Origin of the sequence: Streptococcus bovimastitidis (genome assembly GCF_001885095.1) — a bacterium.
Lineage (GTDB): Bacteria > Bacillota > Bacilli > Lactobacillales > Streptococcaceae > Streptococcus > Streptococcus bovimastitidis.
Genome location: NZ_LZDD01000004.1, coordinates 1 through 57,671, shown reverse-complemented (window position 1 = coordinate 57,671; position 57,671 = coordinate 1). Strand labels below are relative to the sequence as shown.

Genomic DNA, 57,671 nt, shown 5'->3' with positions numbered 1-57,671 from the left:
CTATCTGACTCTGCTGAACTTGGTACTGGCAAAATCACTGCTGGTCAAGATATTGCGGTTGTTATGTACCGTGGACGTGGTTGGTCTGCAAATGAATTAGCAGCAGTATTTGCTGGTTCTGATCCAGTAAAATCAATCTTGGCTAAAATGAACGATTACTGGGTTCGCCAAGAACAAAAGGTATTGCTTGCGGTACTTAAAGGTCTATTTAGCTCTGGTGGTGCTCTTGCAACTACTCACTTACTAGACGCAAGCACTAAAAATATCACTGCTGCAACTGTTTTAGACGCAAAACAATTGCTTGGAGACGCTTCAGACAAATTACAAATGATTGTAATGCACTCTGCGGTATATACTAAGCTACAAAAAGATAACCTTATCCAATATATCCAACCAACTGACGCAACTGTACAAATTCCAACTTACCTTGGTTACCGTGTAGTTGTTGACGATAGCAATGCACCAGAAGGCAATGTTTACACTACTTACTTGCTTGCTTCTGGAGCATTCGGACGCAATACCGGAGAACCTGCTGATTTAACAACATTTGAAACTTCTCGTAAGGCTGCCGCGGGCGTTGATGAAATCTTCACACGTCGTGCTTTCGTTTACCACCCATACGGTGTTAAATTCACTTCAAAATCCGTTGCTGGTCTTACACCTTCAAATGCTGAATTGGCAAACGCTACTAACTGGGAGAAAGTTTACGACGATAAGAACATTGGTATCGTAGCAATCAAGCACTTGGTTGATACTGCGACCGTTTAATATAGGAGTCCAAAATGAAAGAACTATATTTAGTTATTGAACCGTTTATCGACGGTTTAGATGAAAATGTTGAATATCCAGTAAATGCTATCTATCCTCGTGAAGGTCATGTGCCTTCCGAGGAACGCATTCATCAATTAACGACGTTTAACAATGCTATTGGCCGTCCGCTTATCAGTAAGCTTATTAAAGTACCTAAAAAAGGTGTTGCTGATGAAGCGAAAACGCCTGCGGTTGATGAAATCGACCAAGAGCGACCACTAGAAGATTTAAACATTGCAGAATTAAAAGCTATTCTTGACGAACGTGGTCAAGATTATGCTAAAACGGCAAAAAAAGAAATCTTAATTGAATTAGTTAAAGCAGGGGAGTAGTCATAAGCTACTCTCCTTTATTTTTGGAGGTAGACAATGATTATTTCACTTGAAGAAGCTAAAAAAATAGATCCAAATGTTACAGAGGAAGCACTAATTGGCCTTGAAACAATGGTTAGGAACATTACTAACAATAATTTTCAGGTAATGAACTTTAGAATTAGTAATCTTGATTTATCTGGCAGTATAATAAAGGCTAGCGTTGGCCGTATTGACATTTTTAAACCAGGAGAAACAATAGAAATAAATGGCAGTCAGTATAATGACGGTCTATATTCAATTGTGAGCGTCTCTGGCAATGGTATTGAAGTTGGTGGCACATTTATACCAGAAATCAATTCTAACGCCATAGCAACAAAAGTGAGCTATCCTGCTGACGTTGTAGAAGGGATTAAGAAGCTTATTTCTTACGACCTAAAAATGGCCGGTAAAATCGGTGTAAAATCTGAAAGCATTAGTCGTTGGTCTGTTACTTACTATGATGTTACTAGCTCCGAGAGCGTAGAAGGCTATCCTGCGACGCTTTTAGGATTTTTGAAGAAATATAAAAAGTTGAGGTGGTCATAGTGGATCAAATTTTTGAAATCTTAAAATACGATAAGACAACCGTTAAAAACGACCTTGGCCAATATGTCGCTTCATATATTCCTAATGGCAGCTTTAAAGGGTGGCTTGATATGCTCGGTGGAAATGAAACCATTGATCAAAAAGCAATCACGGCTAATAGTACCCATGTTATTGTTAGCCCGGATATAAATGCTCAAGTAACTATTGCTGATCATGTTACCTATAATGGCCAAGTTTATGAGGTTACCTTTGTTGATAACCCAGTAAACATCAACCACCATTTAGAGATTTACTTGAAGAAGGTGGTCTAAATGGAATTTGTGGATAAGTCTGCAATGGCTAAGAAAGTCATTGAAAAGCAAGCGATTAAAGCATTACTCCAAATTTGTCAGTTAGTCGAGGGTCAAGCAGTATTGCTTACCCCCGTAAATACTGGCGGTTTAAGAGATAGTATTGGTTACAAGGTAAATGAAGCAGATTTAGTTGCTTATATTGGAACCAATTGTGAATATGCTATATGGGTTGAGTTTGGTACCGGGGAATTTGCTGAAAAAGGCAACGGGCGCAAAGGTGGCTGGGTTTATCAGGATCCAAGCGGAGAATGGTTCTTCACTTGGGGAATGGAGCCTCAGCCATATCTAAGGCCGGCCTTTAGACGTAATAAGAAACAGATACAGGCTATTATTGCTGAATGTTTACGGTTGATAGGTGGGTAATATGAAAGAAGTAATAAAAGCTATTTTAGAAAAGCTTCAATCGGTAGTGCCTGAAAGCTATTATATGTCTAATAACAGTCCGTCTGTTACTTACCCATATCTTGTTTTTAGCCTAGATACTGAAAGCATATCTTGGGAGACCGATGGGTCATATTTAGATATTGAAATCTATAACAATAAAGGTACTAATCATGAGGAAATCGAAACGACTGTTGACGCTATAAAGTTAGCTTTAAAACACTATACAGTCATGTTAGACTCATGCTTTTTACGAGTAAGGTTTGAAGGTGCTGGCAATACTTTGCCAGACTCTGATAGCTTACAACGTAGGAGCATGCGTTTTTATTTAAAAATAGATTGGAGAAATTAATATGGAACTTACACCAGTAAAAGGTACTGGCTACACAAAAGACACGCCAAAAAGTTATATTATCAATGCTGGGGCAGTTTACAAGAATTTGACTTGGGACAAAGCAACTAATACTTGGCAGGGCGAACGTTTGGGAGCAACTGCTGACGGTAACAAGCTAACTATCGAGCAAAACTACCGAACAATTGAAATTGACGGTGTATTTACAAACGCCGTTGGGCAAAAGGTTCTTGAAAGCCAGTATGCTAAGCTAGAAACCAATGTTAAAGAATTGACTTACGAGAACATTCGCTTAGCAATCAACGGCGTTGTTACTTCTGGAGACGGGGAAACAGCTCCTGCTAACTATAAAGTCGTAACTGCTAAAGGTAAGGTTGAATTAACTGACTATATCAAAAACCTTGGTATTGTTGGCACATTATCTGGTACTAACCAAAAGATTATCATTATTCTTGATAATGCTTTATGTACTTCTGGTTTAGAAACAGAGTTCAAAGATAATGAAGAAGCGGTTGTTGCAATGACTTTTGAGGCTCATGCTGATCAAGAACAAGTTGAAGACCTAACACTTCCTTGTCGCATTTATTATCCTGACGGAGAGGCTGGTACTGTTTAATGGAAATGAGAGAACTTAGAGGAGACGATATCTTTGTGATGTTGTCTATCCTTGGCAAACTAGATGTTCAAGATGATGTCATGGATTTAATTGATAAACAGTTTGAGACTGGAAAAGCAATTAGTCTAAATGACCGTAAAACTAAGAAGCTAACAAAAGCTGAACAAGCAGAGCAAGAAGCCATGATTGAAAAACGTGGTGCTAAAATGATTGGTGGAATTGCATTTACGGTTATCAAAAACATTGGTAAAGCTAAAGACGATATTAACGCCTTTTTAGCAGATTTAACCGGCGAAGATGTTTCAAAACTATCTATGCCAGAATATATGAAATTAATCACTGACTTCTTCAAGAAAGAAGAACTGAAAGATTTTTTCAAATCTATGTCCTCACTCTTAAATTAGAGGTCCACCAGCTTAAAGACATACTTTTTAGAAGATACGCTAGTCCACTAGAACTTTTGAGGTCAATGACCATGAAAGAGACAGTGGACTTTTTAATTTATCTAATCGACGCAAAAACCCGTGAGGAATTACGTGAAATATGGCTGGCTAAAGACTTTGAAATTAATCTTAAAGAATTTATTGATAAGTACATGCCTAAAACAAGAGGTAAGAGTATCACGCAGAGCGTAGATAAAGATAAAGAAGCAATTGAACTAGCTGAAAGTATATTAAGTATGCCTATTAAAGAGATAGGGGGTGGAGACAATAGAAATATTTAAACTATTTGGTTCTATCGGGATCAAAAACCAAGAAGCCAACAAGGCTATTGATGAAACAACTGGCAAGGCACAAGGCGCTTCTGGTAAAATTGGTGCTATATTTGGCAAGTTAGCCGGCGTTCTTGGCACATTATTTGCCGGAAAGGTTCTATTTGACTTCGGGCGGTCGGTAGTCCAGGCGTCAGCAAATGCCAAGGCCATTGAGTCCCAGTTCGTCCAAGTTTTTGGATCTATTGAAAAAGAAGCTAGGAGTAAATTAGACCAGGTTGCCAAACAAGCCGGAGCCTTGCCTAATCGTATTAAGCCAGCATTTAATCAGATAGCCTCATTTGCTAAGGTGACTGGTATGGGGGCCAAAGAGTCTTTAGATTTCACGGCTCGTGCCACTACTGCGGCAGCAGATAGTGCGGCGTTTTATGATAAATCACTAGAAGAAACAACTGACACCCTAAAATCTTACCTAAAAGGTAATTTTGAAGTTGCTGACAATCTAGGTATTTTATCAACAGAAACCACACGTAATGAAGCTGCTACTAGAATGTTTGGCAAAGCCTATAAAGATCTAGAAGGCCAGCAACAACAACAAGTGTTGCTTAAAATGTACGAAGACGCCAATAAGGTTTCTGGTGCAATGGGGCAGGCTGCCCGTGAGTCTGACGGCTTTGAAAACGTCATGGGCAATCTAAAGCAAGCTTGGGAAGATTTTAAAGTTAGCATTGGCGGGGCTGTATTAAAACCAGTAGTGGTTAGTTTACAAACTGCGGTTAGCTGGATTAAAGCAACACAAGAATGGCTTGGCAAATTAAAAACAGAGCTTAAAGAAAACGGAGCCCTTCAGTCATTTAAAGAAGGCTTTGCACGTTTTGGAGATATGTTAGGCGCATTTGGTGAAATGATCTCTAATATCTGGACTGCTCTAAGCGGTGGACAAGAGGCTAAATTAACAATTGAAGATGTTGGTGGTGCCATTAAAACAATTGCTGACGCTTTCCAAACCGCAATGGATATCGGCGCAGACTTTTTTGAATGGTTAAACCAGTCTAGACCAGAAGCTGATGCATTTAAATCTATTATTGTTGGAATAGGACTAGCATTTGCTGGCTGGAGCTTGTCAACTTTATTTATGAGTTTACCAGGCATGCTAACTGCCGCTGGAACTGCATTTATGGCATTTTCAGCAACTGCCACAACTGCAATAACTTCTATACCTATCATTGGTTGGATAGCTGCTATTATTGCTGCCTTGATATGGTTCTTCTCGCAAACTAAAACTGGACGAGAGATGTGGTCTAACTTCATGTCTTGGCTTGGAAAAGCTTGGGAAAATACTAAAACAACGGTTTGGAATATACTATTATCTCTTGCCAAAATTACTATTGATACCTGGAACAACATTAAAAACACTGTATCAAACGTCGTAAATGGTATTAAAACTACTCTATCAAATACCTGGAATAGTATTAAATCGACTGCATCAAGTGTCTGGAACTCTGTTGCTTCAACTATTTCTGGTGCGATTGATAAGGCTAAGAATGCTGTTCAAAGTGGTATCAATAAGATGAAATCAATGTTTAATTTCAAGTGGAGTCTACCACATATCTCTCTACCTCATTTTTCAGTAAGTGGAGGAGAAGCGCCTTGGGGCTTTATGGGCAAAGGTTCACTGCCTTCTGTTGGCGTTGATTGGTATGCCAAGGGTGGTATTATGACCGCTCCGACGCTATTTGGAATGAATGGCGATCGTGCTATGGTAGGTGGAGAAGCAGGACCGGAAGCTGTTCTTCCACTTAATAGGAAGACGCTAGGTCAAATTGGTCAAGGAATTCATGAAGCAACATCTAGCGAAGATAGTGTTGTTGTATCGCTTCTATCTCAAATGGTGGAATTACTAGACGAGTTGCTAGATAAAGATATTGACGTCTTACTTGATAGTGACTCTGTTGTTGCTAAAACTTGGAAGAAAACACAAGAAAAAATTGAATTTTCTAATAAACGAAACAAAAGATTGAGAGGCGAGGTTTAATGGTTAAAGTATTCAAAAAAATGACTGCGGACGGCATTGACCTAAGCCCTTATTTCCAAATTAAGAAAATTCATAGGCCAGCAACCGCAGATATTACAAATACGGTTAAACAGTATGGTAAGCGTGGAGCACAATTAATCGAGAAAAAATATGGTTCTAAGTTGATTAAGGTTGATATTTTTATTAAAGAAGATATTTTAGCCACAATTGATATTTTGAACTCTATTTTTATCCGAGAAGAATTTGAAATTATCTTTTCGGATAGGCCCGACAAATACTTTGTTGTTACTCTGGTAGACATATCTGATCCTTCAAGCGAAGTTAGAAATGCTGATTTAACACTTTCGTTCCTAGCATTAGACGGTCAGGAACATTCAACCACATATAAAGAAGCCACTGACTTTACTGAATATGATGATAAGATAGTCTTTCATCTTCAAAATAACGGTAATAAAGAGGCTTTTCCTATCATTACGCTTAACCATACTGAAGAAAACGGATATGTTGGTCTAGTTAACCGTCTATCCGTTTTTCAATTGGGAGATGAGGAAGAAGTAGATACTGAACCACGTCAACACTCCGTTGTTACCTACAATTTCAAGGAAAGCGCTCCGCAAAATATTAACCAGGCTTTGGCAATTGCTACACCTAACGCAGGCCGTTTTAATGACGCAATGCAGACGCTTGACGGGACATTGTCCGTTAAAAAATTGTGGAATAGGTCTCACATATATTTATCAAGCTACCCAGCAACAACCGGAACCAATCACGCAGGTTCTATCACTTTTGATATTCCTGACGGTGGTTCACTAAATGATTATATATGGTGGCGTCAAATTTTTTGGTGCTTAAACATCAATCAACTTGGTTTTATAAAAATCTCCGTTTCTGACGCAAATGGAGATTTTTTATATGGGGTCGAAACTATTAAACGTAAAAAGGGCCTTGAAACTGAATACAATTTCATGGTAACTGACGGTAACGGCGGGTATAAAAACACTCCGCTCCGCTGGAAATTTAAAGCTACTGAATATAACAATCATAACCCTTTTAATGCACCTCGTGGTTGGTCTGATTTAACGAGGTCTGATGATCAAGTATCAGTTCACTGGTTTGGTTCGCAATATAAGAGGACTTTCCCGGAATTAAAAGGGCGTATTGGTACTAAAATTCATATTGGTATTGGGGCGTTTGATAAACGTCCGTTTATGTCTTATGCCTTGCTCAATGAATTTATGTACCGCAAAGATAAGGTTACTTATGACTTTGATATTCCAAATGCTTTTGCCCAAGGAAGCGAAGTTGTTATTGATAGTGAGCGTGACATTGTAACTGTTGATAACGTTAAAAATCTAAATATCGTTGCAGACGGGTTTGATAGCTTCCCAGTTATTCCAGTTGGTCCGTCAGATTTTGAGGTCCATTTTTCATCATGGAATACAAAAAAACCTATTGTTAAATTGACTTACGAGGAGAGGTGGTAATTGAATGCTTTTAACTATTCATAATTCAAAAATGCAGAAAATCGCATTTTTAGATAACACAAAGGAAAAAACACTCAATTATTACAATGACCTCTGGGTTGAAGATTTAACGACGGTAACTAATACGTTTGACTTCACAATCGAGAAAAAAGAATTAGATGACGACATGCTCCATAGAAAAGCCTATCAGGAACTTTCTCTGCGGTCTTTCGTCTCTTTTACTTTTTTAGGACGTAAAATGCTATTTAACGTCATGGACGTTGAAGAAGATGAAGATGAAATTCACGTTTTTTGTGAGGATTTAAACCTTGAATTGCTAAATGAAAAAACAGGCCCATACAAAGCGACAACGAAAATGTCCTTTGAAGATTACTGTGAAACATTTACAATTCTTAATTTTGGTGCTATCACTATTGGTCACAATGAAGTTGCTGATTTTGAAAGAACCTTAGAGTGGACTGGTACTGATACAAAATTAAAACGTCTTATTTCCATTGCCAATCAATTTGACGCAGAGATTGAGTTTAGAACATATCTGAACAAAGACTCTACTCTAAAATCTCTAATTATGAATGTTTACCGAAAAAATGACGGTAAAAATAACCAGGGTGTCGGTAAACGTCGTGATGATGTTATTTTGCAATATGGAGATAATGTCGATACAGTCAAAAAGAAAACTTCTAAACAAAATATTAAGACTGTATTCTTCCCAACTGGTAAAAAGACCGTTGACGTAACGACAACTAAGCCCAACCCTAAATACGTTGCCCCTAAAACAAGAGCCGTTACCTATTCTGGTGGCGGTCTTTCTTATGCTGGTCGGTCGATTTCTAAGGCTAATGTTCAAGCGCTTTTAACACACTGTACTAATTACAAATTGTTACCTTCTGGTGTTTTAACCCAACTATTTGTTGAGTCATACTGGGGTAAATCAACAGTTGGCCAAGTTGACAACAACTGGGGAGGAATGACATGGACTGGTCAAACAACTAGACCAAGTGGTGTCCAAGTAACCAGAGGTATGGCTCGTCCGGCTGCAGAAGGTGGTTATTATAATCATTATGCTAGTGTGGCCGATTATTTTAAGGATTATACATATCTGCTAGCAGAACAAGGTCTTTATAAAGTAAAAGGTGCTAATAATTTAGATACCTTCACAAAAGGGCTTTTTAGAGTAGGTGGGGCATTATATGATTATGCTGCTATTGGCTATTCTAAATATCTTTACTCAATGAAAGACGTTCGCTATAACGTCAACCGGCTTAATAATAAGGCCATGGACACCCTAGATGATTTATTCAGGGGTAAAGGCACCGTCGGTCCTGCTCCAGTTGTCAATGTTGCACAACAAACCAAAGACGCTTTGAATGCCTTAACTGGGCTGAAAGGTCGTCTTGTTGGTTCTGGCCAATGTTATGCAATTCCAGCTTGGTTCTCGTATCGTTTAGGTGGAGCTGGTCTAAATGGCGGGCTTGGTCCTATTCGTGGTCTAATTCGTGGCGGTATGGCAGCAGCATATATTGGAACTGATTATAACTGGGGCCAATACGGCTGGAAAGCATTCACGCCAAAAAGCACGGCAGATTTCCATGCTGGTGTTATTGTCAACGTCAAGCCGTTTGCAGGCGGTCCGGTATATACTGGCGTCTATGGTCATACGGCCGTAGTTAAATCAATTTCTGGCGATACTCTAACGATTTTAGAGCAAAACTTTGCTGGGCACCAATACCTAGAAGAACGGACTTATTCTGCTAGTCAATACTTACGTGTAACGCAAACGGTAGTTTGGCCAAAAGAATTGGTTCAAGGTAAACGTGTAGAGTCAACTGCTACCGTAACCGTTACTAATACGCCAGTAGTTGAAAGCGGTAATGCTGAGCCAAAAACTATAACCGAAACTAGTCAACAAGAAAAAATTGTGACTATTGACCCTAAACTTTACCGTGAGTACAAAAATGATAAAGGCGAGGTTGAATTTTATGTCAAAAATGGCGGAGTATATGCTCCATTAGCAGCAGAACTTTACCCAGCTGTATTGACTGGAGAAGAAACCGACGACCCGTGGCTTCGTGAAAATATTGAAGTAGAAACTGATGATCAGGAAGTATTAATTTCAACTGCTTTAGAAGCCTTGAAAAAGGTATGTTATCCTGAATTATCTTATGATGTCGCAGCCTTTGACGATACTTTAAATGTAGGAGATACTGTAAGAATTGTTGACAATAGGTTCAGCCCGACCCTTACACTCCAAGCTCGTGTGTCAAGACAAGAGCGGTCATTTACTGACAAGAGTAAAAATAAAACCAAATTCGATAACTACAAGGCGCTTGAGAGTAAAATTTCAGATTACTTGTATTCTCGTGAAGAAGAATTGGCAGAGCTGGCCAAACCTTATGATTTAAGGTTGATTACAACCAATGGAGTATTATTTAAAAATAATGTTGGCGAGTCAATTTTGACCGCAGAATTATGGAAAAATAATAAAAAATACGACGCCACTTTCCAATTCAAAAACGTCGACACTCTGCTATCTAGTGGGTTATCTTATACGGTTGTTGCTTCCGAAATATCGGATAACTTCGTTGTATCGGTTGAAGCCTATGTTGGCAATGAGTTTATTACAAGCTCTCAAGTGACATTTGCAAATATCAAAGATGGCGTTGACGGCGTTGATGGTCTAGACGGGCCACAAGGATTACCTGGTCCTGCTGGTACTTCTAGCTACACGCACATTGCTTACTCAAATGCTTCTGACGGTTCTGTTGGCTTTAGTATAGATGATGGCCTTAATAAGTCTTACATAGGTATCTATGTTGATAGTGTCCAAGCAGATAGCACCGACCCGAACAAATATACTTGGACCTTAATAAAAGGTGCCAAAGGCGACCAGGGACTTCCCGGCCCGGTTGGTGCTGATGGTAAGACGCCTTACTTCCATACGGCCTATGCGACGAGTCCTGACGGTAAGACTGGTTTCTCTGTATCTGATAGTGCTGGCAAATCGTATTTAGGTACTTATACCGATTTTGTGCAAGATGATAGCACGGATCCATTGAAATATTCTTGGTCACTTATCAAAGGAGAACAAGGTCCCCAAGGTCCTAAAGGCGACCCTGGACCGCAAGGCCCAGTTGGTGCCACTGGTTTACAAGGCCCTAAAGGTGACCAAGGTATCCAAGGTCCTGTGGGTGCTGATGGAAAATCAAGCTACACTCATATCGCTTACGCCACCAATTCCACTGGAACTAGTGGTTTTTCTGTGTCTGACAACGTCGGCAAAACCTATATTGGTATGTATGTCGACCAAATTGCGACTGACTCAACCGACCCTAGCAAGTATAAGTGGAACTTGATTAAAGGTGCTGACGGAGCACAAGGTATTCAAGGGCCTAAAGGTGCCGACGGTCTTACGCCATATTGGCATACAGCTTACGCAAATAGTGCAGATGGTAAGACTGGATTTAGTGTTACTGATAGCGTAGGTAAGCAATATATTGGTCAGTACACGGATTATACTGCGACTGATAGCACAGACCCGACTAAGTATAAATGGGTTAATATGGTTGGTTCGATTGCATTAGGTAATCGAAATTTATTAGCTAGTAAGTATCTTGCTAATAATGTATCGTCTCAAGATTTCACTTTAAAAGCATGGGCGCAAGAGCTTGTTTCAAGCGCGAACTTGCCTAATATCTTGCAATCAGGACAAACTTACACTGTTAGCTTTGACGCTGAAATTGTTGGAAAATCAACCGTTGCTACTATTTACTCACTACAGGTTGGCTTTGCTATCCACTCTCCTACAAACGCACATCCTTTTACAACTCTATTCTTGCAATCAAGTAAAAATAACGCTATCCAAGTGTTGAATGAAAAAGGGCGCTTTGAACTAACGTTTGTTTGCCCAAATTTGGCGACAGATAGCCGTCTACTTGTTTATTCTAATAGATATGTTGATGGGGCAGCTTCTGATTTAGATACGGTTAAATTTACCAATGTAAACTTTATGATTGGGAATATTGCCAGCAAGTCTTGGGTGCGACCAATTGAGGATGTTGATGATGCTTTAAATTCAAAAGCTAATGATGCATTAACTCAGGAGCAACTAAACGCTCTTGCTGAACAAGCCAATATTGCCTAGGCAGAATTGGAAGCTAAAGCTAGCATGGAGCAATTGAATTATCTAATTGCTTCTTATCAGGAATATACTCAGAACAATGACGCTGACAAGGCCAAATCAGAAGCTGATTTAGCTATGTTAACGCAAAGTCTGAATGAGACAGTAACTAACTTAGCTAACATAGCGCAACGCTGGAACTTCTTAGACAACTATTTCAAAGTTGGAGAAGAAGGTCTTATCTTCGCAGATAAAAACGGTACGGCAGCTGCTAAAATGTCCAAAGACAGATTTTCAATCTTCTCTGCTGGTGCAGAGGTCATGTATATTTCGCAAGGTACGCTATATATCCAAAATGGTATCTTCTCAACAAGTGTTCAGATTGGTAAATATCGGGTACAACAATACTATGCAAACCCTGATATTAATATCTGTATCAAAGTAGGCTAGAAAGGAAAAATATGACAGAATATCGTAGTGCGTCAAGCCGTGAGTATTACCTCAAATTATGGCTTGACCAAGTGTCACAAGATAAGATAAAAAATCAATCAACTATTAGAGTAAGAATGTTTATTGTATCTGGCAATTATTCCTTTGCTAGCTACTCTTTGACTTCATCTATCACAATTGCTGGGCAAACCCTAAATGGTACAACAGTAACCTCTATGGGCTTCAATCAGACAATAACTCTGATTGATAAAAACATTATAGTTACTCACGACTCACAAGGGAAACTGACTGCCAACTTTACGGCAGTCTTTAATGGCCAAGGTGGTTATGGCCCTGGAAAGCTAACAATTACAAATAGTTTTAAGTTGACGGATATTCCAAGAGCTAGTACGGCGTCTTTGAGTCCGTCAACTGTTGATTTGGGACAACCCTTTACTATCAATATAACCAAGACTGACGCTAGCTTTACACATACTATTCGTTATAACTGGTATGGCGTTTTAGGCACTATCGTTGATAGGACGTTAGGTACTAGCGCAAGCTTTACTCCGCCTATTGATTTTGCTAGCAATATTCCTAGTGCAACAAAAGGCAATGGTACGATTTATGTTGATACCTATTCAGGTTCAACGTTATTAGGTACTAACTCTTATACTTTTTACGGAAATGTTCCGACAAGTGTTGTCCCAAGTCTTACAGGTTTTACATTAACTGATAACAATCCAGTATCAGGAGCAGTAGTGACCGGTGGGGAAGCGTTTATCCGGATTATGTCAGATATTAAGGTCAATTTTGGCCAAACTGTTGGTGCCTATGGATCAACGATAACCGGTTATTATGCTGAAATTGTAGGCAAAGGGCAGACAACCACTACTAATGGTGGGACTCTTGGCATGATGAATTATACTGGAACAGTTACTATTTCTGCTAAGGTTTTCGATAGTCGCAATCGTGTATCTAATATCATTACACGAGACGTCACGATTTTAGACTATGCGCCACCAGTACTTAGCTTTAAAGCAAATAGGAGTGCAACATTAAACACCACGTTTACTATTGCTAGAAGTGCCAAAATATCGCCTCTAACTGTTGCTGGTTCACAGAAAAATACCATGAAATTAGACTTCTACGTTGCACCTTTCGGATCTAGCACCTATACGTTAGATAATGGTGCTGCAGGCGGTTCTTGGACATCAATATCAGAAATTCCAACTCCGGCAAATTTAAGTGGTTCGTATTCGCCAACGTCGTCGTGGACGGTTAAAGGTGTTTTATCTGATAAGTTTACCTCGGCCGAGTTTATCTTCACGGTAGGAACCGAAGCCGTTGTTTTCGCTTATGATCAGAGCGGTTTTGGTATTTTGAAAATCAGAGAGCAAGGTGCCCTTGACGTAGGCGGAGACATTTTTGCTAATGGAAAGCAAATCCAACAATTGCAATTAAGCTTAAAAGACGGAACTCAAATAACCGCTACTGGCGATCTAAACAATTATAAGACTACCGGTTTTTATATGGGCAATAATACAAACTTGACCAATCTGCCACCGGCAGTTTCTGGGTCACATCCCTGGTACCATATCATAGTCCAACGACACAATGATCAATATGTGTTGCAACAAGCCGTTGACTTTAACGGAGTTATAACTGCTTATCGTGTTTGTTATTCCGGAACATGGAAAGGTTGGCAGTATTTAACGCAAAGTACGCACCCTAATTTAGTAAACACTGGTTGGGTAAATATAGGTAATGGTTTCCAGTACAAGCGCGTCGGAGATTTAGTTTCACTCTATTATGATTTCACAATATCAAATGGCACTACTAGCTTAACCGTTGGGACAATACCAACTGCATTGACGCCAAGAAGACAGATGTTCAGAATTGCTTCGTGGGATAATAGCGTGAATAACTACTCAATTCATATCCAGGTTGATGTCAACGGTAATGTGCAATGGTTAAACCCAAGTGCATTTAATAAATCTTATGCCGGCTCTGTTAGCTGGTTAATCTAAAAGGAGAAGTTATATGGCAGTAAATTTACCGTTCGAATATGTTCGGAAGTCTTTAAACTACGACGCCAGCGGTTCGCCGTCAGAGCTAGTAGTCTATCTAAATGTTAACGGCCAAGAAACGCCGTTTTTCTTATCGGCCGAACATGAGAAGAAATCAAATACTGAATTATTTGATTTAGTCATGGAGTCAATCTATCAAGTCAATTTTCCAATGCGAGCTGAAAACGAAAAATTCAACTTGCTAGGGAGCAAAATTGCAGAGGTTGACCAAGCTATTGAAGTATCAAAAAAAGCTACAGAAGAATTAATAGCTCAAACTGAGAAAATAAAACAAGAGTTGCAAACTAAAATTGATAATGCAGTTGTAGAGCTTACGACTCTAATTACATCTAGCTTGTCAGGTATGGGCTAATGGAAAATATTTTAAACACAATCACTACACTATTTTATATGTTAAAAAAAGGAGAATTTACTATGGTTTTTACAACAAAACATTATATCGTTGACGTTTGGTATCGTCGTGTTGCTAACGGAATTTGCGATTTCGAAGATGTTCCGAAATTATTTAATCTTCGTGAAGTGGTCAAAGAGTTACTAGATCAAAAAGTAACTGACCAGCCTATTTCAGAATAATGAGGTATTCTATGCAAACGATTATTGATAATTTTGCAGATTTGGCCAGCGTTGTCGCATCAATTACGGTCATTTTTGGTTTTTTAATAGCTATTTACAAGTTTTTGGTTGTCGAACCTGATAATCGTATGGCTCAAAAAATAAATGATCAAAACAATAAAGCTCTGAGAGAAACAGTAGAACCTTTAACAGAACAAATAAAATTACTTAATATGACTCTTGATATCACTAAGCAACAGTCTGACGAGGTAAAAAAAGAGGTTATCGATCATGACAGTCGTCTTGATAATCATGAGACACGCATATCGGTTTTAGAAAACAGAAAGGTAGGATAGTTATGAAAATTAATTGGGGTTTACGCTTACAAAGCAAATATTTTTGGGTCGCTTTAATCTCTCTTATCGTGTTGCTTTCTCAGCAACTTGGCTTTGACATCTTTCCAAAAAATTGGGAAGAAGTGCTTAACACTGTACTCAGCATCCTGATTTTGTTAGGTGTCATCAATGACCCGACAACTGCTGGAATAAATGATAGTGAACAAGCCATGGACTATCTAAGACCGAAAGGAAAATAACTATGACAATTAATATTGAACAAGCTATTGCATGGATGGCTGCAAGGCAAGGTAAGGTTACTTACTCAATGGACTATCGAAATGGTCCGTCATCTTATGACTGCTCAAGCTCAATTTATTACGCTTTACGTTCGGCTGGTGCCTCTGATAACAGTTGGGCAGTAAATACAGAGTATGAACATGACTGGTTGGTTAAAAATGGCTATCAATTGGTTGCTGAGAATGAGTTGCTTTATCCGCAACGAGGTGACATTGGAATTTGGGGCAAGCGTGGTTACTCAGCGGGCGCTGGTGGTCATACTTTTATGTTCTTAGATGACAGCAACATCATTCATTGTAACTATGGCTACAATGGCATTACTGTTAATGATTACAATGAGATCTGGTATGCTAACGGGCAACCTTACGAGTATCTATATAGATACACAGGTTCAGAATCAGCACCAGTAAATCAACAAGCGGTCATCTCACAATTTGAGAAAGAGCTTGATGTTAACACTCCACTCAGCAATTCTCAGATGCCTTACTATGAGGCAACGATTTCCGAGGATTATTATGTTGAGTCCAAACCTGATGCAAATTCCGAAGACAAAGAGTTGCTTGTTGCAGGCACCAGAGTCAGAGTATACGAAAAAATCAATGGCTGGGCACGCATCAATGCGCCTCAATCAAATCAATGGGTAGAAGATAGCTATCTAATCGATGCAACAGATATGTAAAAAAAATCACCGCTCAGATTAATTTCTGGGCGGTTTTTTTGTATTTTTAAAGTCTATTTTCTATTAATTGTTTTAATTCTATTAAGTCTTCTTTTGTAGCGTTCTTGTTAATAAAACTTCTAGCAGTTGATCGTTTTGATAAATAAGTTCGATGTTCTCTATTTTTTTCTGCCCATTTTTTATCATCTTTTTGCTGACTTGATAGATTATCTGTTACCATTTAACTTCTTAACTTCCTCACAATCTATTTAATATTTTGAATTTCTTCTGCGTATTCTGTTAACTTGCTAGCGACTTTTACAGTTAAGTTTTCAATTTTTCTTTTACCAGAAATCAATCCTGACAATGTCACTTGAGCAACTCCAGTATCTTTAGAAATCTTGTACTGTGTTTCATTCTCTAATAACCATTTTATTTTGTCTGTGTCTACTTTCATCCTTACCCCCAATTTATTTATCTTTACTAACAAGGTAATATGCAATCAAGCATATCAGGAAAATAACTAAATATTTCATAATTTTATTTGATATGATATAATATCAATAAGAGATAGGGGCTTTCGCCCCACCCTTACCATGAACCTCTACTTGAACTTCCTTGGACGGCGTTTTTGTTTAGGTTCTTTTTTTATTGCTGATATTAAACTTGCAATTCCTACTAGAAGTGTTCCTAGCGAAGTTAGTACATCAGCTATGTCTGATATTTTCATATCTTCCTCCTTTCTATATATTAATTATATAACATATGTTATATACTGTCAACACTTTTTATCAACTTTTTTTAAATATTTTTGTGCTATACTTAAACCATGAAAACTAAACAAGAACCCACATTTGATTTCTTCGGTCGCAGTTATATAAATTTCGAAAAAGACTTTAACGAATACTCAGCATTGCAAGTACCACTGACTTATTTAACAGATGACATCATGCTGACCATGCAAGCGACAAACGATCATTTCTTTATTCTAAATAAAGAGAATAGCAAGACGAGAAGAAGCATTAAGTTTAATTTTGATGTTAAAGATAATGTATATTACTATACAAATTATGAAGTCCTGTAAAACGGACTTTTTTTATTTTTTCCGTTTTAATAGACTTTGATACAAAGAAAAAAGACCTCGTCCAGAAGTCGGGGAAAAGTCGGGGAGACATGCTCCAAACGCCGTAGTATAAACATTTCACTTTTTTTGTTATAATTTATGTAATTATTAAAATAGCATTTTTGCGTCTCCTTGCTAATTAGCAAGGGTGAAAAATATAGAAAAAGAGGTAAATCATGTCTGTTCTTGAAATTAAAAATCTGCATGTCTCAATTGATGATAAAGAGATTTTAAAAGGGGTTAATTTAACCCTTAAAACAGGTGAAATTGCGGCCATCATGGGACCAAATGGTACTGGGAAATCAACCTTATCAGCAGCTATTATGGGTAATCCTAACTATGAAGTGACTGAAGGTCAAGTTCTCTTTGATGGGGTTGACGTTCTTGAGTTAGAAGTTGATGAACGTGCTCGTATGGGACTTTTCTTGGCTATGCAATACCCATCAGAAATTCCTGGTATTACCAATGCTGAATTCATGCGTGCTGCCATGAATGCGGGTAAAGCTGATGAAGATAAAATTTCGGTTCGTGATTTCATTACTAAGTTGGACCAAAAAATGGAACTCCTTGGCATGAAAGAAGAAATGGCTGAGCGTTACCTCAATGAAGGTTTCTCAGGTGGTGAGAAAAAACGTAATGAGATTCTTCAACTCTTGATGCTTGAACCTAAGTTTGCTTTATTAGATGAAATCGACTCAGGTCTTGATATTGACGCCCTTAAAGTGGTTTCAAAAGGGGTGAATGAAATGCGTCAAAAAGATTTTGGTGCCATGATTATTACCCATTACCAACGTCTTTTGAACTACATCACGCCTGACCGTGTTCACGTTATGATGGATGGACGCATTGTTCTTTCTGGTGACGCTGAATTAGCCGCTCGCCTTGAAAAAGAAGGTTATGCTGGTATTGCTGAAGAGCTAGGAATTGATTACAAAGAAGAAGTCTAATGATGTCTTGCTAAAAGAGTCTAGTTATTATAGAGAGAAAGAGGATACATCATTATGACATTAGAAAATATTTTGGCTTTTTCTCAGGGAAAAGCAGAGCCGGTATGGTTGCAAGAAAGACGCCAAAAGGCTTTTACATTAATTGATCAACTGGAATTACCAAGAATTGAACGGGTGAAATATCATCGTTGGAACCTAGGAGATGGTAGCATTTCTGAAAGTCCTATGACGGGAAATGTCCCAGATTTTATTACCTTAGGCGATAATCCAACCTTAGTTCAAAATGGGACCCAAACTGTTTTCGAACAGTTACCTGTGGACCTTCATGATAAAGGGGTTGTCTTTACGGATTTTTATTCAGCCCTCGAGGAAATTCCTGAAATTATCGAAACTTATTTTGGGACGGCTGTGGCAGATGATCAGGATAAACTAAGTGCCTACCATACTGCATATTTTAATAGTGCCGCCGTCCTTTATGTTCCTGATTTTGTGGAAATTGAAATGCCCTTAGAAGCTATCTTTTTACAGGATAGTGATAGTGATGTGCCTTTTAACAAACATGTCCTTATTATTGCGGGTAAAGAAAGTCAATTTTCTTATTTGGAACGTTTTGAATCATTTGGTCAAGGCAGTCAAAAAGCTTCTGCCAACATTAGTGTTGAAATTCTGGCTCAAGATGGTAGCCGTGTGAAGTTTTCAGCTATTGACCGTCTTGGTGAATCAGTGACAACTTATATTAGTCGTCGTGGTCGTTTGTCTAATAACGCCATGATTGATTGGTCATTAAGTGTTATGAACGAAGGCAATGTGGTTGCTGACTTTGATAGTGACTTGATTGGTGATGGCAGTCATGCTGATTTAAAAGTTGTCGCTGCTTCAAGTGGCCGTCAGGTGCAAGGGATTGATACACGGGTTACCAACTATGGTAAGAATTCCGTTGGTCATATTCTCCAACACGGTGTTATTTTAGAACGTGGTACGTTAACTTTTAATGGGATTGGCCACATTATTAAAGGTGCTAAAGGTGCAGATGCCCAACAAGAAAGCCGTGTTCTAATGCTTTCTGATAAGGCAAGAAGTGATGCCAACCCAATTTTATTGATTGATGAAAATGAAGTCACTGCAGGTCATGCAGCTTCAATTGGTCAAGTAGACCCTGAAGATATGTATTATCTCATGAGTCGTGGTTTGGATAAAGATACGGCTGAAAGACTTGTTATCCGAGGTTTCTTAGGAGCTGTTATTATAGAAATTCCTGTCAAAGAAGTTCGTGACAGCATTATCGACGTATTAGATCAGAAATTAGCCACTAGAAATTAAGATAAAAAGGAGTCGGAATGATTGATAGTTTAGCCATCAAAAAAGCATTTCCTATATTAGAGCAAGAGGTTAATGATGAGGCCTTAGTTTATTTGGATAATGCTGCAACGACTCAAAAACCGCAAGTAGTTCTAGACCGGATAATGGCCTATTATCATCAGGATAACGCCAATGTTCATCGGGGTGTTCATACCCTAGCTGAAAGAGCGACACGTGACTATGAAGCCAGTCGCACTTTGGTCCGTGATTTTATTCATGCCAAGTCTAGTAAGGAAGTTCTTTTTACCAGAGGGACTACTACCGGTCTCAATTGGCTGGCAGGATTTGCTAGAAGCATTCTCAAACCAGGAGACCAAATCCTTATTTCAATCATGGAACACCATGCCAATATCATTCCTTGGCAACAAGTTTGTCAAGCGACTGGGGCGGAATTGGTTTATGTTTATCTTAAAGACCAAGCCTTAGACATGGATGATTTGAAGACAAAGCTGACTGATAAAACGAAGATTGTCAGCTTAGCACATGTTTCCAATGTTTTAGGATGTCAAAATCCAATCAAAGAAATCACGCAATTAGCCCATGAAAAGGGTGCGCTGATGATTGTTGATGGGGCTCAGGCAGTTCCTCATATGGCCATAGATGTCCAAGATTTAGATTGTGATTTTTATGCCTTTTCAGGCCATAAAATGATGGGGCCAACTGGTATTGGTGTCTTGTATGGTAAAGAAGAATTGCTCAATCAGATGGAGCCCTTTGAATTTGGTGGTGAAATGATTGATTTCGTCTACGAACAAGAAGCCTCTTGGAAAGAATTACCTTGGAAGTTTGAAGCTGGAACGCCAAATATAGCGGGAGCTATTGGACTTGGTGCGGCGATTACTTATTTGAATGAGCTGGGGATGGATGCATTTGCGGCGCACCAGCAGGAATTGGTGGATTATCTCTTGCCAAAATTGCTTGCCGTTGAGGGTTTAACCCTTTATGGTCCGCGCCTGCCTGAGGCTCATGCTGCGGTTTTTGCCTTTAATTTAGATGGGATTCATCCACATGACGTCGCGACAGCTTTGGACTATGAAGGGATTGCCGTAAGGGCAGGTCATCATTGTGCCCAGCCCCTTATGCGACATCTTGGCATTTCCTCGGCTGTTCGGGCAAGCTTATATATATATAATTCAAAAGAGGATTGTGATCGTTTGATTGATGCAATTCTGAAAACGAAGGAGTTTTTTAATGGCACTCTCTAGACTGAATAGTCTTTATATGGCGGTAGTTGCCGACCATTCTAAAAATCCCCACAATCATGGCACGATTGAAGGGGTAGAGTCTGTTGTCTTGAATAACCCCACCTGTGGTGATGTCATTTCCTTAAGTGTCAAATTTGAGGATGACCGGATTGCTGATATTGCTTTTGCGGGGGATGGTTGCACAATCTCAACAGCTTCTTCTAGTATGATGACGGATGCTGTTAAGGGGAAGACTCTGGCTCAAGCTTTGGAACTGGTTGAAATCTTCTCGGAGATGGTTCAAGGTCAAGACAATTCTAAACAGAAAGAATTAGGAGAAGCTGAGCTTTTAGCTGGTGTTTCCAAATTTCCTCAAAGGATAAAATGTTCGACCCTAGCTTGGCACGCTTTAGAAAAAGCTATTAAACGTCACCAAGAAGAAGTAAAGTAAGATAGAAAGAAAAGGAATAGATATGTCTGAAACAAATGAAAAGGTAGAACCAACGCCCATTGATTTGGGAGATTACCAATTTGGTTTTCATGATGATATTAAACCGATTTACTCTACAGGTAAAGGTTTGAGTGAAGCTGTTGTCAGAGAACTTTCAGCAGCTAAGGGCGAACCAGAATGGATGTTAGAGTTTCGTCTTAAATCTCTAGAAACCTTTAATAAAATGCCTATGCAAACCTGGGGTGCAGATTTATCAGATATCAATTTTGATGATATTATTTATTATCAAAAGGCCTCTGATAAACCAGCTCGTTCATGGGACGATGTTCCGGAGAAAATCAAAGAAACCTTTGAACGTATTGGGATTCCCCAGGCAGAACGTGCTTATTTAGCGGGAGCTTCTGCACAATATGAATCTGAAGTGGTTTATCATAACATGAAAGATGAATTCGAGAAGTTGGGTATCGTTTTTACTGATACGGATTCTGCTTTGAAGGAGTATCCTGACCTCTTTAAACAATATTTTGCTAAGTTAGTTCCCCCAACGGATAATAAACTAGCTGCTTTAAATTCAGCAGTTTGGTCTGGCGGTACCTTTATCTATGTGCCTAAGGGTGTTAAGGTGGATATTCCTTTGCAAACGTATTTCCGGATTAACAATGAGAATACAGGGCAGTTTGAGCGGACGCTGATTATCGTTGACGAGGGTGCTAGTGTCCATTATGTTGAAGGCTGTACGGCACCAACTTATTCAAGCAACAGTCTTCATGCGGCTATTGTTGAGATTTTTGCGCTGGATGGGGCATACATGCGTTATACCACTATCCAAAACTGGTCTGACAATGTCTATAATTTAGTAACCAAACGGGCGCGTGCCTTGCAGGATGCTACGGTTGAATGGATTGATGGCAACTTAGGGGCTAAAACAACAATGAAGTACCCATCTGTTTATTTAGATGGACCAGGTGCGCGTGGAACCATGTTGTCCATTGCCTTTGCTAATGCTGGCCAACATCAGGACACAGGTGCCAAAATGATTCACAACGCACCACATACATCATCATCAATCGTCTCTAAATCAATTGCCAAAGGTGGCGGGAAAGTAGACTACCGTGGACAAGTTACCTTCAATAAAAATTCGAAAAAGTCGGTTTCCCATATTGAATGTGACACCATTTTGATGGATGACATCTCCAAATCAGATACCATCCCATTCAATGAAATCCACAATTCCCAAGTGGCACTTGAACACGAAGCCAAAGTATCAAAAATCTCAGAAGAACAACTCTATTACCTCATGAGCCGCGGCTTAACAGAAGGAGAAGCAACCGAAATGATCGTTATGGGCTTCGTCGAACCCTTCACCAAAGAATTACCAATGGAATACGCCGTCGAACTCAACAGATTGATATCGTATGAAATGGAGGGGTCCGTAGGCTAAAAAAAGGAGATGCTCAACAGCCATAAAGCTGTTGGCATCCCTTTTTTTAGGTCTATTTGATTATCTGATTGTTTGAAAAATATGGAAACTTAATCTTTTCTAACTTTTATCTCTTTTTAGATAAATTAGACGAACAATAGTCGGCTTTATGTTACAATAGAGACGTATATATATAAATCAAAAAATTAGAATTGGGGTTCTAATATGCAAGCCAAAAGGCAAATGGTTCAGTCACCTTTAAAGAAAAAGGTGGTGACCACTTTACTCATCATCCTGGTCTATCTGATTGGTAGACATATTCCACTTCCTTTAGTCGATGTTGATGCTTCCGCATTCGGTGGCATTAATCGAGAATTAATGAACATAGCAAGCCTAGTATCAGGAGGTGATTTTTCACAAATTTCCGTATTTACTTTGGGTTTAGGCCCATGGATGTCGACCATGATTCTCTGGGGCTTTTTCTCAACGAGTAAACGATTGAATTTACAAAAAATGTCAATGGTCGTTTCAGACCGCTGGCGTAAAATCATGATGATTATTATTAGTATTATCCAGTCTTTAGGGTTGCTCAGTTTCATGAAGTTTCAAACTTGGATTCTGCCATTTGAACGGATTGGATTTCTAATGATTGTCGCTTTCCTATCTATTGCGGGATGTTTTATTATTATGTGGTTGGCCAATTTAAACATGATGTTTGGAATTGGCTCATCTTCTATCATCATTCTGGTGGGGTTAATTTCTTCCTTACCAGCTCGTTTATCAAAGGCTATCAGTAAAGACGGTCACATGAACCAACACTTGTGGGTCTATGGCGTCATTGTTGCCTTTGCGATTATTGCTTTAGTGGTCACTATTTTCCTAGAGAGAGCGGAATATCGGATACCATTAGAACGGGTTATGATTCATAATGACTTCGCCCATAAATCTTATATCCCTATCAAAATGAACGTTGCGGGTGGGATGGCCATTATGTACGGGATGACTTTGTTGGTTTTACCACAATACTTATTCTCGGGCTTACAGATGCTATATCCTGACAATAAAACTTTATCTTACTTAGTTTCTAATCTTACCTTATCAAAAACCATTGGTTTAAGCGTTTATTTAGTTATTTTATTCCTCTTAACCATTGGCTTTGCGCTTGTTAATGTGAAACCTGATAAGTTAACCGAAAGTCTTCAGGAAATGGGAGACTATATTCATGATGTTAAACCTGGCAAACCGACTTTTAAATACCTTAATCGCATCGTTAAACAAGTTGGCTTTTTAGGTGGTTTATACACTTGCTTTATCATTGGTGTTCCTTTAGTGCTTGGGCATATCTACAAAATTGATTCGACAATATCAACCCTACCAGGAACTATTTTGATTTTGTCGACCTTGTTATTTACAATCTTTGATCAAGTCGATATGTTGCGTATAAACAAACAATACCATGAAATTTTATAATTGAGAGAGAACAATATGTACCATTTTATTCCTGCTTGGTATCGTAAAGACCGTGTTTGGTTTGACGATACGCAAGAGTGGACGCACGTTAATCAATTTCTACAATTTGATGATAGTGTTAACCAAATCCGTGTCTTTTTTGAAAACCAAGAGCCTGTTCGGGTTATGGTTTTAAATTATGCACCAAACTTAAGATCCTTCTTACACCAAAAGGGTCTTCTTGAAGTTCCCGTATGGTCCTTATTTGATCATTTACAGGATAGTCAAGACATTCAATCCTTTCCAATGGATTGGCGCAAATTAGCTTGGCCTCAAGGGACTAGTTTCATCTATTCGCCCTTTACGGTGACGGCTTTGCGTCATGAAAGACCTTATGCCAAAATCCAATTTGCCACAAATGGCCACCTCTTCCGCATTCTCCGCTATGAAAAAGATGGCAAGACCCTAAAAGAAGAGCTGGTTTTTGATGATCGCGGCTTTTTATCGAGTCTTTTAGTTTTTGAAAATGGCCGAGCAGATCATCAGGATTATTTCAATCAGGCGGGCCAATGGTGCTTACGAGAAACTTTAGACCCAGTTGTCGCAGACAGAATTAGCGTCAACCCTGAAGCAGGAACACTGCTTAAAAACTTAACTTATGCTAATTGGGAAGAGCTGATTTCCGAAACGCTAAATGCTGAAATCAGTCAACTCGCTGCAGATGATAGGTTAGTAATTGCAGCCCACAAACAACACAACGACTTTTTCAAAGAAACGAAACAGCCTAAAATCTTTTCCTTTTATCAAGAGCGTCAACGCCTTGATTCTGCTAGTGCAGCTGATAAGGAACTCTTTTCGCAAGCAGAATTATTGGTTTCTGATGATCAAAAAAACACTGAGGCTCTGCGATTATTGGCAGAAGAAGGAAACTATCCCAATATTATTCAAGTGTCACCATTTGATACCCGCTTTGAATTAGGCTTAAGTATCCGTCAGAAAGAATTAGAAGTTTATCTTTTTGTGGACAATCTTGATGATGCTGAATTGAATGCTATTTGTAAGATCCTTTTTAAGGAAATGCGCAAAAATGATTTGATTACCTTGACGCTAGGAAGCTATCAACGTTATGGTGATCGCAATCAGATGATTGAAACCATGCTGGAAGAGATGCTGGAGCAGTATGTTCCTAAACCAGAAATTCCGGAAGAAGATCAATTGCCAGATAAAGTGGTTGAAGAAGAAGAGCCACGAGCTAAATTCTTAATCATTAAAGAAGAAAATGATGTCATTGCGGCATTTAAAACTAGTCGGATTATTGTTGATATGGGAATGAAACCAGACTTGTATCATCAGATTGCGGCCATTTCATCAGGAATTCCACAAATTAACCAAGTTCAGACAGACTATGTGACCCATAAACAGAATGGCTACATCGTAGAAGATATTAAGGGCATCGAAAAAGGTTTGTCATACTTCTTCAAGGGATTAAGCCATTGGAACCGTTCCTTAGTCTATTCGATTGAGAAAATTGCTGAGAATACGGGTCCAGCGTTAATTAATAAGTGGAAAAATCAAGGGGAAGGACAAGTAACAGATGACAGAAGTTGATGTAAGAGTCCTTCAAATTGGACAAGAAGACTGGAGTCAAAAATATGACATTCCAGAAAATATGGAATGGTCTTATGGACTACCAGATAATTATCGTCCCTTGCTCTTCGATGAGAAGGGGAAAAAAGTTCGTGCTTTCTCACTGATTCTTTTTACAGATGAGACGACTTACGAAGAAAGTTTTGATGATCTCTTTCATTTTACAACGCCCTATTCCGTTTTCTACAATGATAAATTAGTGGATTGGAAAGCTCAAAAAGCCCTTTTTATCTCAAGGGTAGCTAAACCAATGGATATGTCTGATCCTGCACGCTTGATACCTCAATTGGGACATGACTTTTTCTCAGGACAAGAAGGATCTAAAGCAGACAACCGCTATGTCAATATTTATGAGGATTTCAAAGGAAAAGTAAGCTATCAGGGCAATAGCTTTATCCATCTTGAAGGCGAATTTGGGGAAGAATTTAAGCCACTCTTAACCTGGCGCTACAATATTTCATCCCGACCTGGTCAAACACTAGACTTCTGGTTGGAATATTTGAAAGAGGGGGAGGTCAACCTACTTCTTAAAGCCTATCGTTTTATCGGCGGTAGCTCAGATTTAGATGATTCCTATACCTTTACCGAAATTGACATGGAAAAACAGGTCACCATTCCCTCAAAAGAAAAAGAGCATTACCTTTCTTTTGTTCTTTATGCCAAGGGCAATGGTACTTTAAAACTGGGTCCACTACACCAAAGACGAGCTCGTAACTCATATGGAGAGTATATTGCAGGGGGCCGAAGGCTGGTGGACGATCAACGGCAAGAATTAATTGCCTACTTTAGCCCAGGAGACCTAAAACCACCATTAAATGTTTACTTCTCAGGATATCGGACTGCCGAAGGATTTGAGGGGTATTGGATGATGTCTAAAATGAAATCACCCTTTATCCTGATTGGTGACCCGCGTTTAGAAGGGGGCTCCTTCTATATGGGTAGTGAACAATTGGAAAATCAAGTGACGGATTTTATTGAAGACAAACTGCAATATTTAGGATTTAACAAGAAACAAATGATCCTCTCAGGTTTATCAATGGGGACTTTTGGCGCTTCATATTATGCCAGCCGCTTGGAACCACATGCTGTTATCATTGGTAAACCCTTGTTCTCATTAGGAACCATTGCCAAAAATGGTTTCCAAATCCGTCCAGATGAATTTGGAACAGCATTTGACATGGTCCATTCATTGACCAATCAATTAACGAAAGAATCGATGGAAGAAGTTAACCAGAAATTCTGGAAGGCTATTGAAAAGGCAGACTTTTCTAAAACCCTCTTTGCCATGGCCTATATGAAACATGATGACTACGATAATAATGCCTATTACGACTTTTTAGACTGGTCACAAGGTAAAAATATCAAAGTCATCTCTAAAGGGATTGAGGGACGCCATAATGATAATAGTGCTTCCATTAATCAGTGGTTCTTAAATCAATATGCCCGAATCATGAGTTTAGACTTTGGGAGGAAATCATAATGCAGACACAAATGAGAGATATCAGTCTGATAAATTGGGGCCTGCTCAGTGATGCCAGTTACCTATATGGTGTTGACCTAGAATTTCTCAAGGATGGACGGGTTTCTTTCCACCAGGAATTTTTGCCTATTGGAACAGTTATCCACACTTGGCTTTCTGATGTTAATTATCAGGACCGCCGTGATATTCCGAGGCTGCCACTACTAAAACGAGGATTGGACTATTGTCTAAAATTAAACTTGGAGACAGTTAGGGGACACCAGCCTTATCTAAGATTAACTTTTTTTAATCGACGAAAAGAAGTAGTCGCCTATAAAATTATTAAAGAGGATTCAGCAGAGTTTTCTTTACCTAAGGATTGCTACAGCTACAAGATTGATTTAATTAATGCCGGTAGTCAAAGTTTTGTTTTCGATAGCATTTTACTCTATGCCAAAGAAATGGAAGACCTTTTAAGCCAGTCTTATTTTGTCTTGCCATCTCTAGAAAAGAATGCAGAAAATGGGCCACTGAAAGTCTATCTCCTGGAAAATCAAGAGGGACAGCTGATGCCGTTTACAGAATCTTATTTAAAAAAAGTTGGCTCAAGTTTAATCGTTGGTTTAACTAGGCTTGATCAAATGGCTTACTTGACGGACAGCTTCGTGGATTATGTCGCCAAGGCCATTCACAAACATGCTCCAGAGGCACTGGACCAAGGTATTCAATTTATTGGCAGTGGTTCTAAGTCTGACCGCGTAGCCATTCTTTTGGAAAATGCCTTTGAAAAGGGCTCATCCAGCCTTACAGGCCCCGTGACATTTGATCAAGAGCTGAGAACAAGCATTGAAGATTCAGAATTAGCTTTGGAATGGTTAAGTGAGCTACTTCAAAACAATCCCTCACTTTCCACTGCGCAAGCTGATCAGCAAACTGACGATGCATTAGTTGAGGGGCTTTTGGCCAAAAATCACTATCTGGCGCAATTTCAAGAAAAATAATAAAAGGAGCTTACTTTGGGGAGCTTAAGCGAAAAATTTAGTATTAATAGCCTCCGTTTAAGGGCTATCAAAAAAACCTTAAACAAGGTCAATAACTATCAAGATACGATGGCTAAGTTGACCGATAAAGACTTGCAAGCTAAAACGCAAGAATTTAAAGACCGTTTAGCAAAAGGAGAGACCTTAGATGATCTACTTCCTGAGGCTTTTGCTGCGGTCAGAGAAGCGGATCGTCGGATTTTAGGCATGTTCCCCTATGATGTTCAGGTTATGGGAGCCATTGCCCTGCATCAAGGCTTTATTGCGGAAATGCGCACAGGGGAAGGAAAAACTCTGACGGCGACCATGCCTCTTTATTTAAATGCCTTGACTGGTAGAGGGGTTATGTTGGTTACAACCAACTCTTATCTTTCAAGACGTGACGGGACGGAAATGGGAGACGTATATCGTTGGATGGGCTTAACAATAGCACTCGGTGTGCCAGAAGATCCGTTAGAAAAAATTTCTGTGCCAGAAAAACGGGCCATTTATGCTTCAGATATTGTTTATACAACACACTCAACTTTAGGGTTTGATTACCTGATTCAGAATTTGGCGGATTCGGCGACTAAGCAGTTTCTTCGTGATTTTAATTATGCCATTGTCGATGAGGTTGATGAGGTGCTACTTGATAGTGCCCAAACACCGCTGATTATTTCTGGTTCCCCACGGGTTCAATCCAACTACTATAACGTCGCTAATACCTTTATCACAACTTTAGAAGAAGACCGTGACTATAAGTTTGATGACGAACGGACTAATGTTTGGTTAACCAACAAAGGCATTGCTGGAGCGGAAAAATTCTTTGGCCTAGAAAACTTATTTGATGCTAAGCATACAGAAATTGTTAGACATATTATTTTGGCTCTAAAAGCTCATCACTTATATGAGCGTGAGGAAGGCTATATTGTTGAAAACGATGAGATTATTCTTCTGGACGCTATTAGCGGACGAAGCCTTGAAGGGAATAAGTTACAAGCTGGTCAGCATCAGGCTATTGAAACCAAAGAAGCTGTTGAACGGACACCTGAAACAAGGGCCATGGCAAGTGTTACTTATCAGAATCTCTTTAAATTATTTGATAAATTAAGTGGAATGACTGGTACAGGTCGCGTTGCTGATGATGAATTTATAGAAACATACGATATGCCTGTTATCACTATTCCAACCAACCGTCCAATTCAGAGGATTGATCATAAAGATTTAATCTATACCAGCTTGCCTGAGAAAATTATGGCCTCTATGGCGTTTTTGAAAAAAGTTCACGCCACAGGGCAACCTATTTTGCTAGTTACGGCAACGGTTGAGATGTCAGAGATCTATTCTCACTTACTCTTAAAAGAGGGGATCGCCCATAGCGTCCTCAATGCCTACAATACAGCAAAAGAAGCAGAGATGATTGCTGAAGCTGGTCAAAAAGGCAATGTAACGGTCGTTACGGCAATTGCCGGTCGGGGGACAGATATCAAGCTTGGCAAGGGTGTAGCCGAGTTGGGTGGTTTAGCGGTAATTGGTACAGAGCGGATGCCGTCTAAACGGATTGACTTACAGATGCGAGGCCGTTCTGGCCGTCAAGGTGACCCTGGAATGAGTCAATTCTTTGCATCTCTAGAAGATGCCTTACTCATTAAATGGGGACCAGCCTGGTTGCTTGATTATCTGCGTAAGCAATTACCCAAAATGGACCCTGAAAATCCAAAACTTTTGAAATCTAGCCGCTACCACCGCATTTTGAATCAAGCTCAGGAAGCTAGTGATAGTCATGGCCGCCAAGCTCGTCAGAATTCTGTGGAAATGGATGAGAGTATCCAGGTGCAGCGGGAGATGATTTACAGTTTACGTAATCAGTTGATTGAACAAGAGAAGTTGGAAGATGTTAATTTATTAGAAATATTAGATGAAGTCTTGACCAATTTCCTAAGCCAAGAGAAGGAAATGACTGAGGAAAAATTGAGTCGCTACGTCTTTGATAACTTGTCCTATCAGTTTGATGACCATGAGATTGATTATGGCAGTCAGGATTCTATGAAAAAGGCTCTACGTCGGATCTTCCTCAAAGAAATGGAAGATAAGGAAGTGCAGTTTGGAGACAAGCAGGACTATATCAATTTCCAAAGGATGGCCATTCTTAAGGCTATTGACCAGGCTTGGATTGAACAAGTTGACTATTTGCAACAGTTTAGGATATTAGTGGCCAGTCGTAATTCTGCCCAAAGGAATACAACCTATGAATTTCACCGCGAAGCCTTGCTCACCTTCCAAGAGCTGGAACTTCGGGTTAAAGAAAGTATTATTCGTAACCTTGCCTTAAGTATGCTAGCCTATAACCCTAAAGGTGAGTTAGTTGCCTACTTTGCCTAGAGCTGAAGATTAGAGGAGAGAAATAATGACGCTTTATAATATTAATATGGGAATTGGTTGGGCTAGCTCAGGTGTTGAGTATGCTCAAATATATCGGGCCAAACTCCTGAGAATGATTGGTGAAAAAGGGATTTTTGTTTTCACCGATTTGATTTTAAATGAGAATGTGCAGCACTTGACTAAAAATATCGGCTTTGAAGACGATGAAGTTATCTGGCTTTATCATTATTTTACGGATATCAAATTAGCACCTACCAGTTATGCTTTACAAGATGTGCAAAAGTCCATTCCTTTCAAAATTGAAAAGGAAGAAATTTCAGGAAAAATCCGTCGCTACTTCTATGATAATAACAAACAATTTGTGACTTGCTATTTGACTGATGAAAGTAAGGATTTTGTTGACCGGGCAGAGTTTGTCGTCAACGGTTGTTTAATTCGTAAGGATTACTATAATTATACCCGCTACTGCACTGAGTATTTCACGCCAAAAGACAATAAGGCATACCTTTACCAAAGACGTTACTTTAACGAAGATGGTAGCACAGCTTTTGACGAACTCGTCGATGGTGATAACCAGATTTATCGTTTTCCAGATCAGATTTTCTTATCCAGACGTGAGCTTTTAACTTATTTTATTAAGTCTCTCAACTTTGGTGAAGAAGATATTGTCATTTTGGATCGCTCAAGTGAGATTGGTCAGGCTGCTTTGGAAGAAAGAGGCAAAGCCAAAATGGGTAGTGTTGTCCATGCGGAGCATTATAGCAAGAATTCTACTGACGATGATTTTATTCTCTGGAATAATTATTATGAGTATGAGTTTTCGCATGCCGATCAAATTGATTTCTTTATTTGCTCGACTGATGCTCAAACCCAAACACTTCAGGAACAATTTGCTAAATATCAGGGGATTTCTCCTCGTGTTCTGACCATTCCAGTAGGGTCACTTGATCAACTTTATCGTCCTGAGAAACGCAAGGCTTTCTCTTTGATGACAGCATCACGTCTAGCCAGTGAAAAACATATTGACTGGCTGGTTCTTGCCGTTATTGAAGCTAAAAAAGTCCTTCCAGAACTGCAATTTGATATCTATGGTAAGGGTGGTGAAGAAGCTAAACTGACAGAATTAATCAAGACACATCATGCTCAAGACTATATTCATCTAATGGGACATACTGATTTGACAACAGTTTATCAAGACTACGATGCTTATCTTGCTGGTTCAACTAGCGAAGGCTTTGGTTTAACCTTAATGGAAGCAGTTGGCTCTGGCTTGCCAATCATCGGGTTTGAAGTTCCTTATGGGAATGTCACTTTTGTTGACCATGAGAAGAATGGTATTTTGATTCCTAAAGAAGAATCAGATCAAGTGGATCAGATTGTCCGTCAATTTGCAGACGCTATTGTATCCATGTATCAAGATTTTGACATCAAAGAATGGCAAGACCATTCCTACCAAATTGCAGAGAAATTCTTAAGTCAAGAAATTGCTAATGACTGGAAAGAGTTTTTAAAGGAGTTTGCTAATGCTTAATATATTTGATACATACAACCAGGCTGCTCAAGACTTGCATTATTCTTTAGTCATGTCAGGTTATACGCATCCAACTGTTATTTTGAATGAGAATGGTTTTTTACCAGCTTCAGTGACTACACCTTATGCTTATTTTATGGGTGATGAAGACGTTGAAGAAACAAGAGCTCGCTTCTTTAACCAAATAAAGGCTCCTAATTTTTGGGAAATCCAATCCAATAATTCAAATGGAGAAATTGTTGATCACGATATCAAACGGGCTAATATCTTTTATGCTGAACCAACTCATAAACGTTTGGTTAGAGCAGTTGAATGGTTAGACCGTTCTGGAAAAGTACGTTTGGTTGAGTACTATAATAAAAATGGTCGTCTTTATGCTCAAAGCATCTATAATGTCAATCAGGAAGAAGTGATTAAGACTTACTATGACCAAGAAGGTAAAGAGAAAATCGTTGAAAACTTTGTGACCAATGACATTATTTTAAATGAAGATGGCAAAATCAAAATCTTTAAAGGTAAATTGGAATTTGTCATTTATTACTTGCAAAAACGAGGGTTTGATTTGGATAAAATCATCTATAACTCTCTCGCTCTTCCTTTCCAAGTTTCAATCAATTTGGATAAGCCTGGCCATGATATTTTAGTTTGGCAAGAACCTTTCCAGGGTTCCATTCCAGGTAATATGCAGGCTATTTTGAATGGTACGGTTAACCGCAGCAATCAAGTCATTATTCCTGACCCTAATGATTATCAAGTTTTTCTTAATCTGAATCATGGCCAGCATGACAAAGTGGATTCTTTGGGGTATTTATATCCTCTGTCTGCTGAAAAAGAATGGTCAGCGCATGCCTTGATTTTCACCAACAGTGATCAGATTGAACAAATTGAAAATTTAGCTACTCACTTACCTGATCTTCAATTCCACATTGGAGCCTTAACGGAGATGTCACCTAAATTACAGGCTATCGGTCAACGTGATAATGTTTCGCTCTATCCGAATGTATCGCAAACGACAATCAAGGACCTTTGGGAACATTGTGCTGTCTATTTGGATATTAATCATGGCAATGAGATTTTGGATGCTAATCGTCTGGCTTTTGAGCATCAGATGCCAATTTTTACTTTTAATAATACGCAACATGAGAAACTCTATACCTTGCCTGAAAACATTTTTAGTCCTAATCAAGTGACAGAAATGATGGCTGCTTTTGTTAAATTAAAAGATCAAAATCATTATAAAGAAGTTGTGAAACGTCAATTAGTCTTTGCCAATCATACGAGTCCGGAAAGATATAAGGAGATAATTGCGTAATGGGTGCAAAAAAAAATTTATCATTTTTAGAAGATGATATCGAGAAAAGATTAGAAAAATCACGGCAAAAACTGCCAGAAAAGAAGAAAAATGATGTCCGAAATTATGCTTATGTTTTACTGGGTTCGGTCATTGTTATTAGTGTTATCATGGGTTTACTTAACACACTCTATAGATTATTTTAATGAATTAAGGGAAGTTGTTTTTTATTACAATTTCCCTATTTTTTTATTTACGTAATATTTGACTAACATTCTAACTTATAATACAATATAGTTACCATAAACAATTAACAACTTTTAAAGTGGAGTTTGAAAGTTTCTTGAAGTTATGGGAAAGAGAGAGAGTAAAATATGTCAAAAAAACAAATTAACTCGGACTATATCCAGACCGAGTCTAAATCGCGTGTAAAATTGCACAAGTCAGGTAAAAATTGGGTTAAAACAACCCTTAACTCATTTGGCTTACTTCATTTATTCAAAGGCGCTAAAGCAGAAGAAGGTGTTTTAGACACAGATTTGAATCTTGAAGTAGGCTTTTCGTCTGCCCATTGGTTTAAAGGTGCAGCTGCAGTTGGAGCCCTCATTGGGGGAGCTGTAGTAACACAAACAGCCCATGCAGCAGAAACAACTAGCACTTTACCAGTAACATCTGAGGTTGCTACAACAGGAACAACACAAGTTGATTCAACAGTAGTTGTATCTGCAAGTGTATCTGATACAACTTTAGTGTCACAAAGCACTTCAGTTTCATTAAGCCAATCAGATTCAGCAAGCCAAAGTAACTCAGCTTCATTATCAACAATTAGCTCAGAATCATTAGCAGCTAGTACTTCAGTAAGTCAATCAAGTGCAAATTTGAATTCACAAGCATTAGCACCAAAAGCAGCTAATACAACAACAGCCCCAACAAAAGCAGCAACTACAAGTGGTTTAGCTATTAACGAAGCAATCACAAATGTCACCGTTACTCAATCTGATTTGGGTAATTATCTTGGAGACGATATTGATCCAGCTACTGTAAATGATGGGATTGTTATGCCGACGGAATCTGAAGCTATTGCTTTTGATGTTGCATTTAATATTGTCGATACAGCTACAGCAGGTGATCAGTTTACAGTATCATATTCTGATACTGTAAAAGCAAATGACCTTGCTCCTTCAGACTGGGTTTATAGTCCAATTGATCTGAAGGATTCTTCAGGGGAGGTAATTGCAACAGGAACTTACGATCCAACAACCAAATTAATAACCTATACATTAACAAGTTATGTCGATAAATATGAAAATGTTTCCGCAGTTTTTCATTTTGAAAAATATGTGAATCGAGATACAGTTTTGGAAGATTCTGCATCAATTCCAGTAACAATTACTGTTGGTACGGTAAGTAATACACGAAATTATCAAGTTGTATATTCTAAACCAGAAGTTAATGAAAATGCAGAAATTCGTTCTAGTTTTTCTTACGTCGATTTTAATTCCGGTCAAGTTGAACAAATTATTTATGTAAACCAAGATAATTACACCATGAAAAGCCCTACTGTTGAAATTGATGCAAGTACAATGCATGCTAATACAGTAGATGCCAATTCAACTATTGAAGTCTATCGGGTCCCTGCAGGCTACAATTTACCTGATAGTATGAAAATAAGTGATTACAGTGTCTTTGAAAAAGTTCTTGTAGATATTACATATTCAAATAATAAGGCAAGTTTTAGTTTAGACCCGTCTTTAGCAACAGATCCGAACGCATATGTGATAAGAGTAGTAAGCAACTTTGATACAAATAGTACTTATCCAATTGTTCAAACTGTCAATGTTGGAACAGAAGCGTTGGATCCGAATGCCTTAAATAACTACGCTTATTATTCTAATTCCATTGCCTTTAATAGTGAGTCATCAGGTGGTACTGGTAGTGAAACTCCTATTACTTATAAAATTGGTAACTACGTATGGGTAGATACTAATAATGATGGTATCCAAAATGAAGGTGGAACAACAGGTTTAGCTGATGTTCTTGTAATCTTAACATATCCTGATGGTTCGACAAAAGCTGTTCGTACTGATGCTAGTGGATACTATGAATTTACTGGTTTAATTGATAAAGAAACGTATACAGTAAGCTTTGAAACGCCAGCTGGTTACACTCCAACTATTTCAAATAGTGGTTCAACTACTGATGCCCTTGATTCAGATGGTGCAACTGTAACTGTTACCATTAATGCTGCTGATGACATGACTTTAGACACTGGTTTTGTGGTTGATTCTACAACATCAATTTCAAATAGTACATCAACATCAACTGTTGTTTCAGAGTCTACATCAACTTCAGTAAAAGATTCAGAATCGCTATCAACATCTGTACAAGATTCAGAATCATTATCAACATCAGTTAAGGACTCGGAATCAACTTCAACTTCAATATCTGATTCTACATCAAGTTCAACAAGTGTTTCTGATTCAACAAGCACATCAACATCAATTTCTGATTCAACATCAGTATCAGATTCAGTAAGTACATCAACAAGTATTTCTGATTCAACAAGTACCTCAACATCACAAAATTCAGGTTCTGATAGTGATTCAACAAGCTTATCAAACTCAGTAAGCACATCAACATCAGTATCAGATTCAACAAGTACTTCAACATCAATTTCTGATTCTACATCAGTATCAGATTCAACAAGTACTTCAACATCAATTTCTGATTCTACATCAGTATCAGATTCAACAAGTACTTCAACATCAATTTCTGATTCTACATCAGTATCAGATTCAACAAGTACATCAACAAGTATTTCTGATTCAACAAGTACCTCAACATCACAAAATTCAGGTTCTGATAGTGATTCAACAAGCTTATCAAACTCAGTAAGCACATCAATTTCTGATTCAACATCAGTATCAGATTCAGTAAGTACATCAACAAGTATTTCTGATTCAACAAGTACCTCAACATCACAAAATTCAGGTTCTGATAGTGATTCAACAAGCTTATCAAACTCAGTAAGCACATCAACATCAGTATCAGATTCTACATCAGTATCAGATTCAGCAAGTACATCAACATCAGTATCAGATTCTACATCAGTATCAGATTCAGCAAGTACATCAACAAGTGTTTCTGATTCAACAAGCACATCTATCAGTGGGTCATCTTCAAATACAGGTTCAGAAACACCAAAAGTTTACATGATTGGTGACTATGTTTGGGAAGATAGCAACAAAGACGGTATCCAAGATGCAAGTGAACCAGGTATCCCAGGCGTAACAGTTACTCTTACAAATCCAGATGGATCAACTAAGACAACGACAACTGACTCTAATGGTTACTATGAGTTTACTGATCTTAACGATGGTGAAACATACACTGTAACTTTTGAAACACCAAACGGATACAAACCAACTGTTTCAAATACTAGTGATGACTCTAAAGACTCAGATGGTGCTACAGTAACTGTAACTATTCATGGGGCAGATGATTTAACATTAGACTCAGGTTTCGTTAAAGACCTTCATACCATCGGTGATACTGTCTGGGAAGATAGCAACAAAGATGGTGTTCAAGATACAAATGAACCAGGAATCCCAGGTGTGACCGTTACTCTTACAAATCCAGATGGATCAACTAAGACAACAACCACTGATTCAAATGGTCATTATGAATTTACAGACCTCCCTGATGGTGACTACACTGTAACTTTCGAAACACCAAAAGGTTACACACCAACAACACCAAACACAGGTGATGATACTAAAGACTCAGATGGTCAAGTTGTCAAAGTTACTGTTAAAGGTAATGATAACCCAACCATCGATAGTGGTTTCGTCAAAGAAACACATACAATCGGTGATACTGTTTGGGAAGATACCAACAAAGACGGTGTTCAAGATTCAGGTGAACCAGGAATTCCAGGTGTAACAGTCACTCTTACAAATCCAGATGGATCAACTAAGACTACTACCACTGATGAAAATGGTTATTATGAGTTTACTGACTTACCAGATGGTGACTACACAGTAACCTTCGAAACACCAGATGGTTACACACCAACAACACCAAATTCAGGTGACGATACTAAAGACTCAGATGGTCAAGTTGTCAAAGTTACTGTTAAAGGTAATGATAACCCAACCATCGATAGTGGTTTCGTCAAAGAAACACATACAATCGGTGATACTGTTTGGGAAGATACCAACAAAGACGGTGTTCAAGATTCAGGTGAACCAGGAATTCCAGGTGTAACAGTCACTCTTACAAATCCAGATGGATCAACTAAGACTACTACCACTGATGAAAATGGTTATTATGAGTTTACTGACTTACCAGATGGTGACTACACAGTAACCTTCGAAACACCAGATGGTTACACACCAACAACACCAAATTCAGGTGACGATACTAAAGACTCAGATGGTCAAGTTGTTAAAGTAACCGTTGAAGGTAAGGACAACCCAACAATCGATAGCGGTTTCGTGAAAGAAGTACCGACTCCAGGCAGCGAAAGTGCTTCTGAGTCAACTACGACTTCACAATCACAATCAGAGTCACACACACAATCAACTTCAACTAGTCAATCTCAAGCTTCAGAAGCACCTAAAGCAAGTGAAACAGCTCTTCCTCACACAGGAGCAGCAGAAAACACTGGACTTTATGGTTCAGCAGCTCTAGCAATTCTTGCAGCACTAGGACTTGCAGGTAAGAAACGTAACGAAAACGACTAAGAAGATTTGAAAAATCTATAATAATTAAAAACTAGCTAAGAGAATTTCTTCGCTGGTTTTTTTATATAATATATGAAAGTATAATAAAAGTTAACAAAAAATAAGAAAATAGCTTTAAGATTAGGTTGTTTTGTAATAAAATTTAACTTGTTATAATGTATCGGTTCTAAATTTAAATTTGATAGATGGTCAAACTTATAATATGGACCGGGCTCCTGGTGGGGATTTTACCTTTGATTTTCAAAAGGATACCGTAGCACCTAGTGATTATATAACTTTTACGCTTAATAATAATTTAGATTATCATGGTGTAACTTCCTCATCAATTTATTTCCCAGCATTAAGAACCCCAGATGGTGTCACTATTGCGGAAGCCAATTATGACCCAACAACAAATTAATTAACATATATTTTTAAAAATAATGTTAATGGAAAAAAATATTACTGCGACAGGAAATACTCAAGTATTCTTTAATGATAATGTTATTCCTGTTGATACTTCAAATGTAGTTGTATCTGTTAACAATGTCAGTAAAACAGTAAATATTGTGTATGACAATGGTAATACAGACCATAGTGATTCGACAGGGTCTGACTATCAAACAGATGGTGTGTTACAGATGTTAATCTAACTGATAAAACAGCAAATTATGTTGCTATAATTAACCAACCTGGTTCAGATTTTCCCGCAAAAATGGATAATTCAACACCATATACAGTGAAAATTTCAAATGCGACTACTCAAGAAGCTTTGAATACAGGTGTTGTTTCGGATGCAGCTAATTTAGCTAGTTATGATATAGCAAATTCTACTTATAAAATTTATCGTGTAACGGATCCTGCGGTGTTACAACCGGGAATGGAAATGGATTACACAGATACAGCTAATTTTACAGATGTAAAGGCATCGTTAAATCCAACCATTAATGCCAATGGGGAACTCGTCTTTCAGTTGCCAAATACTCCAACGGATTCATATGTGGTTGTTATGGATGGTGCAATCGTCGGACCTGATACTGCAGAGGCAATCGCTGTCAAATCAACCTTTGGTACCGTCGGACAAAATAGCAATGGTAACTTATTAGATGGCTCGAAATATGTCTTTGGTACAAGATTTGTAAATGAAACTGCTACTGCAGATGCTGATAGTACGGCTATTAGCGAGTCTTTATCAAAGAGTGAATCTACAAGTATTTCAACAGCTAGTAACTCAGATACAACTACTGAATCAAATTCTAAATCACAATCAGATTCAATAGTATCAGATTCAATCAGTACTTCTTAATCTATCTCAGAGTCTACAACACAAAGTACTTCAGTTTCTGAATCCAAACATAGAGTCAACAACGCAAAGCACATCAGTTTCTAAGTCAAATACTAGTTCCATGAGTACAAGTCGTTCAATGATGTCATAAAACCATCAAGTGAGTGATCATGTTGAACTTCCACATACTGGTACTAATGAGAATTCAGGACTCTATGGTTCGGCAACCTTAGCAATTCTGGCAGCCCTTGGCTTAAGCACTAAAAAACGTAAAAATGAAAAGTAAGTTATTATTCTTTTACGAACGTTAAAGTGGTTTTTAAAAAAAGAAGAGGAGAACCTAACAGGATTCTCCTTTTTCGTATAAATAACTAACTATTTAGCAAAAGATTACTAAAATTTTTAATAAAAATGCACCATTAAATTAATTCTTAAATTTTCAAAAAAATGTTGCATTTTATAATATAAAAGAGTAAAATAGAATTAGACAAAAAACACGGTGAATAGGGATTCGCTATTTGTCGAGAGAGAGAGAGAAACAATATGTTACGAAAATTTAATAAGAGTAGTTTCATTGAGACTGAATCTAAGTCTCGTGTAAAACTTCATAAGTCCGGCAAGAGTTGGGTTAAAACAACCCTTGCCTTTTTTGGGTTGATTCAACTGTTTAAGGGTGGACAAGTAGAAGAACACATTTTCGATGATAGTGTGGATTTTGTCGTTCCCCGAAAACAATTATTAAAGGGTGCCTTAGGTATAGGAGCCATTGCAGGTGGAGCAACTCTAGGTCATACAGCTTTTGCTGCAGAAACGACAAGTAGTTTACCAGTTGCCTCTGAAACAGGAACGACTGCTTTGGCAGGAACAGATTCAACAGTTGTTGCTACAAGTTCTACAAGTACAAGTGGAACAGTATCTGATACGAGTTCAATGTCAATGAGTCAATCAGATTCTCTAAGTCAATCAACTTCTCAGAGCCAATCTGCAAGTAACTCAGCATTAGTATCATCTTCGGATTCTCAATCTGAGAGTCAATCGCAATCGTCGTCAACGTTTACATCAACTTCAACAAGTTTGATTACAAGTTCTAGTTCAAGTACGTCTACAAGTAATACATCTAGTTTGTCCCCAAAAACTAGTACATTCGCTACAACTACTTTATCTGCAACTGGTACTGTCAATAATAATCTTGTAACAGTAACATCGTCTTACATTAAAGATACTTCTTATAATGACGGTTATATATATCCCCAAGGTGGTGAATCTTTAGAGTATTATACAAAGTTTACAGTTGATAATGCGGCGACTGCAGGTGATCAATTTACCATGACTTATAGTCCCTATACCGCACCTTCAGATTTTGATATGGCTAACTGGACACCAACTGATATTACAGATAGTTCCGGAGAGGTCATCGCTACTGGGACTTGGGATGCTACTTCTAAAACAGTTACATATACTTTTACGACTTATGTGGATAAATACCAAAATGTTATTGCTTCTTTAGATGTTTCTTCTTATATAGATCGCTCAGTCGTTCAAAATGATGCCAATCTAACTTTAACCTATTCATTAGGTGGGGAAACTACTTCAAAAACTGAGTATGTCCGATACCAATCTCCAATTGTATATGGGAGTTCAAGTATTCAGTCTGTTTTTAATGAACTAGATTCAGTTAATCATACGGTTGAACAAATTTTTTACGTTAACCCAATGGATTATGCTGCTTACACGACGTACTTTAATGTTTATGGTTATCAGATTGATCCTAATACTGGCGCGATGGTTCAACAAGGTAGTACAGTCATCAACTCAACTACCACAATTCAGGTTTATAAAGCTGGAACTGGTTCAACTTTACCTGATAGTATGGATGTACTTGATTATAGTACTTTAACCAAAGTGACACCTTCCATTACATATGGTACAGATAGTGCTCGAATCAATTTGGGGACTATCTCAGATGTTTACGTGATTAGAGTTATTTCTACATATGATCCAAATTCAACAAACCCTGTTGTACAAAGTGGTACAATGTCATCTTACGACTACTCTGGTTATTATTCAATTGTTGAAACCAATAACTATGTCGTCTTTACTTCAGATACATCTGGTGGTACTGGTACTGCCGTAACATATAGTGCAGGAGACTATGTTTGGTTCGATACAAACAAAGATGGACTTCAGACTACTGGTGAAAGCCCTGCTGCTAATGTCTTGGTAACACTGACCTATTCCGATGGAACTAAAAAATCTGTATATACAGACGCTGCCGGGCACTATCAATTTGATGGTCTGCTTGATAAGAACACCTATACGATTACAATTACACCACCAACTGGTTACGTACTCACAACTTCTAATGTAGGTACGAATAGATTAATTGATTCAAACGGAACATCGACAACTTTTACAATAGCTGGTGCTAACAACATGACTATTGATGGTGGACTAATTCAGGATCCAGTGTCACTTTCAACTAGTACTAGTGCAAGTACCTCAACCAGCTTGAGCGCTTCAACTAGTACTAGTGCAAGTACCTCAACCAGCTTGAGCGCTTCGACAAGTACAAGTAAGAGTACCTCAACCAGCTTGAGCACTTCAACCAGCACAAGTGCAAGTGCTTCAACCAGCTTGAGCACTTCAACCAGCACAAGTAAGAGCACCTCAACCAGTTTGAGCGCTTCAACCAGCACAAGTGCAAGTGCTTCAACCAGTTTGAGCACTTCGACAAGTACAAGTAAGAGTACCTCAACCAGCTTGAGCACTTCAACTAGCACAAGTGCAAGTACCTCAACCAGCTTGAGCACTTCAACTAGCACAAGTGCAAGTGCTTCAACCAGTTTGAGCACTTCGACAAGTACAAGTAAGAGTACCTCAACCAGCTTGAGCACTTCAACTAGCACAAGTGCAAGTACCTCAACCAGCTTGAGCACTTCAACTAGCACAAGTGCAAGTACCTCAACCAGCTTGAGCACTTCGACAAGTACAAGTGCAAGTACCTCAACCAGCTTGAGCACATCGACAAGTACAAGCGTATCAGATTCAACAAGTGTATCTGATTCAACATCATTATCAGATTCAACATCATTATCAGACTCAACAAGTGTATCTGATTCAACAAGTGTATCTGATTCAATATCATTATCAGATTCAACAAGTGTAAGTACATCGATCTCAGATTCGACATCAACATCTGATTCAACGTCAGTCTCTGATTCGACATCATTATCAGACTCAACCAGTGTATCTGATTCAATATCATTATCAGACTCAACAAGTGTATCAGAATCAGCGTCATTATCAGACTCAACCAGTGTATCTGATTCAACAAGTGTATCTGATTCAATATCATTATCAGATTCAACAAGTGTATCTGATTCAACATCATTATCAGACTCAACAAGTGTATCAGAAACAGCGTCATTATCAGACTCAACAAGTGTATCTGATTCAACATCATTATCAGACTCAACAAGTGTATCTGATTCAATATCATTATCAGATTCAACAAGTGTAAGTACATCGATCTCAGATTCAACAAGTGTAAGTACATCGATCTCAGATTCGACATCAACATCTGATTCAACGTCAGTCTCAGATTCGACATCATTATCAGACTCAACCAGTGTATCTGATTCAATATCATTATCAGACTCAACAAGTGTATCTGATTCAATATCATTATCAGATTCAACAAGTGTATCTGATTCAACATCATTATCAGACTCAACAAGTGTATCAGAATCAGCGTCATTATCAGACTCAACCAGTGTATCTGATTCAACATCATTATCAGACTCAACAAGTGTAAGTACATCGATCTCAGATTCGACATCAACATCTGATTCAACGTCAGTCTCTGATTCGACATCATTATCAGACTCAACCAGTGTATCTGATTCAACAAGTGTATCTGATTCAACAAGTGTATCTGATTCAACAAGTGTATCTGATTCAACAAGTGTATCTGATTCAACAAGTGTATCTGATTCAACAAGTGTATCTGATTCAACATCATTATCAGACTCAACAAGTGTATCAGAATCAGCGTCATTATCAGACTCAACCAGTGTATCTGATTCAACATCATTATCAGACTCAACCAGTGTATCTGATTCAACATCATTATCAGATTCAACAAGTGTAAGTACATCGATCTCAGATTCGATATCAACATCTGATTCAACGTCAGTCTCTGATTCGACATCATTATCAGACTCAACCAGTGTATCTGATTCAACAAGTGTATCTGATTCAACAAGTGTATCTGATTCAACAAGTGTATCTGATTCAACCAGTGTATCTGATTCAACATCATTATCAGACTCAACCAGTGTATCTGATTCAATATCATTATCAGATTCAACAAGTGTATCTGATTCAACATCATTATCAGACTCAACAAGTGTCTCAGATTCAACATCATTATCAGACTCAACCAGTGTATCTGATTCAACATCATTATCAGACTCAACAAGTGTCTCAGATTCAACATCATTATCAGACTCAACCAGTGTATCTGATTCAACATCATTATCAGACTCAACAAGTGTATCTGATTCAACAAGTGTATCTGATTCAACAAGTGTATCTGATTCAACAAGTGTATCTGATTCAACAAGTGTATCTGATTCAACAAGTGTATCTGATTCAACATCATTATCAGATTCAACAAGTGTATCAGAATCAGCGTCACTATCAGACTCAACCAGTGTATCTGATTCAACATCATTATCAGACTCAACCAGTGTATCTGATTCAACATCATTATCAGACTCAACCAGTGTATCTGATTCAACAAGTGTATCTGATTCAACAAGTGTATCAGATTCAACAAGTGTATCAGAATCAGCGTCATTATCAGACTCAACCAGTGTATCTGATTCAACAAGTGTCTCAGATTCAACATCATTATCAGACTCAACCAGTGTATCTGATTCAACATCATTATCAGACTCAACAAGTGTATCTGATTCAACATCATTATCAGACTCAACCAGTGTATCTGATTCAACATCATTATCAGACTCAACAAGTGTCTCAGATTCAACATCATTATCAGACTCAACCAGTGTATCTGATTCAACATCATTATCAGACTCAACCAGTGTATCTGATTCAACATCATTATCAGATTCAACAAGTGTCTCAGATTCAGCGTCACTATCAGACTCAACAAGTGTCTCAGATTCAACAAGTGTCTCAGATTCAACGTCACTATCAGATTCAACAAGTGTTTCAGAAAGCTTGAGTACTTCTGAGAGCCAATCAAATTCTAATATTGGATCTGAGACGATGATAGTTCATACCATCGGTGATACCGTTTGGGAAGATACTAACCATAATGGTGTTCAAGAAATTGGAGAACCAGGAATTCCTGGCGTAACAGTTACTCTTACAACTCCAGATGGAAGTACCGTTACCACAACGACTGATACCAACGGAAATTATGAGTTTACTGATCTCCCAGATGGCGACTATACAGTGACCTTCACACCGCCAGCTGGATATGTGCCAACAACACCAAACGCTGGTGATGACACATTGGATTCAGATGGAACTGTCGTTAAAGTAACTGTATCAGGAAATGATAACCCAACAATTGACTCAGGATTCGTTAAAGATACTCATACCATCGGTGATACCGTTTGGGAAGATACTAACCATAATGGTGTTCAAGAAACTGGAGAACCAGGAATTCCTGGCGTAACAGTTACTCTTACAACTCCAGATGGAAGTACCGTTACCACAACAACTGATACCAATGGAAATTATGAGTTTACTGATCTCCCAGATGGCGACTATACAGTGACCTTCACACCGCCAGCTGGATATGTGCCAACAACACCAAACGCTGGTGATGACACATTGGATTCAGATGGAACTGTCGTTAAAGTAACTGTATCAGGAAATGATAACCCAACAATTGACTCAGGATTCGTTAAAGATACTCATACCATCGGTGATACCGTTTGGGAAGATACTAACCATAATGGTGTTCAAGAAACTGGAGAACCAGGAATTCCTGGCGTAACAGTCACTCTTATAACTCCAGATGGAAGTACCGTTACCACAACGACTGATACCAACGGAAATTATGAGTTTACTGATCTCCCAGATGGCGACTATACAGTGACCTTTACACCGCCAGCTGGATATGTGCCAACAACACCAAACGCTGGTGATGACACATTGGATTCAGACGGAACTGTCGTTAAAGTAACTGTATCAGGAAATGATAACCCAACAATTGACTCAGGATTCGTTAAAGATACTCATACCATCGGTGATACCGTTTGGGAAGATACTAACCATAATGGTGTTCAAGAAACTGGAGAACCAGGAATTCCTGGCGTAACAGTCACTCTTACAACTCCAGATGGAAGTACCGTTACCACAACGACTGATACCAACGGAAATTATGAGTTTACTGATCTCCCAGATGGCGACTATACAGTGACCTTCACACCGCCAGCTGGATATGTGCCAACAACACCAAACGCTGGTGATGACACAATGGATTCAGACGGAACTGTCGTTAAAGTAACTGTATCAGGAAATGATAACCCAACAATTGACTCAGGATTCGTTAAAGATACTCATACCATCGGTGATACCGTTTGGGAAGATACTAACCATAATGGTGTTCAAGAAACTGGAGAACCAGGAATTCCTGGCGTAACAGTCACTCTTACAACTCCAGATGGAAGTACCGTTACCACAACAACTGATACCAATGGAAATTATGAGTTTACTGATCTCCCAGATGGCGACTATACAGTGACCTTCACACCGCCAGCTGGATATGTGCCAACAACACCAAACGCTGGTGATGACACATTGGATTCAGATGGAACTGTCGTTAAAGTAACTGTATCAGGAAATGATAACCCAACAATTGACTCAGGATTCGTTAAAGAAATTGAACCACAGTTACCGCCAACAAGCGAGTCTGAAAGTAACACAACTTCTGAATTCAACTCTCAATCAACCCAAGAATCAACTTCAACAAGTCAATCAACAAGTACTCCACAAGCAAGCATGACAAACGTTCAACTTCCACATACAGGATCAACTGATAACAGTAGTCTGTTCGGAACAGCAGCATTAGCCATTCTCGCAGCTTTAGGATTGGCAGCTAAAAAACGTGAGGAAGAAGAATAAATTTCTCACAAATTACAAAAAGATCAAGATTTTCTCTTGATCTTTTTTTGTTGTGTCAGATAAATTTTTGTAAAGGTTGTGAATTAAAATGAGATGAAGATTACCTTTCTTCTATTTATATTTCATTAGATTTGACATCAATTACAAAATGGCTACTAGAGCTAGAATAATCACAATAACAATGAAAATACCTAGACCGATGAAGAAAATGCCATGATGATGATCAACAAAAGCTTCAAAACGGCTTAAAAAACCAGGTTCACTCGGTTTTTTCACTTTCACACTAGATGACCTGCTTTCATCAGCTTCTGTTATTTTCTTTTCTTTGGGAAAAAGATTGTCAAATTTAGTCTTAGAAGTTTTATTAATGTCTTCAAAGCCTTTTTCAGTCAGAGCATTAATGTAGGGATGTCGGTAGAATTCACCTTCTTGATCTGACCAGTCGCCAACCCCCATAACAATTGTAATCAAGCGCTGACCATCACGTTGAGCGGTGACCATAGCATTGAAAGCAGCGCTTGGGCTGGAGCCAGTTTTAAGACCATCGACACCTTTCAGACCATATTTGTCACCAGGCAGAGAGTAGTTGTAGGAATGGAATTCCTCTTCGTATGGAGTCCCAATCATAGTTTTGACAGTCGATTGGTTTGTAAAGGAAAGAATATCAGGGTATTTTTTTAAAAAATTGTAAGCTAAAATAGCCAGATCGTGAGCAGTCGTTTGATTAGGAGCTGAAGCATCATATTTATCAGGGGTGTAGTAGCCATTAAAGGCTTCAGCCACAGCACCACTTGCATTATTAAAGTGGGTGTTTGACATTCCTAATTTCTCAGCTGTCTTATTAATACGATCAATAAAGGCAGAAGCATTATTTTCTGACAGATAATTAGCCAGCATAATAGTCGCCGCATTGGAAGAGGGAACCGCAGTCATAGTAATTAAGTCACTGACCGGATAGTTTACACCGGCAACGATTTTGTTATTACTAATCTCATAAATTTGACTTATAGCCTGATCCGTTTCAGTAGCCCTGATTGTTGTATCCAAATCAAGTTTTCCTTTATCAATATCTTCAAATAAAAGGTATAAAGTAAACATTTTTGACATACTTGCCGGATCTCGCACGGCCATCATATTATCTTGCCATAAAATATCACCATTTGAAGCATTAACAACAATAGATGCTTTCGGCTTTGTAATGGGGTCAATTTGATAACCAGCATCTTGAGTGATACCAATAATATCCTTTGTTTCTTGAGCATGACTTGCAGTTGGGGAAAGGAAAAAGAGAGAAATCAAAAATATAATGACAGAAATTTTTCTCACAAAAAAGCTCCTTGCTAAAAATGATAAGTTTATTATATCACTAAGCTAATACAATGCAAAGAACTTTTTAATGTTTATTCAATTATTCTAATATTGATGAGTGAAGAGGTTGATGAATTTTTCCCAAAGTGTAAGACCTTCGACCTTCTTAGCGGCATAAATTGCTGTTTCAGGTTTCTCATCTAAGTAATCGGCCTTATCTTGGAAGATAATTTTTCCTAATTTTTCTCCTTTTTTTACAGGAGCCTTGACTTCTTTTTCAGTTAATTTAAAGTGATAATCAACTGACTTAAGAGACGGTGATTGAACCACCGAAAATTCAGTATTACTAACATAAGGAACAGTTTTCTGTTTGGCGTTTGAAATAGCTAATTTTTTAGGAAGAGGCTTGTTTTTGCCGTAAGTCACTTTTTTATAGTTTTGGAAACAGTAATCAAACAACTTGTTGGCCTCAACGAAACGGGCTTCATTATCATTTTCAGCATCATTAGCATGAAGAATAACGACAATAACACGCATATTATCTTGAACAGCAGTTCCAATATAGGTTTGCCCGGCTTTTGCAGTAGTACCCGTTTTCAAACCGTCGACACCATATCTACCCATGTTGTTGCCAGGAAGTAGATGATTGGAGTTGGTTAGGACATCATTACCCCAAAGTAGTTGAGTCTGAGAAGAAATTGAAAGAATCTCAGGATAGTCTTGAATCAAATGGCGAGCGACAATAGCTAAACTCCTTGCGCTCAATTCATTTTCTGCATGATGACTTGAACCAGGATAGATATGGCCATTAAGCATACTGTTATTCAAACCAGACGAATTCAGCAGTTGATAATCTTTGATGCCCCAGTCTTTCAATTGTTCCTTGACCATATCCATGAATTTTGGCTCACTTCCGGCGATTTTTTCTGCTAGGGCAATTGCAGAGCTATTAGCCGAAACAATCATGGCGGAGTCAACCAATTCACGAACAGAGTAGGAGTCTTTGTAGAGAGGCGGATTGCTGATGTCTGGGTTTTTGGCCAGAGCTTTCGCATATTTAGACAATTTAATCTGATCATCCCACTTGAGTCTGCCAGAATCAATTTCCTTAAGGGTCATATACACTGTCATGATTTTTGTCAAAGAAGCAATGGGAATTTTGTTTTGGCTATTTTTCTCATAAAGAACCTTGCCAGTCCTGTATTCCACAGCGATAGCTTCTTTAGCATTGATATTTAATGCTTGCTCTGCTTTGATTGTTGGGCCACTTCCCAAGAGCAGGAAAAAGCAGAAAAGTATTAAAGTGATTTGTTTTTTCATAGTACCTATTTTAGCAATATTAACGGGGATGGTCAAAAAAAGGAAATAAGAAATTCTTACTTCCTAATCTTATAAAAGTGTGAGAAATTCAGTTTGTTTAAGCCTGATTTTTCAGAGTTTTTCATTGACATAAGTGACGAAATGATTCCACCAAACTTTTAAGAAAAAGCTGCGTGGTATTTCTTCTTTAGCACTCAATTGATAGGTAGGCCTATCACCTAAATAGCCGATTCCGACAGGGTCTGAATCTTTATAACTAGCACTGGCAAGTTCTTCTTTTTTAGCGAGTGGTGCTTGAAATTCAGACTTTAGGGGGGTGATTCTAAGTTTATCAAGCTTTGCTTTACCAATTTTTTGGACAACTCGAATTGATTGATCGGCAACTAGGCCAACCTGCGTTTTAGGGCTATCAGTAACTTTAATTTTCTTACCTTTTAAGGTCTCCCCTTTTTTTACTAAGGTGACAGCCTCATAGTTTTTGCTAATGTCGTCCAAGAGTGCATTTGCTGCGGTGAACTGAGTGAATTCTTGTCCGTCAGCTTTATCTGCATCCAATATGATTGAGACAATCTCCATCTTGTTTTCTTTGCTAGAGCTGATCAGAGAAGCTCCGCCATTTTCTGAATAAGAAACAAAAAGTCCATTGGTTCCAATCCGGTAATTTGGCATGCCTTTTAGCATATAGTTGTAAGAGAAGATGCGATCACCTTGGTAGGGTGCAGAAGGTTTCTTGGTGATTTTAGTGACTTGAGGATAGTCCTGGAGCAGGTGGCGGGTGACAATTGCCAAATCCTGAGCAGACATCTTATTTTCAGCATTCTTTTTAGATTTGGGATAGATATGATCCCCCAGCTGGCTGTTAGAAAGGCCAGTTGCATTGACCAATTTGGCGTCATGAATCCGCCATTCCTTAAGTTGCTTCTGCATTTTATCAACAAAAAGAGGCTCTGTTCCGCCGATTTTTTCAGCTAGGGCAATAGCAGGACTGTTAGCATTGGTGATTAACATGGCCTCCAACAATTCTTTAACAGTGTACCTGCGGGCATCCAGTGGCACATTACTGATAGTATAGTTAGTGGTAAGGTTGTAAGGGTAGTCAGAAATTTTGACTGGTGTGTTCCAGGATAAGCGTCCGGAGTCAACTTCCTTGTAGACCATATAGGTGGTCAGTACTTTTGTTAGGGAAGAAACAGGAAGTTTTTCCTTTGCATCTTTCTCATAAAGAATTTTACCTGTGCTGACTTCAAAAGCAATGCCGCCTTTAGCAGGGAGTTTATAAGATTCTGCTGAAACCAAGGTTGGAATAAGTGCCAGACTGGCGATAAGCAGAAAGTGGGTCAATTTTTTCATATGGGTTAGGGTTTCCTTGTCAAGAAGCTAGATTCTTTTTAATTATATCATAAGTCTGACCTGAATTTCAGGACTTTTTTCTGACAATGCTCTTTTGAAAGCATTATCATGAGAAATGACAGTGGTTACATTAAAGAAGAAATGGAAGGGCTTGTGGGCTCTAATTAGCTATAATAAAGGAAAAATCTAAAATGATTTTAATAAAGGTCAAAAAAACTACTAAAATATTCAGATAATTTTGCGTCAAATATTTTTTTAGGAGAAAAATTATGATATAATGTTTTTAATTAGCACAATCTTTTTGAACAAGATTGAAGAAAAAATTTAGGAGCGAGTCTTATGAAAAATGGCAAGTGGTTAGCTGCCGCTGGAATAGCGGTCTTATCAGTATCTGCACTTACTGCCTGTGGCGGTGGATCAAGTAAAAGTGGTAAATCAAACACTTATAGCTACGTTTACTCAACTGACCCAGATACTTTGGATTACCTAGTTTCTGGACGTTCAACAACGAGTGAAATCACCCAAAATGGTGTTGATGGTTTGATGGAATATGATAACATGGGGAACCTTGTTCCATCAGTCGCAAAAGATTGGACTGTATCTGAAGATGGTTTAACTTATACTTACAAAATCCGTAAAGATTCAAAATGGTACACTGCTGATGGTGAAGAATATGCATCAGTTACGGCAGATGACTTTGTTGCTGGTTTAAAACACGCAGCTGATAAAAATTCTGAAGCCCTTTACTTGGTTCAAGATTCTGTTAAAGGATTGAGTGACTATATTGAAGGTAAAACTAAAGACTTCTCCACAGTTGGTGTAAAAGCTATTGATAAGAATACTGTTCAATATACGCTTAACCAACCAGAAAGTTATTGGAATTCTAAGTTGACTTATGGTATTTTATCTCCTGTTAATGCTGAATTCTTGAAATCACAAGGTAAAGATTTTGGTAAATCTTCTGATGCTTCATCTATCTTGTATAATGGTCCATTCTTAATTTCTTCATTAACAAGTAAATCATCAATTGAATTTGTTAAAAATGAAAATTATTGGGATAAAAAAGATGTTCATCTTGATGCCGTTCAATTAACATACTATGATGGTCAAGACCAAGAGTCACTCTTCCGTAACTTTGATAAAGGCTCTTACACTGCGGCACGCCTCTTCCCAACAACACCTTCATACAAAAAGGTTAAAAAAGACTATGGCGAAAATATCATTTATGGACCACAAAAATCTAACATCTACTATGCAACCTTCAATTTGAATCGTACTGCATATGAGCATACTAAGAAAACTGATGATAAACAAAAAGAAGATACACGGAAAGCTATTTTAAATAAAGATTTTCGTCAAGCTTTGACATTTGGTTTCAATAGAACTTCATATACTGCACAAACAGCGGGTGAGGAAGCAGCTAATAAAGCACTTCGTAACACATTGGTTCCACCAGCATTTGTTCAAATCAAAGGTGAAGACTTTGGAAAAGCTGTTGAAAAAGAATTAGCTAACTACGGTGACCAATGGAAAGATGTTAATTTAGCAGACGCTCAAGACGGACTTTACAATCCAGAAAAAGCTAAAGCGCAAATGGATAAAGCTAAAAAAGCTTTGGAAGCTGAAGGTGTTCAATTCCCAATCCATATTGACATGCCACAAGACCAAACTGCTTCTGGTTTAATGCAACAAGCACAATCAATGAAACAGTCCATTGAAAAGTCACTTGGTAAAGAAAATGTTGTTATTGATATCATTGAATTAAACTCTGATAACTACAACAATATTACATACATGGCTGAAACAACCGATCAACAAGACTGGGATCTCTCAACTGCCTCAGGTTGGAGTCCAGACTACATCGATCCGTCATCTTACTTAGATATCTTTAACACTTCTATGGCAAATGCTGCTCAAGCTAAAAATATTGGTTTAAATCCTGTTAAGGATAGTGCCATTGCTACTAAAGCTGGATTAGATGAATTTAATAAACTTGATAATGAAGCTGCAAAAATTACTGATGATCAAGATAAACGCTACGAAACATATGCTAAAGCACAAGCAGCATTAGCAGATTCAGCAGTTTATATTCCAACTTATTCATTAGGTGGTACACCAACAGTAACAAAAGTTGTTCCATTTACAACTGCTTTTGGTTGGGCTGGTAACAAATCTGATGCAACTTATTTCAAATACATGAAACTTCAAGAAGAACCAGTTAAAACAAAAGACTATGATAAAGCTTTGAAACAATGGAAAAAAGATAAAGACGAATCTAATAAAAAATATGCAGATTCATTAAAAGAGCATATCAAAAAATAAAAGCTTGTTCATTAAGAACTTTCTCTTCGAGTGAGGAAGTTCTTTTGAACTTATTATGAGGAATGGAATGAAAAAGTATATCGTTGAGCGCATTTTGAGGTCTCTCATATCGATTTTGTTGGTAACTACTTTAACTTACATTATTGTTTTTACACTTGTTCCAACAAATTTGATTTTTAAACAAGACCCCAACTATAATAAGATGGTGACAACACCAGACAAAAAAGAAAACTATCGTAATACCGTTTTTGAACGTATGGGTTACATTTCCTACTATAATAGTAAGGAACTTGAAAACAAGGCTGAGAAAATGGAGAAATCAGTTTCAGTTGAACCAACTGAAGCCAATAAAAAGATTTATCAAAAATACATTAAATCAATCGGCAATGGCTGGGAATTAAAACGTTTTGAAGAAAACAAAAAATTCTATGCTGTCCGAAACATTCCTATTTACGAACGTGTTTGGAATTTCTTTAGTAAACTAATTGTTATTGACCATCCTTGGACCATCCAAGATAAGAAAAATCCAGACTTGGCACGCTATATTCGTCCAGAAATGGATCCTGCAGTAGGACCTGCCATCGTTGGTTCAGGAACTAAGCACAAATACATGATGTATTTTAATGGTCAATTCCCATTTATTCATCAAAACTTCATTAGCTTCAATTTGGGCAAATCTTACCCAACCTATGCTAATATCCCTGTTATTCAAGTTATTACTCAAGAACAAGGTCGTACTCTTTCTAAAGAAGTTAAATTCCCTAACGGAGTTACCAAGTTCTCACCAATCAATATCTACTCTAGAACCTATAAATCACCAAGCCAAGCAGATGCTAGAGATCGCATGAACTTTGGTAAGGATGATCCTTACACAGCAACACAAAATAATCATGCTGAACCATCAATGATTACCAACTCTTTCATTATTGGGATGACAGGGGTTCTCTTATCATATATTTTTGGTTTGCCGATTGGGATGTTAATGGCTTACTATAAAGATGGTTTATTTGACCGTTTTTCAACAGGTGCTACAACCTTTATGTTGGCTTTGCCAAGTATCGCCCTTATTTACATTGTTCGTTTCTTAGGTTCAATAGTCGGACTTCCGGATACTTTCCCATTATTAGGTGCAGGGGATCCCAGATCGTATGTCCTACCAGCCTTAATTTTAGGGATCTTAGGAACACCAGGGAATGTCGTTTGGTTCCGTCGTTACCTTGTAGATTTACAAGGCAGTGATTTTGTGCGCTTTGCACGGGCTAAAGGCTTAACTGAAGCTGAAATTTCAAAAAATCACTTGTTCAAACAAGCTATGGTTCCGATTGTTAATGGTATCCCTCAGGCAGTAGTAGCTACTATTGCAGGAGCAACTTTGACTGAGACTGTTTTCGCCTTTCCAGGTATGGGTAAAATGTTAATCGATGCCATCAAGGCAGCCAATAATACAATGGTAGTAGGACTAGTCTTCATTTTTGCAGTATTATCAATCTTAGCTTTATTAGCTGGTGATATCTTAATGACAATTCTTGACCCACGTATTAAATTATCTAGTAAAGGAGGTAAGTAATGGCAACAATTGATCAATCTAAATTTGAGTTCGTTGAACTTGATTCTTATGCATCGGAAGTTATTGATGCCCCTGCTTACTCATACTGGAAATCGGTTTTCCGTCAATTTTTTGCGCGTAAATCAACGATTCTCATGTTGGTTATCTTGATTGCTATCATTTTAATGAGCTTTATCTATCCGATTTTTGCACATTATGATTTTAATGATGTCAGCAATATCAATGACTTTTCGAAACGCTACATTTCACCAAACTCAGAATTCTGGTTTGGTACTGATAAAAACGGTCAATCCCTCTTTGATGGTGTTTGGTATGGTGCCCGAAATTCAATCCTTATTTCGGTTATTGCGACCATCATCAATATGATTTTGGGTGTTGTTATCGGTGGACTTTGGGGTGTTTCTAAAACAGTCGATAAAGTCATGATCGAAGTTTATAACGTTATTTCAAACCTTCCTCAAATGTTGATTATTATTGTCCTAACTTACTCTATCGGGGCAGGTTTCTGGAACTTAATCTTCGCCTTTTGTGTTACTGGTTGGATTGGGATAGCTTATTCTGTCCGGGTTCAGGTATTACGTTACCGCGACCTAGAATATAATTTGGCTAGCCAAACCCTAGGAACACCAACATGGAAAATTGTGACTAAAAACTTACTTCCGCAATTGGTATCTGTTATTGTATCAATGGTTTCCTTATTGTTGCCAGCATATATCTCTTCTGAAGCCTTCTTATCCTTCTTCGGTTTAGGGTTGCCGCTTTCAGAACCAAGTCTTGGTCGTCTGATTTCAAACTATTCATCAAACTTGACGACAAATGCTTATTTATTCTGGATTCCCCTTACCACTCTTATCTTAGTATCCCTCCCTCTCTATATTGTGGGCCAAAACTTAGCGGATGCTAGTGATCCAAGAACACATAGATAGGAGTCGTCATGGTAGAAAACAAAGAAATTATTTTAAGTGCAAAAAATGTGGTTGTTGAATTTGAAGTTCGCGACCGTATCCTGACTGCAATTCGTGATATCTCCATCGACCTCTATGAAGGCGAAGTTCTAGCTGTTGTTGGAGAATCTGGAAGTGGTAAGTCAGTTTTAACCAAAACCTTCACGGGAATGCTTGAATCGAATGGTCGTGTAGCCTCTGGAAGCATTGATTATCGTGGGCAAGAATTAACGAAACTCAAGAATCATAAAGACTGGGAAGGCATTCGCGGTGCAAAAATCGCGACAATCTTCCAAGATCCAATGACCAGTCTTGACCCAATTCAAACCATTGGCAGTCAAATCACGGAAGTTATCGTTAAACATCAAAAGAAATCCCGTTCTGAAGCTAAGAAATTAGCCATTGACTATATGAATAAAGTCGGTATCCCAGAACCTGAAAAACGTTTTGATGAATACCCATTCCAATATTCAGGTGGGATGAGACAGCGTATCGTTATTGCTATCGCCTTGGCATGTCGCCCAGATATCCTTATCTGTGATGAGCCAACCACTGCCTTAGATGTAACCATTCAAGCACAAATCATTGATCTTTTGAAATCCCTTCAAAAAGAATATGAATTTACAATCATCTTCATTACCCATGACCTCGGTGTTGTTGCAAGTATTGCAACCAATGTTGCTGTCATGTATGCTGGTGAAATTGTTGAATATGGAACAGTAGAAGATATCTTCTATGACCCAAGACATCCTTATACTTGGAGTCTTCTATCAAGCTTACCGCAATTAGCTGATGATAAAGGGATTTTATTCTCAATTCCAGGAACACCTCCGTCACTATATAAACCTATTGTTGGTGATGCCTTTGCTCCTCGTTCACAGTATGCCATGAAGATTGATTTTGAAGAAGCAGTTCCACGTTTTGAAGTCAGTGATACTCACTGGGCAAAAACTTGGTTATTGCATCCAGAAGCACCAAAAGTTCAAAAACCAGAAGTGATTCAGGATATTCATGGAAAAATCTCAAACAAACAAATCTATCGGGAGGAAGGAAATGTCTGAGAAATTAGTCGAAGTCAAAGACTTAGAAATTTCCTTCGGTGAAGGAAAGAAAAAATTTGTTGCTGTTAAAAATGCCAACTTCTTTATTAATAAAGGAGAAACCTTTTCTCTTGTTGGAGAATCTGGTTCTGGTAAGACTACCATTGGTCGTGCCATCATTGGCTTGAATGATACCAGTAAAGGTGATATCGTCTATGACGGTAAAGTTATTAATGGTAAAAAATCAAAAGCAGATGCTAACGAATTAATTCGTAAGATCCAAATGATTTTCCAAGACCCAGCAGCCAGTCTTAATGAACGTGCAACCGTTGATTATATTATTTCAGAAGGTCTCTACAACTTTAACCTTTTCAAATCTGAAGAAGAACGTCAGGAAAAGATTAAAAATATGATGTCAGAAGTAGGCTTGCTTGCTGAACATTTAACGCGTTATCCACACGAATTCTCCGGAGGACAACGCCAACGGATCGGTATTGCGCGTGCTTTAGTTATGGATCCAGAATTTGTCATTGCCGATGAGCCTATCTCAGCACTTGATGTTTCAGTTCGTGCGCAAGTTTTAAATCTTTTGAAACGGATGCAAAAAGAGAAAGGTTTAACTTATCTCTTCATCGCTCATGATTTGTCAGTTGTTCGCTTCATTTCGGATCGGATTGCTGTTATTCATAAAGGTGTTATTGTCGAGGTGGCTGAGACGGAAGAATTATTCATTAATCCAATTCATCCATATACCAAGTCTCTTCTATCAGCTGTTCCGATTCCTGACCCTATTCTAGAACGGAAGAAAAAATTAATTGTCTACTCAGTAGATCAACACGATTATTCAGTTGATAAGCCAGAAATGGTTGAAATTAAGCCAGGACACTTTGTTTGGGCAAATAAAGCTGAAGTAGCAGAGTATCAAAAGGAAATTTAAGTTTATTCTATAATATAGTTAAACAAGTGAAACGGCAGGAAATGATTCCTGTCGTTTTTAATATTGAAAAATATTTAAAAAAGCAAGCAATGATATTGACAAGAGAGGCAGGTATAGTCTATACTAATTGAGTTGCCAAATTTTAGATTTATTTCCCAAAAAATAAATGAAAAAAGTTGTTGACAAGGTCACACTGACCTGATAGAATATAATAGTTGTCTCGTAAGAGATGGCAAGACCTTTGAGAACTGAATAAGACAAGAAAAACCAAATGTGAGGGTGATATGTTAAGAAGCATATTATCCGTCAATGAAGTAAAAAA

At 38.2% G+C, this 57,671-nt stretch carries 50 protein-coding genes (1 of these 50 running past the window's edge); 44 read left to right on the top strand and 6 right to left on the bottom strand.

Going from position 1 to position 57,671, the window contains the following annotated elements; all coding sequences use genetic code 11:
* The 19 genes from A9Q68_RS10140 to A9Q68_RS10050 form a co-directional block, all read left to right on the top strand.
* Positions 1-768, top strand: partial view of a major capsid protein gene (locus A9Q68_RS10140; RefSeq protein WP_071794581.1) — the 3' portion only. It extends 204 nt beyond the left edge of the window; the window shows 768 of its 972 coding nt (coding positions 205-972); its start codon lies off the left edge, out of view; the stop codon is at positions 766-768.
* Positions 769-782: 14 nt separating this feature from the next.
* On the top strand, positions 783-1,142 hold the full coding sequence (locus A9Q68_RS10135) for a hypothetical protein (protein WP_071794580.1): 360 nt from the start codon (positions 783-785) through the stop codon (positions 1,140-1,142).
* Positions 1,143-1,178: 36 nt separating this feature from the next.
* A complete protein-coding gene (locus A9Q68_RS10130) occupies positions 1,179-1,709 on the top strand; it encodes a hypothetical protein (RefSeq protein ID WP_071794579.1) in 531 nt (176 codons plus the stop codon).
* Positions 1,709-2,020: a phage head completion protein gene (locus A9Q68_RS10125; protein WP_071794578.1), complete on the top strand. Its 312-nt coding sequence runs from the start codon at positions 1,709-1,711 to the stop codon at positions 2,018-2,020. The genes A9Q68_RS10130 and A9Q68_RS10125 overlap by 1 nt, the downstream gene beginning before the upstream one ends.
* Positions 2,021-2,425, top strand: a complete 405-nt coding sequence (locus tag A9Q68_RS10120) for an HK97-gp10 family putative phage morphogenesis protein (RefSeq protein WP_071794577.1) — start codon at positions 2,021-2,023, stop codon at positions 2,423-2,425. It abuts the gene before it with no gap.
* A 1-nt stretch (position 2,426) separates the two neighbouring features.
* Positions 2,427-2,795, top strand: coding sequence for a hypothetical protein (locus A9Q68_RS10115; protein WP_071794576.1), 369 nt, complete (start codon positions 2,427-2,429; stop codon positions 2,793-2,795).
* A 1-nt stretch (position 2,796) separates the two neighbouring features.
* Positions 2,797-3,411 carry a hypothetical protein gene (locus A9Q68_RS10110; protein WP_071794575.1) on the top strand — a complete coding sequence of 205 codons (615 nt, stop codon included), beginning with the start codon at positions 2,797-2,799 and terminating at the stop codon, positions 3,409-3,411.
* Positions 3,411-3,815: a hypothetical protein gene (locus tag A9Q68_RS10105; protein WP_071794574.1), complete on the top strand. Its 405-nt coding sequence runs from the start codon at positions 3,411-3,413 to the stop codon at positions 3,813-3,815. Before A9Q68_RS10110 ends, A9Q68_RS10105 begins: the two co-directional genes overlap by 1 nt.
* 65 nt (positions 3,816-3,880) lie before the next feature.
* Complete coding sequence (locus tag A9Q68_RS10100) at positions 3,881-4,135, top strand: hypothetical protein (protein ID WP_240494236.1); 255 nt, start codon at positions 3,881-3,883, stop codon at positions 4,133-4,135.
* A complete protein-coding gene (locus A9Q68_RS10095) occupies positions 4,113-6,158 on the top strand; it encodes a phage tail protein (protein ID WP_240494235.1) in 2,046 nt (681 codons plus the stop codon). Before A9Q68_RS10100 ends, A9Q68_RS10095 begins: the two co-directional genes overlap by 23 nt.
* On the top strand, positions 6,158-7,642 hold the full coding sequence (locus A9Q68_RS10090) for a distal tail protein Dit (RefSeq protein WP_071794573.1): 1,485 nt from the start codon (positions 6,158-6,160) through the stop codon (positions 7,640-7,642). The genes A9Q68_RS10095 and A9Q68_RS10090 overlap by 1 nt, the downstream gene beginning before the upstream one ends.
* Positions 7,643-7,646: 4 nt before the next feature.
* Positions 7,647-11,783, top strand: coding sequence for a glucosaminidase domain-containing protein (locus A9Q68_RS11105; protein ID WP_071794572.1), 4,137 nt, complete (start codon positions 7,647-7,649; stop codon positions 11,781-11,783).
* A gap of 24 nt (positions 11,784-11,807) precedes the next feature.
* Positions 11,808-12,209, top strand: a complete 402-nt coding sequence (locus tag A9Q68_RS10080) for a hypothetical protein (RefSeq protein ID WP_071794571.1) — start codon at positions 11,808-11,810, stop codon at positions 12,207-12,209.
* Between the two features lie 11 nt (positions 12,210-12,220).
* Positions 12,221-14,218: a DUF859 family phage minor structural protein gene (locus A9Q68_RS10075; RefSeq protein WP_071794570.1), complete on the top strand. Its 1,998-nt coding sequence runs from the start codon at positions 12,221-12,223 to the stop codon at positions 14,216-14,218.
* Between the two features lie 13 nt (positions 14,219-14,231).
* A complete protein-coding gene (locus tag A9Q68_RS10070) occupies positions 14,232-14,630 on the top strand; it encodes a DUF1366 domain-containing protein (RefSeq protein WP_071794569.1) in 399 nt (132 codons plus the stop codon).
* A 62-nt stretch (positions 14,631-14,692) separates the two neighbouring features.
* Positions 14,693-14,851 carry a hypothetical protein gene (locus A9Q68_RS10865; RefSeq protein ID WP_165605246.1) on the top strand — a complete coding sequence of 53 codons (159 nt, stop codon included), beginning with the start codon at positions 14,693-14,695 and terminating at the stop codon, positions 14,849-14,851.
* Positions 14,852-14,862: 11 nt separating this feature from the next.
* Positions 14,863-15,186 (top strand): hypothetical protein, encoded by a 324-nt coding sequence (locus A9Q68_RS10060; protein ID WP_071794568.1) that lies wholly within the window; start codon positions 14,863-14,865, stop codon positions 15,184-15,186.
* 2 nt (positions 15,187-15,188) lie between these two features.
* Positions 15,189-15,425: a phage holin gene (locus A9Q68_RS10055; protein ID WP_071794567.1), complete on the top strand. Its 237-nt coding sequence runs from the start codon at positions 15,189-15,191 to the stop codon at positions 15,423-15,425.
* 2 nt (positions 15,426-15,427) lie between these two features.
* Entirely contained in the window at positions 15,428-16,144 is a 717-nt protein-coding gene (locus tag A9Q68_RS10050) for a peptidoglycan amidohydrolase family protein (RefSeq protein ID WP_071794566.1), read from the top strand.
* Positions 16,145-16,190: 46 nt separating this feature from the next.
* Here the strand turns inward: A9Q68_RS10050 and A9Q68_RS10695 are convergent, their stop codons facing one another.
* The 3 genes from A9Q68_RS10695 to A9Q68_RS11100 form a co-directional block, all read right to left on the bottom strand.
* Entirely contained in the window at positions 16,191-16,364 is a 174-nt protein-coding gene (locus A9Q68_RS10695; RefSeq protein ID WP_106404014.1) for a hypothetical protein, read from the bottom strand.
* Between the two features lie 24 nt (positions 16,365-16,388).
* Positions 16,389-16,580: a DNA-binding protein gene (locus A9Q68_RS10045; RefSeq protein WP_071794565.1), complete on the bottom strand. Its 192-nt coding sequence runs from the start codon at positions 16,578-16,580 to the stop codon at positions 16,389-16,391.
* Between the two features lie 147 nt (positions 16,581-16,727).
* Entirely contained in the window at positions 16,728-16,853 is a 126-nt protein-coding gene (locus A9Q68_RS11100) for a hypothetical protein (RefSeq protein WP_275402296.1), read from the bottom strand.
* A 99-nt stretch (positions 16,854-16,952) separates the two neighbouring features.
* Between A9Q68_RS11100 and A9Q68_RS11015 the strand changes: the two genes are divergently transcribed.
* The 20 genes from A9Q68_RS11015 to A9Q68_RS11095 all read left to right on the top strand — a co-directional run bounded on the left by A9Q68_RS11015 (position 16,953) and on the right by A9Q68_RS11095 (position 46,561).
* Positions 16,953-17,207 carry a DUF5960 family protein gene (locus A9Q68_RS11015; protein WP_071794564.1) on the top strand — a complete coding sequence of 85 codons (255 nt, stop codon included), beginning with the start codon at positions 16,953-16,955 and terminating at the stop codon, positions 17,205-17,207.
* Positions 17,208-17,422: 215 nt separating this feature from the next.
* The gene (sufC, locus tag A9Q68_RS10035) at positions 17,423-18,193 is read left to right on the top strand and encodes a Fe-S cluster assembly ATPase SufC (protein ID WP_071794563.1); all 771 of its coding nucleotides are present in this window, start codon (positions 17,423-17,425) and stop codon (positions 18,191-18,193) included.
* A gap of 54 nt (positions 18,194-18,247) precedes the next feature.
* Positions 18,248-19,513 carry a Fe-S cluster assembly protein SufD gene (sufD, locus tag A9Q68_RS10030; RefSeq protein WP_071794562.1) on the top strand — a complete coding sequence of 422 codons (1,266 nt, stop codon included), beginning with the start codon at positions 18,248-18,250 and terminating at the stop codon, positions 19,511-19,513.
* Positions 19,514-19,530: 17 nt separating this feature from the next.
* Complete coding sequence (locus A9Q68_RS10025) at positions 19,531-20,757, top strand: cysteine desulfurase (RefSeq protein ID WP_071794561.1); 1,227 nt, start codon at positions 19,531-19,533, stop codon at positions 20,755-20,757.
* Entirely contained in the window at positions 20,744-21,187 is a 444-nt protein-coding gene (sufU, locus tag A9Q68_RS10020) for a Fe-S cluster assembly sulfur transfer protein SufU (protein ID WP_071794560.1), read from the top strand. Before A9Q68_RS10025 ends, sufU begins: the two co-directional genes overlap by 14 nt.
* Before the next feature lie 22 nt (positions 21,188-21,209).
* Positions 21,210-22,628, top strand: a complete 1,419-nt coding sequence (gene sufB / locus A9Q68_RS10015; RefSeq protein ID WP_071794559.1) for a Fe-S cluster assembly protein SufB — start codon at positions 21,210-21,212, stop codon at positions 22,626-22,628.
* A gap of 204 nt (positions 22,629-22,832) precedes the next feature.
* Positions 22,833-24,077, top strand: a complete 1,245-nt coding sequence (gene secY2, locus A9Q68_RS10010) for an accessory Sec system protein translocase subunit SecY2 (RefSeq protein ID WP_071794558.1) — start codon at positions 22,833-22,835, stop codon at positions 24,075-24,077.
* Between the two features lie 15 nt (positions 24,078-24,092).
* Positions 24,093-25,664, top strand: coding sequence for an accessory Sec system protein Asp1 (gene asp1 / locus A9Q68_RS10005; RefSeq protein ID WP_071794557.1), 1,572 nt, complete (start codon positions 24,093-24,095; stop codon positions 25,662-25,664).
* A complete protein-coding gene (gene asp2 / locus A9Q68_RS10000; protein WP_071794556.1) occupies positions 25,651-27,183 on the top strand; it encodes an accessory Sec system protein Asp2 in 1,533 nt (510 codons plus the stop codon). Before asp1 ends, asp2 begins: the two co-directional genes overlap by 14 nt.
* Complete coding sequence (gene asp3 / locus A9Q68_RS09995; RefSeq protein ID WP_071794555.1) at positions 27,183-28,163, top strand: accessory Sec system protein Asp3; 981 nt, start codon at positions 27,183-27,185, stop codon at positions 28,161-28,163. The genes asp2 and asp3 overlap by 1 nt, the downstream gene beginning before the upstream one ends.
* Positions 28,164-28,178: 15 nt before the next feature.
* A complete protein-coding gene (gene secA2 / locus A9Q68_RS09990) occupies positions 28,179-30,563 on the top strand; it encodes an accessory Sec system translocase SecA2 (protein ID WP_071794554.1) in 2,385 nt (794 codons plus the stop codon).
* A 25-nt stretch (positions 30,564-30,588) separates the two neighbouring features.
* On the top strand, positions 30,589-32,094 hold the full coding sequence (gene gtfA, locus A9Q68_RS09985) for an accessory Sec system glycosyltransferase GtfA (protein WP_071794553.1): 1,506 nt from the start codon (positions 30,589-30,591) through the stop codon (positions 32,092-32,094).
* Positions 32,087-33,406, top strand: coding sequence for an accessory Sec system glycosylation chaperone GtfB (gene gtfB / locus A9Q68_RS09980; RefSeq protein ID WP_071794552.1), 1,320 nt, complete (start codon positions 32,087-32,089; stop codon positions 33,404-33,406). Before gtfA ends, gtfB begins: the two co-directional genes overlap by 8 nt.
* A complete protein-coding gene (locus tag A9Q68_RS09975; protein ID WP_071794551.1) occupies positions 33,406-33,591 on the top strand; it encodes a hypothetical protein in 186 nt (61 codons plus the stop codon). Before gtfB ends, A9Q68_RS09975 begins: the two co-directional genes overlap by 1 nt.
* 168 nt (positions 33,592-33,759) lie before the next feature.
* Complete coding sequence (locus tag A9Q68_RS09970) at positions 33,760-38,130, top strand: accessory Sec-dependent serine-rich glycoprotein adhesin (protein ID WP_071794550.1); 4,371 nt, start codon at positions 33,760-33,762, stop codon at positions 38,128-38,130.
* A gap of 178 nt (positions 38,131-38,308) precedes the next feature.
* Complete coding sequence (locus A9Q68_RS09965; RefSeq protein WP_131814182.1) at positions 38,309-38,530, top strand: Ig-like domain-containing protein; 222 nt, start codon at positions 38,309-38,311, stop codon at positions 38,528-38,530.
* A 28-nt stretch (positions 38,531-38,558) separates the two neighbouring features.
* The gene (locus A9Q68_RS09960) at positions 38,559-38,762 is read left to right on the top strand and encodes a hypothetical protein (protein WP_071794548.1); all 204 of its coding nucleotides are present in this window, start codon (positions 38,559-38,561) and stop codon (positions 38,760-38,762) included.
* A gap of 62 nt (positions 38,763-38,824) precedes the next feature.
* Positions 38,825-39,415: a hypothetical protein gene (locus A9Q68_RS09955; protein ID WP_131814181.1), complete on the top strand. Its 591-nt coding sequence runs from the start codon at positions 38,825-38,827 to the stop codon at positions 39,413-39,415.
* Positions 39,416-39,554: 139 nt separating this feature from the next.
* On the top strand, positions 39,555-39,680 hold the full coding sequence (locus A9Q68_RS09950) for an LPXTG cell wall anchor domain-containing protein (protein ID WP_083426065.1): 126 nt from the start codon (positions 39,555-39,557) through the stop codon (positions 39,678-39,680).
* Between the two features lie 257 nt (positions 39,681-39,937).
* The gene (locus tag A9Q68_RS11095; RefSeq protein WP_071794546.1) at positions 39,938-46,561 is read left to right on the top strand and encodes an accessory Sec-dependent serine-rich glycoprotein adhesin; all 6,624 of its coding nucleotides are present in this window, start codon (positions 39,938-39,940) and stop codon (positions 46,559-46,561) included.
* 141 nt (positions 46,562-46,702) lie between these two features.
* On the opposite strand, the gene A9Q68_RS09940 is transcribed toward A9Q68_RS11095, so the two are convergent.
* The 3 genes from A9Q68_RS09940 to pbp3 (A9Q68_RS09930) all read right to left on the bottom strand — a co-directional run bounded on the left by A9Q68_RS09940 (position 46,703) and on the right by pbp3 (A9Q68_RS09930) (position 50,539).
* Complete coding sequence (locus tag A9Q68_RS09940) at positions 46,703-47,887, bottom strand: D-alanyl-D-alanine carboxypeptidase family protein (protein WP_071794545.1); 1,185 nt, start codon at positions 47,885-47,887, stop codon at positions 46,703-46,705.
* 87 nt (positions 47,888-47,974) lie between these two features.
* Complete coding sequence (gene pbp3, locus A9Q68_RS09935; protein ID WP_071794601.1) at positions 47,975-49,189, bottom strand: D-alanyl-D-alanine carboxypeptidase PBP3; 1,215 nt, start codon at positions 49,187-49,189, stop codon at positions 47,975-47,977.
* Positions 49,190-49,300: 111 nt separating this feature from the next.
* Positions 49,301-50,539 carry a D-alanyl-D-alanine carboxypeptidase PBP3 gene (gene pbp3, locus A9Q68_RS09930; protein ID WP_071794544.1) on the bottom strand — a complete coding sequence of 413 codons (1,239 nt, stop codon included), beginning with the start codon at positions 50,537-50,539 and terminating at the stop codon, positions 49,301-49,303.
* Between the two features lie 339 nt (positions 50,540-50,878).
* Here pbp3 (A9Q68_RS09930) and A9Q68_RS09925 point away from each other — a divergent pair, with 339 nt between their 5' ends.
* The 5 genes from A9Q68_RS09925 to A9Q68_RS09905 all read left to right on the top strand — a co-directional run bounded on the left by A9Q68_RS09925 (position 50,879) and on the right by A9Q68_RS09905 (position 57,349).
* Complete coding sequence (locus tag A9Q68_RS09925; protein ID WP_071794543.1) at positions 50,879-52,861, top strand: peptide ABC transporter substrate-binding protein; 1,983 nt, start codon at positions 50,879-50,881, stop codon at positions 52,859-52,861.
* A 67-nt stretch (positions 52,862-52,928) separates the two neighbouring features.
* Complete coding sequence (locus A9Q68_RS09920) at positions 52,929-54,428, top strand: ABC transporter permease (RefSeq protein WP_071794542.1); 1,500 nt, start codon at positions 52,929-52,931, stop codon at positions 54,426-54,428.
* A complete protein-coding gene (gene oppC / locus A9Q68_RS09915) occupies positions 54,428-55,354 on the top strand; it encodes an oligopeptide ABC transporter permease OppC (RefSeq protein WP_071794541.1) in 927 nt (308 codons plus the stop codon). Before A9Q68_RS09920 ends, oppC begins: the two co-directional genes overlap by 1 nt.
* Positions 55,355-55,362: 8 nt before the next feature.
* Positions 55,363-56,433 (top strand): ABC transporter ATP-binding protein, encoded by a 1,071-nt coding sequence (locus A9Q68_RS09910; RefSeq protein ID WP_071794540.1) that lies wholly within the window; start codon positions 55,363-55,365, stop codon positions 56,431-56,433.
* A complete protein-coding gene (locus A9Q68_RS09905; protein ID WP_071794539.1) occupies positions 56,426-57,349 on the top strand; it encodes an ATP-binding cassette domain-containing protein in 924 nt (307 codons plus the stop codon). Before A9Q68_RS09910 ends, A9Q68_RS09905 begins: the two co-directional genes overlap by 8 nt.
* Positions 57,350-57,671 lie beyond the last annotated feature (322 nt).

Excerpts from the sequence above, each read along its gene's own strand:
- A9Q68_RS10075 (WP_071794570.1), top strand. The coding sequence starts at position 12,221 with ATGACAGAATATCGTAGTGCGTCAAGCCGTGAGTATTACCTCAAATTA.
- A9Q68_RS10100 (WP_240494236.1), top strand. The coding sequence starts at position 3,881 with ATGACCATGAAAGAGACAGTGGACTTTTTAATTTATCTAATCGACGCA.
- A9Q68_RS10045 (WP_071794565.1), bottom strand. The coding sequence starts at position 16,580 with ATGAAAGTAGACACAGACAAAATAAAATGGTTATTAGAGAATGAAACA.
- A9Q68_RS10090 (WP_071794573.1), top strand. The coding sequence starts at position 6,158 with ATGGTTAAAGTATTCAAAAAAATGACTGCGGACGGCATTGACCTAAGC.
- A9Q68_RS10050 (WP_071794566.1), top strand. The coding sequence starts at position 15,428 with ATGACAATTAATATTGAACAAGCTATTGCATGGATGGCTGCAAGGCAA.
- A9Q68_RS10135 (WP_071794580.1), top strand. The coding sequence starts at position 783 with ATGAAAGAACTATATTTAGTTATTGAACCGTTTATCGACGGTTTAGAT.
- A9Q68_RS11015 (WP_071794564.1), top strand. The coding sequence starts at position 16,953 with ATGAAAACTAAACAAGAACCCACATTTGATTTCTTCGGTCGCAGTTAT.
- A9Q68_RS09960 (WP_071794548.1), top strand. The coding sequence starts at position 38,559 with ATGGAAAAAAATATTACTGCGACAGGAAATACTCAAGTATTCTTTAAT.
- A9Q68_RS10865 (WP_165605246.1), top strand. The coding sequence starts at position 14,693 with ATGGTTTTTACAACAAAACATTATATCGTTGACGTTTGGTATCGTCGT.
- A9Q68_RS11095 (WP_071794546.1), top strand. The coding sequence starts at position 39,938 with ATGTTACGAAAATTTAATAAGAGTAGTTTCATTGAGACTGAATCTAAG.
- A9Q68_RS09970 (WP_071794550.1), top strand. The coding sequence starts at position 33,760 with ATGTCAAAAAAACAAATTAACTCGGACTATATCCAGACCGAGTCTAAA.
- A9Q68_RS11100 (WP_275402296.1), bottom strand. The coding sequence starts at position 16,853 with ATGAAAATATCAGACATAGCTGATGTACTAACTTCGCTAGGAACACTT.
- A9Q68_RS09955 (WP_131814181.1), top strand. The coding sequence starts at position 38,825 with ATGGATAATTCAACACCATATACAGTGAAAATTTCAAATGCGACTACT.
- A9Q68_RS10055 (WP_071794567.1), top strand. The coding sequence starts at position 15,189 with ATGAAAATTAATTGGGGTTTACGCTTACAAAGCAAATATTTTTGGGTC.
- A9Q68_RS10105 (WP_071794574.1), top strand. The coding sequence starts at position 3,411 with ATGGAAATGAGAGAACTTAGAGGAGACGATATCTTTGTGATGTTGTCT.
- A9Q68_RS09905 (WP_071794539.1), top strand. The coding sequence starts at position 56,426 with ATGTCTGAGAAATTAGTCGAAGTCAAAGACTTAGAAATTTCCTTCGGT.
- A9Q68_RS09975 (WP_071794551.1), top strand. The coding sequence starts at position 33,406 with ATGGGTGCAAAAAAAAATTTATCATTTTTAGAAGATGATATCGAGAAA.
- A9Q68_RS10070 (WP_071794569.1), top strand. The coding sequence starts at position 14,232 with ATGGCAGTAAATTTACCGTTCGAATATGTTCGGAAGTCTTTAAACTAC.
- sufC (WP_071794563.1), top strand. The coding sequence starts at position 17,423 with ATGTCTGTTCTTGAAATTAAAAATCTGCATGTCTCAATTGATGATAAA.
- A9Q68_RS10080 (WP_071794571.1), top strand. The coding sequence starts at position 11,808 with ATGGAGCAATTGAATTATCTAATTGCTTCTTATCAGGAATATACTCAG.
- secY2 (WP_071794558.1), top strand. The coding sequence starts at position 22,833 with ATGCAAGCCAAAAGGCAAATGGTTCAGTCACCTTTAAAGAAAAAGGTG.
- gtfB (WP_071794552.1), top strand. The coding sequence starts at position 32,087 with ATGCTTAATATATTTGATACATACAACCAGGCTGCTCAAGACTTGCAT.
- A9Q68_RS09920 (WP_071794542.1), top strand. The coding sequence starts at position 52,929 with ATGAAAAAGTATATCGTTGAGCGCATTTTGAGGTCTCTCATATCGATT.
- oppC (WP_071794541.1), top strand. The coding sequence starts at position 54,428 with ATGGCAACAATTGATCAATCTAAATTTGAGTTCGTTGAACTTGATTCT.
- asp3 (WP_071794555.1), top strand. The coding sequence starts at position 27,183 with ATGCAGACACAAATGAGAGATATCAGTCTGATAAATTGGGGCCTGCTC.
- asp2 (WP_071794556.1), top strand. The coding sequence starts at position 25,651 with ATGACAGAAGTTGATGTAAGAGTCCTTCAAATTGGACAAGAAGACTGG.
- A9Q68_RS11105 (WP_071794572.1), top strand. The coding sequence starts at position 7,647 with ATGCTTTTAACTATTCATAATTCAAAAATGCAGAAAATCGCATTTTTA.
- A9Q68_RS09925 (WP_071794543.1), top strand. The coding sequence starts at position 50,879 with ATGAAAAATGGCAAGTGGTTAGCTGCCGCTGGAATAGCGGTCTTATCA.
- A9Q68_RS10115 (WP_071794576.1), top strand. The coding sequence starts at position 2,427 with ATGAAAGAAGTAATAAAAGCTATTTTAGAAAAGCTTCAATCGGTAGTG.
- A9Q68_RS10025 (WP_071794561.1), top strand. The coding sequence starts at position 19,531 with ATGATTGATAGTTTAGCCATCAAAAAAGCATTTCCTATATTAGAGCAA.
- pbp3 (WP_071794544.1), bottom strand. The coding sequence starts at position 50,539 with ATGAAAAAATTGACCCACTTTCTGCTTATCGCCAGTCTGGCACTTATT.
- A9Q68_RS10130 (WP_071794579.1), top strand. The coding sequence starts at position 1,179 with ATGATTATTTCACTTGAAGAAGCTAAAAAAATAGATCCAAATGTTACA.
- A9Q68_RS09910 (WP_071794540.1), top strand. The coding sequence starts at position 55,363 with ATGGTAGAAAACAAAGAAATTATTTTAAGTGCAAAAAATGTGGTTGTT.
- gtfA (WP_071794553.1), top strand. The coding sequence starts at position 30,589 with ATGACGCTTTATAATATTAATATGGGAATTGGTTGGGCTAGCTCAGGT.
- sufU (WP_071794560.1), top strand. The coding sequence starts at position 20,744 with ATGGCACTCTCTAGACTGAATAGTCTTTATATGGCGGTAGTTGCCGAC.
- A9Q68_RS10695 (WP_106404014.1), bottom strand. The coding sequence starts at position 16,364 with ATGGTAACAGATAATCTATCAAGTCAGCAAAAAGATGATAAAAAATGG.
- pbp3 (WP_071794601.1), bottom strand. The coding sequence starts at position 49,189 with ATGAAAAAACAAATCACTTTAATACTTTTCTGCTTTTTCCTGCTCTTG.
- sufD (WP_071794562.1), top strand. The coding sequence starts at position 18,248 with ATGACATTAGAAAATATTTTGGCTTTTTCTCAGGGAAAAGCAGAGCCG.
- A9Q68_RS10120 (WP_071794577.1), top strand. The coding sequence starts at position 2,021 with ATGGAATTTGTGGATAAGTCTGCAATGGCTAAGAAAGTCATTGAAAAG.
- A9Q68_RS10110 (WP_071794575.1), top strand. The coding sequence starts at position 2,797 with ATGGAACTTACACCAGTAAAAGGTACTGGCTACACAAAAGACACGCCA.
- A9Q68_RS10060 (WP_071794568.1), top strand. The coding sequence starts at position 14,863 with ATGCAAACGATTATTGATAATTTTGCAGATTTGGCCAGCGTTGTCGCA.
- sufB (WP_071794559.1), top strand. The coding sequence starts at position 21,210 with ATGTCTGAAACAAATGAAAAGGTAGAACCAACGCCCATTGATTTGGGA.
- asp1 (WP_071794557.1), top strand. The coding sequence starts at position 24,093 with ATGTACCATTTTATTCCTGCTTGGTATCGTAAAGACCGTGTTTGGTTT.